At 36.9% G+C, this 53,514-nt stretch carries 41 protein-coding genes; 19 read left to right on the top strand and 22 right to left on the bottom strand.

The window, feature by feature from the left end:
- Positions 1 to 364 precede the first annotated feature (364 nt).
- Positions 365 to 2,464, bottom strand: a complete 2,100-nt coding sequence (locus QM481_RS07885) for a discoidin domain-containing protein (RefSeq protein ID WP_283381336.1) — start codon at positions 2,462 to 2,464, stop codon at positions 365 to 367.
- A gap of 384 nt (positions 2,465 to 2,848) precedes the next feature.
- Here QM481_RS07885 and QM481_RS07880 point away from each other — a divergent pair, with 384 nt between their 5' ends.
- Positions 2,849 to 4,120, top strand: coding sequence for an aminotransferase class V-fold PLP-dependent enzyme (locus QM481_RS07880; protein WP_283381335.1), 1,272 nt, complete (start codon positions 2,849 to 2,851; stop codon positions 4,118 to 4,120).
- 308 nt (positions 4,121 to 4,428) lie between these two features.
- On the opposite strand, the gene QM481_RS07875 is transcribed toward QM481_RS07880, so the two are convergent.
- From QM481_RS07875 to QM481_RS07865, 3 genes are all read right to left on the bottom strand, one after another.
- Positions 4,429 to 4,860, bottom strand: a complete 432-nt coding sequence (locus QM481_RS07875) for an FKBP-type peptidyl-prolyl cis-trans isomerase (protein WP_166549172.1) — start codon at positions 4,858 to 4,860, stop codon at positions 4,429 to 4,431.
- 276 nt (positions 4,861 to 5,136) lie between these two features.
- Complete coding sequence (locus QM481_RS07870; protein ID WP_283381334.1) at positions 5,137 to 5,313, bottom strand: FeoB-associated Cys-rich membrane protein; 177 nt, start codon at positions 5,311 to 5,313, stop codon at positions 5,137 to 5,139.
- A 113-nt stretch (positions 5,314 to 5,426) separates the two neighbouring features.
- Positions 5,427 to 6,218, bottom strand: a complete 792-nt coding sequence (locus tag QM481_RS07865; RefSeq protein ID WP_283381333.1) for an inositol monophosphatase family protein — start codon at positions 6,216 to 6,218, stop codon at positions 5,427 to 5,429.
- 260 nt (positions 6,219 to 6,478) lie between these two features.
- Here QM481_RS07865 and QM481_RS07860 point away from each other — a divergent pair, with 260 nt between their 5' ends.
- Positions 6,479 to 8,245 (top strand): ABC transporter ATP-binding protein, encoded by a 1,767-nt coding sequence (locus QM481_RS07860; protein ID WP_283368973.1) that lies wholly within the window; start codon positions 6,479 to 6,481, stop codon positions 8,243 to 8,245.
- Between the two features lie 290 nt (positions 8,246 to 8,535).
- Here the strand turns inward: QM481_RS07860 and QM481_RS07855 are convergent, their stop codons facing one another.
- Complete coding sequence (locus QM481_RS07855) at positions 8,536 to 9,975, bottom strand: POT family MFS transporter (RefSeq protein ID WP_283381332.1); 1,440 nt, start codon at positions 9,973 to 9,975, stop codon at positions 8,536 to 8,538.
- Between the two features lie 710 nt (positions 9,976 to 10,685).
- On the opposite strand from QM481_RS07855, the gene QM481_RS07850 reads away from it, so the two are divergent.
- The 5 genes from QM481_RS07850 (at position 10,686) to lepB (ending at position 15,367) form a co-directional block, all read left to right on the top strand.
- On the top strand, positions 10,686 to 11,465 hold the full coding sequence (locus tag QM481_RS07850; RefSeq protein ID WP_095162408.1) for a ParA family protein: 780 nt from the start codon (positions 10,686 to 10,688) through the stop codon (positions 11,463 to 11,465).
- Positions 11,466 to 11,604: 139 nt separating this feature from the next.
- The gene (locus tag QM481_RS07845) at positions 11,605 to 12,546 is read left to right on the top strand and encodes a ParB/RepB/Spo0J family partition protein (RefSeq protein WP_166549167.1); all 942 of its coding nucleotides are present in this window, start codon (positions 11,605 to 11,607) and stop codon (positions 12,544 to 12,546) included.
- 102 nt (positions 12,547 to 12,648) lie between these two features.
- Positions 12,649 to 13,269 (top strand): DUF5683 domain-containing protein, encoded by a 621-nt coding sequence (locus QM481_RS07840; protein WP_283381331.1) that lies wholly within the window; start codon positions 12,649 to 12,651, stop codon positions 13,267 to 13,269.
- A 41-nt stretch (positions 13,270 to 13,310) separates the two neighbouring features.
- The gene (dapB, locus tag QM481_RS07835; RefSeq protein ID WP_166549165.1) at positions 13,311 to 14,027 is read left to right on the top strand and encodes a 4-hydroxy-tetrahydrodipicolinate reductase; all 717 of its coding nucleotides are present in this window, start codon (positions 13,311 to 13,313) and stop codon (positions 14,025 to 14,027) included.
- Between the two features lie 167 nt (positions 14,028 to 14,194).
- Positions 14,195 to 15,367 (top strand): signal peptidase I, encoded by a 1,173-nt coding sequence (gene lepB, locus QM481_RS07830; protein ID WP_283381330.1) that lies wholly within the window; start codon positions 14,195 to 14,197, stop codon positions 15,365 to 15,367.
- A 97-nt stretch (positions 15,368 to 15,464) separates the two neighbouring features.
- Here lepB and QM481_RS07825 read toward each other — a convergent pair whose 3' ends face one another.
- Together QM481_RS07825 and QM481_RS07820 are read right to left on the bottom strand one after the other, a co-directional pair.
- On the bottom strand, positions 15,465 to 16,751 hold the full coding sequence (locus tag QM481_RS07825) for a class I SAM-dependent rRNA methyltransferase (protein WP_166549163.1): 1,287 nt from the start codon (positions 16,749 to 16,751) through the stop codon (positions 15,465 to 15,467).
- Between the two features lie 213 nt (positions 16,752 to 16,964).
- Positions 16,965 to 17,960, bottom strand: coding sequence for a zinc dependent phospholipase C family protein (locus QM481_RS07820; protein WP_283381329.1), 996 nt, complete (start codon positions 17,958 to 17,960; stop codon positions 16,965 to 16,967).
- A 230-nt stretch (positions 17,961 to 18,190) separates the two neighbouring features.
- Between QM481_RS07820 and rpsT the strand changes: the two genes are divergently transcribed.
- Both rpsT and radC read left to right on the top strand, forming a co-directional pair.
- Positions 18,191 to 18,448, top strand: a complete 258-nt coding sequence (rpsT, locus tag QM481_RS07815) for a 30S ribosomal protein S20 (protein ID WP_095162422.1) — start codon at positions 18,191 to 18,193, stop codon at positions 18,446 to 18,448.
- Between the two features lie 248 nt (positions 18,449 to 18,696).
- Positions 18,697 to 19,398, top strand: a complete 702-nt coding sequence (gene radC, locus QM481_RS07810) for a RadC family protein (RefSeq protein ID WP_283381328.1) — start codon at positions 18,697 to 18,699, stop codon at positions 19,396 to 19,398.
- Here radC and QM481_RS07805 read toward each other — a convergent pair.
- The 6 genes from QM481_RS07805 to hisB all read right to left on the bottom strand — a co-directional run bounded on the left by QM481_RS07805 (position 19,393) and on the right by hisB (position 26,659).
- The gene (locus QM481_RS07805; protein WP_283381327.1) at positions 19,393 to 19,887 is read right to left on the bottom strand and encodes a hypothetical protein; all 495 of its coding nucleotides are present in this window, start codon (positions 19,885 to 19,887) and stop codon (positions 19,393 to 19,395) included. The two genes, radC and QM481_RS07805, sit on opposite strands and share 6 nt — an antisense overlap.
- Positions 19,888 to 19,904: 17 nt before the next feature.
- Entirely contained in the window at positions 19,905 to 20,438 is a 534-nt protein-coding gene (locus QM481_RS07800; protein ID WP_283381326.1) for a hypothetical protein, read from the bottom strand.
- Positions 20,439 to 20,497: 59 nt separating this feature from the next.
- On the bottom strand, positions 20,498 to 23,167 hold the full coding sequence (locus QM481_RS07795) for a peptidase associated/transthyretin-like domain-containing protein (protein ID WP_283381325.1): 2,670 nt from the start codon (positions 23,165 to 23,167) through the stop codon (positions 20,498 to 20,500).
- A gap of 99 nt (positions 23,168 to 23,266) precedes the next feature.
- On the bottom strand, positions 23,267 to 24,064 hold the full coding sequence (locus QM481_RS07790) for a hypothetical protein (RefSeq protein WP_166549157.1): 798 nt from the start codon (positions 24,062 to 24,064) through the stop codon (positions 23,267 to 23,269).
- 119 nt (positions 24,065 to 24,183) lie between these two features.
- Entirely contained in the window at positions 24,184 to 24,741 is a 558-nt protein-coding gene (locus tag QM481_RS07785; RefSeq protein WP_283381324.1) for a hypothetical protein, read from the bottom strand.
- 796 nt (positions 24,742 to 25,537) lie between these two features.
- On the bottom strand, positions 25,538 to 26,659 hold the full coding sequence (gene hisB / locus QM481_RS07780; protein ID WP_283381323.1) for a bifunctional histidinol-phosphatase/imidazoleglycerol-phosphate dehydratase HisB: 1,122 nt from the start codon (positions 26,657 to 26,659) through the stop codon (positions 25,538 to 25,540).
- Positions 26,660 to 26,983: 324 nt separating this feature from the next.
- On the opposite strand from hisB, the gene QM481_RS07775 reads away from it, so the two are divergent.
- Complete coding sequence (locus QM481_RS07775; protein ID WP_283381322.1) at positions 26,984 to 28,363, top strand: DUF937 domain-containing protein; 1,380 nt, start codon at positions 26,984 to 26,986, stop codon at positions 28,361 to 28,363.
- 243 nt (positions 28,364 to 28,606) lie between these two features.
- On the opposite strand, the gene accC is transcribed toward QM481_RS07775, so the two are convergent.
- Both accC and QM481_RS07765 read right to left on the bottom strand, forming a co-directional pair.
- The gene (accC, locus tag QM481_RS07770) at positions 28,607 to 30,112 is read right to left on the bottom strand and encodes an acetyl-CoA carboxylase biotin carboxylase subunit (protein WP_283381321.1); all 1,506 of its coding nucleotides are present in this window, start codon (positions 30,110 to 30,112) and stop codon (positions 28,607 to 28,609) included.
- 278 nt (positions 30,113 to 30,390) lie between these two features.
- Positions 30,391 to 30,753, bottom strand: a complete 363-nt coding sequence (locus QM481_RS07765; protein ID WP_166549152.1) for a hypothetical protein — start codon at positions 30,751 to 30,753, stop codon at positions 30,391 to 30,393.
- A 327-nt stretch (positions 30,754 to 31,080) separates the two neighbouring features.
- Here QM481_RS07765 and QM481_RS07760 point away from each other — a divergent pair, with 327 nt between their 5' ends.
- Entirely contained in the window at positions 31,081 to 32,349 is a 1,269-nt protein-coding gene (locus QM481_RS07760; protein ID WP_166549151.1) for an aminotransferase class I/II-fold pyridoxal phosphate-dependent enzyme, read from the top strand.
- Positions 32,350 to 32,501: 152 nt separating this feature from the next.
- Positions 32,502 to 32,681, top strand: a complete 180-nt coding sequence (locus tag QM481_RS07755; protein ID WP_095162445.1) for a BF3379 family histone-like protein — start codon at positions 32,502 to 32,504, stop codon at positions 32,679 to 32,681.
- Between the two features lie 99 nt (positions 32,682 to 32,780).
- On the opposite strand, the gene QM481_RS07750 is transcribed toward QM481_RS07755, so the two are convergent.
- On the bottom strand, positions 32,781 to 33,185 hold the full coding sequence (locus QM481_RS07750) for a MaoC family dehydratase (protein ID WP_283381320.1): 405 nt from the start codon (positions 33,183 to 33,185) through the stop codon (positions 32,781 to 32,783).
- Positions 33,186 to 33,356: 171 nt separating this feature from the next.
- The gene (locus QM481_RS07745) at positions 33,357 to 33,791 is read right to left on the bottom strand and encodes a YybH family protein (RefSeq protein ID WP_283381319.1); all 435 of its coding nucleotides are present in this window, start codon (positions 33,789 to 33,791) and stop codon (positions 33,357 to 33,359) included.
- Positions 33,792 to 34,139: 348 nt separating this feature from the next.
- On the opposite strand from QM481_RS07745, the gene QM481_RS07740 reads away from it, so the two are divergent.
- From QM481_RS07740 to QM481_RS07730, 3 genes are all read left to right on the top strand, one after another.
- Positions 34,140 to 35,012: a diacylglycerol/lipid kinase family protein gene (locus QM481_RS07740; protein WP_166549149.1), complete on the top strand. Its 873-nt coding sequence runs from the start codon at positions 34,140 to 34,142 to the stop codon at positions 35,010 to 35,012.
- A 159-nt stretch (positions 35,013 to 35,171) separates the two neighbouring features.
- A complete protein-coding gene (locus QM481_RS07735; protein ID WP_283381318.1) occupies positions 35,172 to 36,185 on the top strand; it encodes a PDDEXK nuclease domain-containing protein in 1,014 nt (337 codons plus the stop codon).
- 20 nt (positions 36,186 to 36,205) lie between these two features.
- Entirely contained in the window at positions 36,206 to 36,544 is a 339-nt protein-coding gene (locus QM481_RS07730) for a translation initiation factor (protein ID WP_283381317.1), read from the top strand.
- Positions 36,545 to 36,650: 106 nt separating this feature from the next.
- Here QM481_RS07730 and scpA read toward each other — a convergent pair whose 3' ends face one another.
- Both scpA and QM481_RS07720 read right to left on the bottom strand, forming a co-directional pair.
- Positions 36,651 to 38,774: a methylmalonyl-CoA mutase gene (gene scpA, locus QM481_RS07725; RefSeq protein ID WP_374760882.1), complete on the bottom strand. Its 2,124-nt coding sequence runs from the start codon at positions 38,772 to 38,774 to the stop codon at positions 36,651 to 36,653.
- Positions 38,775 to 38,834: 60 nt separating this feature from the next.
- Positions 38,835 to 40,223: a methylmalonyl-CoA mutase family protein gene (locus tag QM481_RS07720; protein WP_283381315.1), complete on the bottom strand. Its 1,389-nt coding sequence runs from the start codon at positions 40,221 to 40,223 to the stop codon at positions 38,835 to 38,837.
- Between the two features lie 548 nt (positions 40,224 to 40,771).
- On the opposite strand from QM481_RS07720, the gene dnaA reads away from it, so the two are divergent.
- The 4 genes from dnaA to QM481_RS07700 all read left to right on the top strand — a co-directional run bounded on the left by dnaA (position 40,772) and on the right by QM481_RS07700 (position 47,178).
- Entirely contained in the window at positions 40,772 to 42,202 is a 1,431-nt protein-coding gene (gene dnaA, locus QM481_RS07715; RefSeq protein WP_166549145.1) for a chromosomal replication initiator protein DnaA, read from the top strand.
- 162 nt (positions 42,203 to 42,364) lie between these two features.
- The gene (locus tag QM481_RS07710; RefSeq protein ID WP_283381314.1) at positions 42,365 to 42,688 is read left to right on the top strand and encodes a hypothetical protein; all 324 of its coding nucleotides are present in this window, start codon (positions 42,365 to 42,367) and stop codon (positions 42,686 to 42,688) included.
- A 214-nt stretch (positions 42,689 to 42,902) separates the two neighbouring features.
- Complete coding sequence (pheS, locus tag QM481_RS07705) at positions 42,903 to 43,940, top strand: phenylalanine--tRNA ligase subunit alpha (protein WP_166549143.1); 1,038 nt, start codon at positions 42,903 to 42,905, stop codon at positions 43,938 to 43,940.
- A 268-nt stretch (positions 43,941 to 44,208) separates the two neighbouring features.
- Positions 44,209 to 47,178, top strand: a complete 2,970-nt coding sequence (locus tag QM481_RS07700) for a glycosyltransferase family 117 protein (protein ID WP_283381313.1) — start codon at positions 44,209 to 44,211, stop codon at positions 47,176 to 47,178.
- 229 nt (positions 47,179 to 47,407) lie between these two features.
- Here the strand turns inward: QM481_RS07700 and dnaJ are convergent, their stop codons facing one another.
- The 3 genes from dnaJ to QM481_RS07685 form a co-directional block, all read right to left on the bottom strand.
- Entirely contained in the window at positions 47,408 to 48,565 is a 1,158-nt protein-coding gene (gene dnaJ / locus QM481_RS07695) for a molecular chaperone DnaJ (RefSeq protein WP_176464397.1), read from the bottom strand.
- A gap of 45 nt (positions 48,566 to 48,610) precedes the next feature.
- Complete coding sequence (locus tag QM481_RS07690) at positions 48,611 to 49,159, bottom strand: nucleotide exchange factor GrpE (protein ID WP_166549141.1); 549 nt, start codon at positions 49,157 to 49,159, stop codon at positions 48,611 to 48,613.
- Positions 49,160 to 49,304: 145 nt separating this feature from the next.
- Complete coding sequence (locus QM481_RS07685) at positions 49,305 to 53,279, bottom strand: sialate O-acetylesterase (protein ID WP_283381312.1); 3,975 nt, start codon at positions 53,277 to 53,279, stop codon at positions 49,305 to 49,307.
- Positions 53,280 to 53,514: the final 235 nt, after the last annotated feature.

The raw sequence follows: 53,514 nt of genomic DNA, 5'->3' as shown, positions 1-53,514 counted from the left end.
GTTCGTTTTCAACTTTGCTACAAACCCAATCCTTTTCACCTTGATAAGCAATGTGAATAAAGTCACTACTAACGTCGATTCCAAGATAAGTACTCATAGATAAAAAGGGAAAAGTAAAATTTTTAAATGCCTATAAACAACATTGTGAGACGGGCTAAAACCCAATGAACTGTCCGTTATGAGCATTTGCCATAAAGGAGTAACCAAACATCACTTCAGTATCTATCTACCATTGAGTGATCGGTTTAACTCCCTCATGACCAAATATTATTTTGTAAGCGTAAATCTACAATGAGTGATTATTTAATGTATCTTAAAATAATCACTCATTCGCTCAACCACTCAATCACTAAATTAGAGATGTCTACTTCGTTATCACATCTAATTCGGCATAGCCTGCCCAGTTATCGTTTTTCGTATTTTTTAAAGCCGTAAACTTAATAAACTTGGCATTACTAGGAGCAAAGGTTTTCACCTGTAAAAGAGGATTATTTTTAATATTTGAAAATTCTCCTTCATTTACAACCGTCCAATTATTACCGTCTAAAGAAACAGAAAACTGATATTTTGCAATGACCCCATCTGTACTTTGCCAAGGTAAATATTTAAATCCAGTAAGGGTAACTTCTTTTCCTAAATCAATAATCAAATCGGCTGGTAGTGCTTGTGTTTTAGCTTGATACCAAGCTGTATGAGAATTCCCATCGATTACTTTATACGCTTTTTCATCTGCGATACCCACAATTTTCCAGTCCTTTTTTACAATATCAAACTTTTCCTCAGCTATCTCCGAACTCTTTTTAGTACTGGCTTCCACTGCTATGGCTTTTACTGTTGTTTTGCCAGTTGTTTGAATAGTTCCAGTATATTTTGCTGATTTCGTGGTTGGAATACTTCCGTCGAGTGTATAATACACGAGTGATTCTGGGTCATCGGCTTTGATACTTACTTCTCCTGTTTGGTTTCTTGTAATACTTGGTGCGGTAAGAATTTGTGGAGCATTAAAAATACCAATGTTCGAAATCAGTGGACAGGCTTTGGCATCCAAAATCGTGAAGCGAACTTTACTGGCTTTAACTGTTGGAAAAATGAGAATTCGCTTATATCCAATGGTAGTTTGTTGGGCTAACTCTTTCCAATTGCCATCAACAAGAGCTTCTACTTTAAATGATTTTACCCGTTGCCCCAAGCGAATAAATTCTTGTGCCATAAAGCGATTGAAGAGCGTTGGTTTACCCAAATCTATTGTCATAGAGGCATTTGTGATACCTTCATCAGTTGCCCAATAGGTATTCTTGTTACCATCCAAAGCTTTAGAGGCATTAAACATCAAGGCATTTTCTCGAATGTTCGTCGCGCTTGCTTTTTTGTTTAGTGCCAAATTTACAGAGTAAGCTTCTTTTACAGCTTTTGCCAAGGCTTTTACCGCTTTTTCATCATTTTCATGAATCAAACCTCTTTTGTCAATAGGAAAATTGAGTAGCAAAGTCCCATTTCTACCGATAGAATGATGATAAGTATTCATTAAGTCGGGCAGTGTTTTGACACGACTATCTTCGTATTCATGATAAAACCAACCTGGTCGGGTCGAAGTATTCACTTCTCCTGGTACCCATACTTCACCGTTTTCTACACCATGACGTAGCATATCCTCAGGCACATCACCTTTGGCGTTGAGTAAACTCCAATTTTTCTCACCTACATATCCTTCTTCTGTACCAACCCAACGGAGGTCTGCACGGTCACCACCGTCGTTCCAAATCACGATTTTAGGTTGTAATTCTCGAATGAGTTTGTAAGTATTTGACCAATCGTAATACGTTTTTCGGTCGATTTTGCGAGTTCCTCTGCTACCACCATAATAGCCATCGCCGCCATTAGCACCATCAAACCAAATTTCGAAAATATCGCCGTATTGGGTCATCAACTCACGTAATTGATTTCTGAAATAAGTGATATATTCTGGCTTACCATAGTCAGCAAAGTTTCTATCCCAAGGCGAAAGATAGATACCCATCTTTAAGCCGTATTCTTTACAAGCTTTTGCCAAATCGCCAACAATATCACCTTTTCCATTTTTCCAAGGAGATTTTTTCACTGAATATTCTGTGTATTTAGAAGGCCACAAACAAAATCCAGAGTGGTGTTTTGCCGTGATGATAATGCCTTTCATACCTGCTTCTTTACATACTCTAGCCCACTGACGGCAATCTAATTGTGTGGGATTAAAAATCTTTGGGTCATCGTCACCAAATCCCCATTCTTGATTGGTGTAAGTATTGGTCGAAAAGTGTACGAAAGCATAATATTCCATTTCTTGCCATTTGAGCTGGTTTTCGGTAGGAACGGGTCCTACAGCCTGTGGAATATTTTGGGAAATACTGATGTTCGAATAGGAGAATAGCAGTGCTGTGGTAAGACAAAAACTGGCTATCTGAGAGGTAATAATACTTTTGAAGGTCATACAGTTTTTAATTAAATTGGGAATGTGATAATGAAATAGCAATAATAAATTAGTAGTGCGAGAAGGATTATCAAAACCATTTATTTCGGATATCGGATGTTGGATTTCGGAAGTGCAAGGTTATATATTTTGTTAAAAATAAAGTCATTTTACTTTATTTCCGAAATCAGAAATCCCAAATCTGCAATAGTTTGGAATCCTTCGTACAGTCCTAATTATAAATCACTTTCTATATAGTAATTCTCCTCATTACTTATACTCATTTCGTTTTCTTTACTTATCTTTTTTAGAAAGAAAGTAAAAGATGTTATTAGTTAATCGTATAATCCGCTAACTTATATACCATTAACGTCTTACATAATTCAATTAATTTTCAACAAACGTATGAAATCTTATCTCTCCAAACGTCAGTTTCTTAAAAACCTCACAGGTGTTGCCGTTTTATCGCAAACTAATTTATCAGATTTAATACAACTTCATAAGCATATTCCTGCGGAAAAATTGGCAGAAGATGAACAGTTTTGGATAAAAATTCGAGAAGCCTATGATGTGCCTAAAGACTTTATTCATTTGGAAAATGGCTATTATTCCATGGCTTCCAAACCAGTGATGCAAAAATATTTGGCACATATTCAGGCTGTCAATAAAGTTTCCTCATATTATATGCGAACTCGCCAGTTTGATGATAAAATGATTTCTCGAAAAAAACTAGCTGAGTTGTTGGGTTGTTCGCACGAAGAGTTAATAATTACCAGAAATACCACAGAATCGCTCGATACCATTATTGCAGGTTTTGATTGGAAAACAGGCGATGAAGCACTCATGGCAGAACATGATTACGGCGCTATGTTAGATATGTTTAAGCTCCAAGCCAAACGCCATGGTTTGACAAATAAGGTAATTTCAGTACCCTTACATCCCAAATCAGACGAGGAAATTGTGGAGGTTTACGAAAAAGCAATTACGCCCAAAACTCGCTTATTGATGGTTTGTCATTTGATCAATATTACTGGGCAAATTTTACCCATTAAAAAAATCACTGAAATGGCACATCGACATGGAGTGGAGGTAATGGTGGATGGCGCTCATGCTTTTGCTCATTTGAACTTTAAAATAGACGATTTGGGAGGCGTAGATTACTATGGAAGTAGTTTGCACAAATGGCTGGGAAACCCTCTAGGGGCGGGTATTTTGTATGTTAGAAAAGATAAAATAAAACCCGTTTGGCAAATGATTGGCGATATGGGTTATAACGACGAGGATATTAGAAAACTCAATCATACGGGTACGCATCCTGTGGCTACAGACTTGGCGATTGTAGATGCTATCGAATTTCATAATATGATCGGGATTACTAGAAAAGAGGCGAGACTACGATATCTACAAGAATATTGGACTTCGAAGGTTAGGGATATTCCTAATATTATGGTTAATACGCCGAAGGAGTCACATAGAGCCTGTGGGATTGCCAATGTAGGAATCAAAGGTATGAACCCTGCAGACTTGGCTAAAAAACTAATGGAAGAATATAAAATTTTTACCGTAGCTATCGGTTACGCAGGAGTTTTTGGGGTAAGAGTTACGCCTCATTTATACATTACTACCAAAGATTTGGATGCTTTTGTAGAGGCTTTGAAGCAATTGGCTAAAATGTAAAAAGTATTAATGTAATATAAAATTTCATTAATAGGCTTTAGGGTGTAAGCCGTGGGCATTAGGCAAAAAAGGTTAATTTATTTCGTGAGAAATACTTTTTGACTTTTAGCCTAAAGCGTAGAATTAAAAGCGGGTGAAATTATTTTAATTTTGCCCACTAACCTAAGCTGTAGTGATGAATTATGAAGGTAAGTTAAAGCGTAATTATATAAGCTTATTTTGTCCACTAACTTAGTTTTCAAAGTTTTACATTCACAATTCATCACTCACAATTCATCATTATTTGATAGTCTATCTGAATGAAATGATTAGCCAATAGCCACCAATTCAATGTCAAAAATCAAATCTTTTCCAGCTAATGGGTGGTTTGCATCCAATGTGATGTGGGTATCTGTAACTTCTGTTACTACCACTGGCATTACTTGACCAGTACCATCTTGGTGCATATTCAACTGCATACCTACTTCGTAAGGAATATCAGCAGGAATTTCGTTGCGAGGGAACATCGCCATGTACTCAGGATTTACTGGACCGTACGCCTCATCTACTGGAATATGAACAGTTTTTTTGTCTCCGATAGTCATACCAGTAATACCATTATCGAAACCAGCAATCACCATACCAGTACCTAGTTCAAATACTAAAGGCTCACGACCTGCTGAACTGTCGAAAATAGTACCATCTGTTAATTTGCCTGTGTAATGGACGCTAACTTTATCGCCCGATTTTGCTTGTGCCATTTTGATTGTTTATTAAGTAATTGAAGGTTTGTTTTGATTTTCGACAAAACTCCTTTATTCAAAGATGGTAGTTTATTTTTAAAAATTAAAATATCGGAGAAGGAAGTTGAAATGAAAATTGAGGAGCGAGTATATATCTTATTGATATATAGATGATTACGAAGGTGTTTGTTTGGTTTTTAATAACAAGTTGTAACTATTTTTAGAGAATATAAAATTAATCTAAGAAAGTTGGTGATTAGATAAAGATATTACCTAACCACCAATTGATATACATTAAATACTTTTATGATTTTCCATCTGAGCCATGATTTTATCTGCATCAAATGCAGCGCAAGAACCACATCCTTTACTACAACCTGCTGTGTTTTTGGGGTTAAAATTGTTCCAAACCAATCGCACTAAATAGGCGATAGCAGCAAGAAAAATAAGTGCTATAATGATATTTTCCATTGTGTGACGAGTTAAGATTGATAAGTTTTGAGTTCGAAAAAAGGGTAGTTTGAAAATTATTAGCTTATCTCTATTTTCAAATCTTCAAATCCACATATCTTCAAATCACTTACCTATTTCCAGTGTTTTCGAATCACCTCTTTCAATTCATAAAACGCACCACAAGCGGCAATTAGTTCACGGCCAAAGATAAAATCGTCACCACCTTTAAAATCACTCACAATTCCGCCTGCTTCTTGCACAATGAGTGTTCCTGCTGCCACATCCCAAGGTTTGAGGTTGTATTCAAAAAAGCCTTCAAAGCGTCCACAGGCTGTATAAACCAAATCAACAGCTGCCGAACCCATACGACGCAAGCCATGTGATTTTTGCATCAGTTCTTTCAAAATAGCCAAATATTGGTCTGTTTGTTTGAAATCATAATATGGAAATCCCGTTGCCAAAAGGCTATCTTTCAATTGATTGGCTGAGGATACTTTGATAGGTTTTCCATCTAAATAAGCGCCACCACCCAACCAAGCAGTAAAACATTCTTCCCGATTGATTTCCATTACAACACCGCTTACAATTTTGTCATGGTGCATAAGCGCAATCGAAATCGCAAAAACGGGCAAACCGTGCATATAATTCGTGGTACCATCTACAGGGTCAACTATCCAAGCATATTCTTGGTCTTCAGTGCGTTCGGCGGTGCCTTCTTCGGCAATAAAACCAGCTTCTGGTAAAATTTGTCTTAGCCCTTCCACCAAACGGATTTCAGTTTCTTTATCAACATACGAAACCAAATCGTTGAGTCCTTTGTATTCGATACTATCTCTCGAAAATTCAGAAGCGGCTTCTTTCACAAACAAAGCTGTTTTGCGAGTCAATAAAGCCACCTGTTCGGTAATGTGTTGTAGGTTCATTTTTTGAGTGTACAGGGAACAGGCACAAAGGCACAAAGTGTTTGAGTGGTTTTAAAACGAGAAATAAAAAACACTCTGTGCCTTTGCTCCTTTGTGCCTGTTCCCTTAGTTTTTTCTCCAATCTAAACTAATTGCGCTTTGTCGCTGTTGTTTTTAAAGGATAAGGTTTATTAATAACTTTGTCAAAGATAGTAAAAGTTTGAGAGGACTTTGAGCTTTCTATAATCGACAATAGACTATAATTTTAATTTTTCTGAACATTGAGAAAAGAAGAAAAAAGCGGGCAAATTTTTGATTTTGAGATATTACGACGCATTTACGGATTTTTACAACCCTATAAGGTACGTTTTTGGTCTTTGGTGATTTTGATTATGGTAATGGCCTGTGTGGTACCACTCAATCCCTTATTGATTCGTCATACGATTGATAACGAAATCGCTCGTGGCGATTACAACGGATTATCTTTGATGCTATTGGCTATGCTTGGGGTATTGCTGTTGCAAGGTTTCTTGCAATTTGTGACATCTTACATGGCTGGCTGGTTAGGACAAACTGTGATTCGAGACATTCGTGTGGCATTGTATGAAAAAATTCTTCACTTAAGACTTAAGTTTTTTGACGATACCCCAATCGGTCGCTTGGTGACTCGTACCGTTTCGGATATAGAAACGCTTAACGACGTTTTCTCAGAAGGGTTAGCATCAATCGCTGGCGATATTTTACAATTGGTACTGATTACAGGAGTCATGTTTTATACAGACTGGCGTTTGACACTTATTTGTTTAATGACAGTTCCTTTCATGGTGGTTTCTACCTATATTTTTAAAGAATATATCAAGAAATCATTCAATGAGGTACGTATTGCCGTGTCTAACCTAAACTCCTTTGTGCAGGAACATATCACAGGGATGAATATCGTACAGGCATTCAGTGCTGAAGAGTTGGAGTACAAGAAGTTTGTTGCCATAAATCAGACGCATAGAGATGCCAATATTCGCTCAATTTGGGCATATTCGGTGTATTTCCCTGTAGCCGATGTTATTTTGGCGGCTGGGACTGGATTAATTGTTTGGTTTGGGTCAAAACAAATTCTTAATCATGATATTACCTTGGGTACACTTACGGCGTTTATCATGTTTATGAACCTGTTTTTCCGTCCTATTCGTTTCTTGGCTGACCGCTTTAATACTTTACAAATGGGTATCGTGTCGACTGAGCGTATTTTGAAATTATTGGATTCGGATGAATATGTTGCCAACAATGGCTCGTATAGTGCCAATGATTTGAAAGGTGATGTCAAGTTTGAAAATGTTTGGTTTGCTTATAACGACGAGGAATATGTATTGAAAGATATTTCCTTTGAAGTTAAACAAGGGGAAACCATTGCGCTTGTTGGTGCTACGGGTGCAGGAAAATCATCAACGATTAACCTTTTGAGTCGTTTTTATGAAATCAATAAAGGAAAAATTTTCATTGATGGTCGTGATCTGCATGAATACGAATTGCAAAGTTTGAGAAGTAAAATAGGGGTGGTGTTGCAAGATGTTTTCTTGTTTTCGAATACAATTGAAAATAATATCACGCTCGGAGATAAGTCTATTACCAGAGAAAAAATCATTGAAGCAGCTAAATTAGTTGGCGCCCATGACTTTATTGAAAGATTACCTGATGGCTATGATTATAATGTGATGGAACGTGGTGCAACGTTATCAGTGGGTCAACGCCAATTGATTTCGTTTGTGCGTGCGCTTGTACACGATCCTAAAGTGATTGTGCTCGACGAAGCAACATCTTCAGTAGATACTGAAACAGAAGAAATGATTCAAAATGCGATTGCAAAATTGATGAAAGGTCGCACCGCCATTGTAATTGCACACCGTTTGTCAACCATTCAAAATGCCAATAAAATTTTAGTATTAGACAAAGGTGAAATCAAGGAGGAGGGAACCCACGAAAGTTTACTAGAAAAAGACGGTTGGTATGCCCAATTGCACAAAATGCAGTTTTTAGCAACTCAAACCCATTAGATTTGGGAATGCTAATTGTAGATTTCGGAATTTTGAAAGATATGGTAAATTCCGAATGGGGGGTGGACTAAGTCGCACCCCAGTCGGAGAAGCACTAAAATGTCAAGCAATTATTGACTATTCATCAAGCAAAAAGGCGGTTGAAATTGTTTTTCAACCGCCTTTTTGCTACTATTATTTTAGCTTTAGACGTAAAGTATTACGTCTTTACGAGTGTGGAATGAAGATAAAAAATAATCACTCAATTGAATGTAAATCCGCAATCAAATATCCAAAATCCGCAATCGAACCTATCCCACGTATTTGGTTTCTTTGAGTTTGCCTGCTACCAACATAAAGACTACTGTACTAGCAAACATTAATCCTGTAAAGAACCAGAAGTAAGAAGCACCATCTAATTGAGCTAAGAAACCACCTTTAGCGATATTGCCGTTTACCAAAGCAACGCCCAAGTTACCGATAGATACAGCAGAATACCAAATCGCAGTCATGGTACTCTTCATTGATTTAGGAGAGTTGGTATAAGCATATTCCAAACCTGTGATAGATACCAAAATCTCGCCCCAAGCTAATACCAAGTATGCCAAAATCTGCCACCATACTGACGGCTGACCACCTGCATCAATACTTGTCTGAATTAATGAAATAATGACAAATGAAACTGCTGTTAAGAGGAAACCAGCGCCCAAACGACGTAGTGGAGTTGTTTTGATACCTAATTTTTCGAAGAAAGGATACACTACGTAAGTGAATACAGGAATAAAACTAACCAAGAATAACGGGTTCAATACCTGTACTTGTTCTGGTAGGAAAGTATAACCTAAGCCTGTGTTTAGGTCTAATTTTTTAGCTTGTAGTACCCATTCTGCTAAGTTTTGGTCCCACAATGCCCAGAAGATAGGAATAAAGGCAAATACTGCTAAGACGCGATAAACAGCTTTAACACCTTCTACTTTTTCGTGGTCATATTCAGCTTTGGATACGTCCAACCAACTTTCGCCCTCTTTTCTTGCACCTAAATGTGTTAAAGCATAGTAGGTAATAAATACAAAATTGTTACGATTGATTCCAGATGGAGGAACATGCACATATTTGTTTCTTCCTAAGAAAAACACTACCGTCGCAATCGCCATCAAAATACCTGGAACTCCAAATGCCCAAGCAGCGCCAATAGAAGCATAAATAACAGGAATGAAGATGTTAGATACTACAGAACCTGCGTTGATAGCGAAATAAAACCAGCTATATGCTTTTGTCATTAAATGCTCGTTACTCTTGTCAAATTGGTCACCCACGTTGGCCGACACACAGGACTTAATACCTCCTGCACCACAAGCAATAATAAGTAAACCCAATGAGAACATATCTAAATTGTTTTCGAACAATGCTAAAGTTAAGTGTCCAAAACAATACAAAACAGATACATAAAAAATCACTTTGTATTTTCCGAAAAACCAGTCAGCCACTAAGCCACCAATCATGGGCATAAAATACGCCAAAGCCACAAACATGTGAACCATTTCGTTGGATTTTGCTTCGGCAACTTTTTGAAGTACAGGGTTTCCGCTAGGGTTGAAGAACTGTGCAACTAAGAAAGTGGATAGGATAGAACGCATACCATAAAAGCTAAATCGCTCGGCTGCTTCGTTACCCAAGATATAAGGAATCGCTTTTGGAAACGTACCTTTCTTTTCCTCTGTTAGGGCTTCGTTAGAATGATTTGAAGTCATATATTTTTAAAGCTTTGTGCCTGTCAAAGTAGTTTTAGGATTCGTGGTTGCTACTTTGTAGGCTGTAAATAGTTTGTTTTTGTTAAGTGAATATAATGTTTTTGTTTTAGACTGATATCCTTCCTGTTTTATAATTTAACCCAATGTTAAATCTTAGGGTCAATACCCCTGTTTACCTCCCATTAATCGACTTATTATTTGTAACTTGTAAGTAAAATAACATTCATCGAGATAGAAGAAAAACTTTTGGTGAAATACCTGTAATATAGTCTAAAATCGCTGTTTTTATTGAAAAAAACATTCTAAGTTAAACCTATATCAGCGGAATACCAACTTTTTGATAACTCCGAGACCAAATTTTAAGCAAGATTCTTCGAAAAATCCAGAAATATAGGATCTCATAAAAAGGTATTAATCAAATAATTAATATGGTTTTTATAGGCAGAGTAGTGCTGGTGACTAATTTTTTTGGTAAAAGCGCAAATTTGATTTCAATTATCTGGGTTTAGTAGGAAAGTTTTGGAAAGATTTTTTATATTCGTGAAACATTTGTGGAACACTCTTTGTAAATCTCCTTCGAAAGAGAGATATTTGAAGGTAGATTGAGTTATTCCTTATTGGTTATTCAGGATTCGTAGTTCTGTAAATCAAATTACCATCGGCTGTATAACTAATAATCAGTAACTGAAACAAGTAACTCAAAAAATCAAATGGGGAAAGTAATTGCGATTGCCAACCAAAAAGGAGGAGTTGGTAAAACTACTACCACTATCAACCTAGCAGCAAGTCTTGCCGCACTAGAATTTAGGACGCTTATTGTCGACGCTGATCCTCAAGCAAACTCTACATCGGGTTTGGGCTATAATCCTAAAGAAATCCAAAACTCGATTTATGAGTGCATGGTAGATGGGGTACAGGTACAAGATATTATCATCGAGACGGATTTGCCTTACTTACATTTGATTCCGTCACATATCGACTTGGTAGGTGCCGAAATTGAAATGATTAATCTTCGCGACCGTGAACAGCGTATGAAAGAATGCCTTCAAACGGTATTGCACGAGTACGATTTCGTGATTGTTGACTGTTCGCCTTCACTAGGTTTGATTACGATTAATGCTCTTACAGCAGCAGATTCAGTAATTATCCCTGTGCAATGTGAATATTTTGCCCTCGAAGGTTTAGGTAAATTGTTGAATACTGTTAAGATTATTCAATCTAGACTCAACACGGCATTGACCATCGAAGGTATCTTGTTGACCATGTACGATTTGCGTGTTCGCCTATCAAATCAAGTGGTTGCAGAAGTTACTTCACACTTCCAAAGCATGGTATTCAACACCATTATTCCTCGTAATATCCGTTTGTCAGAATCTCCTAGTTTTGGTGTACCAGCTATTGCTCACGACTCAGAAAGTAAAGGAGCTATTAGTTATCTGAACCTTGCCAGAGAAATTCTTGCGAAAAATGGCTATGTAAATCAGGAGTAGATTGGTTGAGAAAATGTTGGACACAACAACTTCTTTTTCGAGAAAAACAATTTATCTGTTTATTGGAATAATCACATTGTAAGATATTCTTATCACAAATTAGCGCCAATATACATTTGTACTTATTAACTTTTATACCATGAGTAAAATGGAATTACCTGCAAAAAAACGTGTTGGACTTGGCAGAGGCTTAGGAGCTTTGTTACAGGACTCAGATTCAGTTAATGGTGTAAATAATACCAGACCTAGTAATCCTACACCCATCGAGCGTCCTCAACGTTTGGAGCAAATTAGCTCGATGAACGAAATTTCGGTAGATGCTATCGAAACCAATCCTTATCAACCGCGTACTCATTTTGATGAGGAGGCGCTCAACGAATTGGCCGACTCAATCCGTGTACAAGGGATTATTCAGCCTATTACGGTGCGTCAAATTGCCCCGAATAAATATCAACTTATTTCGGGTGAACGCCGTTTGCAAGCATCGAAGCGTGCAGGTTTGCGCATGATTCCTGCCTATGTGCGTACGGCTGACGACCAACAAATGTTGGAAATGGCATTAATTGAAAACATTCAGCGTGAAAACTTGAATGCTATCGAAATTGCCTTGAGTTATCAGCGTTTGATTACCGAATGTAGTCTTAAGCAAGAAGAGCTTGGAGATAGAGTAGGTAAAAACCGTACGACTGTCAATAACTACATTCGTCTGTTGAAACTTCCTGATGTGATTCAGGTGGCATTGCGTGATAACAAAATTTCAATGGGACACGCTCGTGCTATTATCAACATCGACAATCGTGAGCACCAACTTTCGATTTTCAATAAAACAATCGCCGAAGAATGGTCTGTTCGTAAAGTAGAAGAGGCTGTAAGAGAGCTTTCAAACGCCAAATTAATGGCAGAAGGTGTTGATAAAAAAGGCGGAGTAAAACAAGAGATAAGAAGCCTTCAATTTAGACTTCAGGCTTATTTTGGTTCAAAAGTAACCGTAAAAGCAGATGATAAAGGCAAAGGAGAAATCAAGATTCCGTTTACTTCACAAGAAGAACTAGACAAAATTTTGCTCTCAATCAAAGCTTAAATCTGGTCGATTTTCCAACAATAGTTTTGTTAAATCTTGTTAAGGCATTGAAAACGAAGTTATTTTACATGAACTTTGCAAGAAATTTTGACTAGAATACGCATGAAACACATACAAAAAGTATGGCTTTTGAGTATAATTGGTATGTTGTTGAGCTATTGTTCACCAGCACAAATCTTAAAAGCAGATACCATTCAAATTCCAAAAGATGACTTGACAAAAGTAGCTAAGTCATTAGATTCAGGGAAAAAACAATATAAGATTATTCCAAGGATTGCCACTATTCGTTCAGCGATGGTGCCAGGATGGGGACAAATCTATAATCGACAGTATTGGAAGTTACCGATTTTAGCGGCAGGTTTTGGGGTGAATGTCTATTTTATTATTCATAACAATGAATACTATCAACTGTTCTTGAATAAATCAAGATATGTAACAGAGAATAATCTAACGGGGACGTCCATTACTTATAATGGTGTTACTCGTGAGATGACTGCAGCACAACTAAAAACTGGAACCCAATATTATCACCGATATAGAGATACTGCAATCTTGTTTGTACTTGTCATTTGGGCAGCCAATATCATTGATGCCAACGTAACGGCGCATTTAAAAACATTTGATTTGACTGACGATATTTCAATGAAAATACAACCAGCCGTGACGACGCCTTTTATGAATAGTCCTGCGTTTGGAGCAAAAATCACATTAGCGTTGAAATAACAAATAGAATTAAAATTTTCACATAAATAGTCTCAATTAACATGAATATTGTTCTTCTCGGCTATGGCAAAATGGGTAAAGTAATAGAGAAGATTGCTCTGAGCCGAGGTCATAACATAGTAGCACGAATCGACGTAAATAACCGTAGCGAATTTGATGCTCTTACAGCTGCTGATGTAGATGCAGTCATTGAATTTAGCCATCCTCTTTCTGCATACGAAAATGTAAAAACTTGTATCGAAAAAGGCATTCCTGTAGTATCTGGTACAACAGGTTGGTTGGAAAAGAAACCTGAATTAGAGGCTTTAACATTAGAAAAAGGAAGTGCATTTTTCTGGTCATCAAATTATTCTATTGGTGTTAACATCTTTTTCAAATTGAATAAAATGTTAGCAAAATTGATGAACCCTCAAAAACAATATAGCGTAAGCACAACCGAGATTCATCACACCGAAAAGAAAGATTCTCCAAGTGGAACTGCAATTACTATTGCTGAAGGTTTAATTGAAAATCTTGCTGGCAAAGAAAAATGGATTAATAACGAAATTCCTGCTGACAACGAAGTGGCTATTTGGTCGGCTCGTGAAGGTAGAGTTCCAGGAACGCATATTGTTAAATATATTTCTGATATTGACCAAATCGAAATTTTGCACCAAGCACATGGTCGTGAAGGTTTTGCATTAGGCGCAGTTATTGCAGCAGAGTGGATTGCTGACAAAAAAGGCGTATTTGGCATGGACGATTTGTTAGCAGAATAAAAGCATTCAAAAGCACTAAGTAATACACTCTTGCATTACTTAGTGCTTTTATTTTGTCAATGTTTGAAAAATAAATTCGTGGAAATGTAATTCTAGGTAAACAATGACGACTTATTGTATAAAAGCTTAGCTACATAACCATCAAAGAAATTTAAGATTTTTGTAAAATGTCTGAAAAAAAGCCTGTTAAAAAGTCAGCCTTTCGTGAGTGGGTTGATTCAGTTGTGTTTGCAGTTGTGGCTGCTACCTTAATTCGTTTCTTCTTTTTCGAAGCCTATACGATTCCGACTTCATCTATGGAAAGTAGCTTGATGGTTGGAGATTTTTTGTTTGTGAGTAAACTCCACTACGGTGTACGTACGCCTAAAACTCCGTTGCAAGTTCCATTGACTCACCAAAAAATTTGGGGTACAGATTTACCTTCTTATTTAACTTGGTTAGATCTTCCTATTTATCGTTTGCCTGGTTTTTCTGATGTAACCAAAGGTGATGCAGTTGTTTTTAATGTGCCTAACTATGCACCAGATGGCGATGCGCCAGTTGATTTAAAAACCTATTATATCAAACGTTGTGTTGCTACGGCTGGCGATTTAATTGAAATTAAAAATACGCAGTTGTACATCAACGGCAAACCTGCTACCAATCCTGCCAAGATGCAACATGGCTATATTCTGAAAACAACAAAAGAAATTACAGACGTAAAACCTTTTGAAGAATTGGGAATATACAATGGTATCGATGCCATGGGACATGAGAATAATAACCTAGTAGGACCTTACCAAGGAGATTCTTCAGATACGAAAAAAGGTTATTTTGTATATGTGGTGAATACTTTCGAATCAAATATTGCTAAATTAAAGCAGTTGGATGGTGTGAAAGAAATCTCTCCTATTATTTCTCCAAAAGGTGAGCGTATGGAGGTTGGTGCAAATATCATTCACCAAGAAGATGCGCCAATGAGTTCTAGTTTATACAACTGGAATCGCGATAATTTTGGACCGATTCAAGTGCCAAAAGCTGGTTTGACAATCCAATTGGATTCAATGAATATCGATAAGTATAAATATGTTATCAAGTATTATGAAGGAAATAAAAACGTTGTTATCGAAAATTATAAAGTAAGTATCGATGGCAAGCCTGTTACTTCTTATACTTTCAAACAAGATTATTACTTTATGATGGGTGACAACCGTCACAATTCAGAAGATTCAAGATTCTTCGGTTTTGTTCCTGCTGATCATATTGTTGGTAAAGCGGTATTCATCTGGATGTCACTTGATCCAAACAAATCATTCTTGAGTAAAATTCGTTGGAACAGATTATTCAGATTTGTTGAATAGCAATAAGATTTCAAGTATTGATTTACTAGAAAAGGATATACAAAAAGGGCTGACTCAACACTGAGTCAGCCCTTTTTATATATCCTTTTGGTTTTATTTACTCAACATAAAGAACCAAACCTTTTAGATAACTTCCTTCTGGATGGAAAAAATTAACAGGGTGGTCTGATGGTTGCGTCAAATGGTGTAATACTCTCACTTGTCGCCCAGCCTCTAACGCTGCTGATACAACTGTATTGTAAAACAATTCTCTATCTACTACTTGTGAGCATGAGAACGTAAACAAAATGCCACCTTTGCCCAAACGCTTAAAACCTTCCATATTCAAACGCTTATAACCTTGCACTGCACGGTGACGAGCATCCATACTTTTCGCATACGCAGGAGGGTCAAGAACAATCAAGTCATAAAATTGGTCGTTTGCTTTCAGATATTTCATGACATCTTCAGCATACGCCTCATGATTATTGGCGTTTTTGTCTCCAAAGTTTGCTTCTACGTTCTGATTTACCAAGTCAATGGCTTTTTGTGAAACGTCCACCGAGTGAACCAAAGTTGCTCCTTCGTTGAGGGCATAAATTGAAAAGCCACCAGAATAACAGAACGAGTTTAACACTTTGCGATCTTTCGCATAACGAGCCAATAAAGCTCGGTTATCACGCTGATCAAGGAAGAAACCAGTTTTTTGCCCAGTTTCCCAGTTAATCAAAAACGTATGACCATTTTCTTTGGCTGGATGAGGCACTGAACTTGTTCCGATTAAATAGCCATTTTTTTGATTTGCGGCATATTGAGGAGGCAAAGTCTCTACGCTTTTATCATAAATAGCCACTAAGTTATCGCCCAATGCTCTTTTGATGGCATTTGCCAATTTATGACGCTCAAGGTGCATTCCAATGCTATGAGCTTGTAAAACTGCTACGCCATTATAAATATCAACGATCAACCCTGGGCAGCCGTCGCCTTCGCCATGAATCAAACGGAAGCAATTGGTTTGTTCAAAGTCGATTAATTTACGTACTTCAAAAGCCTTCGCCATTTTGTTAAACCAAAATTCTTCGTCAGCTTCTGTTTGTTCAAATGAGAATATTTTTACAGCAATACTACCTTCGTGATAATGACCTGTAGCCAAAAAGCTACCTTCAAAATCTAGTACATCTACCACTTGTCCGTCTGTTGGTTCACCTAAAATCTGAGAAATTGCCCCAGAAAATACCCAAGGGTGAAAACGCTTTACAGGTAATTCTTTACCTGCATTTAATACAACAGCAGGTTTGTCTAAGCTAAGATGACTTAAATCTGACTTTACAGCAGGTTTATTAGTCTTATGATTAGGCTGATTTTTTCTACGAAAATCGCTATTTCTTCTAAATTGATTTTTCATAATACAAAGGTAGAAGATAAATTGTCTGAATTGAAGCAAAATTATAGCGCAAGTTATCGATTTGCATAATTTTCGTTATTAGGCTTTGAACATTAAAGGGTAGGCGTTAGGCATAAAAAGTATTCATCATTTTATGGAAAACACATTTATACCTTTAGCTTACTGTATATAGTTTGCTGCCTATTGCTGGTAAAATCCACTAATTTACATCCGCTATTCATTTTCCTCTCTCGCCGAGAAAAGTCGTTTGAGCCATGAACTTGCTTCTTTTTTGTCTGCCATTTGTAATGAATCGCTTAAATTTTGTTGAGATAAGTTGTTTAAATCTGGTTGCCCTGCATCTACCCAACAAGTGTACCAAAAATCTCCAATCATTTTCACTGTTGCCTGCATTTGTCGCTCCACTTGGTGATTAAGAAGATTGTGGTAAGTTTGACTGTAGAGTTGTGAATAGGTTCTTGTGTTTATCGCATTTCGTTCATCTACACTAAATTGCTTGTTAGATGAAATGTGAGTTTGTAGTGCTTTTTCAAACCTAAAAACTGAGTCTAAGCAGGCATTGGCAGCCCTAATATGTGCCCAAATACGTTTTTGAGGAGATTTTACATATTCGGCTTTTCCTACAAAGAAATCATAATCCTTCGCAAAAAGCTCAGGAAGCCTTGATTCCCATAGCCCATGAATCCCAACTTGTTGTGTTTTTTGCCCATTATAATTGGAGGTAGTATGCAGAGGAACATTAGAATCGCCAATATAATGCCCAATTTCCGCCGAACATTTTAGGATAAGGGGCAAATTTTTGGATTCAAATGCTTTAGTGAGGCGATATTTCATAAACTGAATATGCCAAGGTACAATACCATGCTTTTTGAGGGTATCCTCCGAGTATTTTTCCACCACCTGCTCCCAAGGTTTTTGCAAATGAAAAAACGCACTGTCGCCATAATAATCTAAGTCGATAAAATGCCTTGGTGCTTCATCAGGAATCGCATAGCGTCGTTTGTCGGGGTCTACAGCATGTTCGACAATATACCCAAGATGTTTTTTATAAAAAATAATCATTTCTGGAGGGAGCGTAAAAACTGCAAGTCGATTGATAAATTGATGCCCAAAAAATCCCCAACGAGCAAATTGGTCTGAATTAGCAGGGAAAGAGTAGCTATAAAGCATAAGAAGTAAAAAACTTCGTACGAATAGGGTAGGTTTCATGTGAGAACTATTGAAATAAGATGAATAAACTGATTAAAGTTACACGGCTAATCTTGGAAATACAATTTATTTCAACGACATTTGCACCGCAAAAATCAATTTTTCAATTAATATTGAGTATATTATTGGTAAATCTGAAAAGAAAATACTACAATTAGGTTGTGGAAGTCTAACTTTTTCTGTACCTTTGCACTTCAATTTAGAAAACCAATATTATTCGGGAAATAAAAATGGCAAATCACAAATCAGCGTTAAAAAGAATTAGAGCGAACGAAGCTAAAAGATTGCGTAACCGTTACCAACACAAGACTACTCGTACAATGGTAAAACGTTTACGTGAAACTAACGATAAAGCAGTAGCTTCTGAACTCTATAAGAAAGTTTCTTCAGCTTTAGACAAATTGGCTAAGAAGAACATTATTCACAAAAATAAAGCTTCTAACTTGAAATCAAAGTTAGCTAAGTTGGTGAGTAAAGTAGCAGCTTAATCAGCTTCAAAATACTAAGTCTAGAAAGGGTCTCATTTTCGAATGAGACCCTTTTTGTATGATTAATACGCTTGGGGCTACAAGCAGTAGGCAAAATGTATTCATGATTTCATTAAAAACATTCTTTAACTTTTAGCTTAATTCCTTTTGAAGGAATAGTTTAAATACTAAAATTTTTAGAAAAATACGATTGATTACAATACTTTTTTACATATTTACCTAAAAAACTATAGTAAATATATCCACCTATGTCATCGTATTCTAGTGAACACCTCAATATCAAAGAGTGGGCAGAGGAAGATCGCCCGCGTGAAAAACTACTTCTTAAAGGAAAATCAGCCCTTTCGGATGCTGAATTATTGGGTATCCTAATTGGTTCGGGTATTCAAAAACTAACAGCCGTCGACATTGCGAAACTGATATTACAAGGTGTGAGTGGTGATTTGAATCAATTAGCTCGACTCACAGTCAAAGAACTCGCCAAATTTAAAGGAATCGGCGAAGCAAAGGCAATTACTATTGTAAGTGCTTTGGAATTAGGGCGCAGACGAAAAGAAGCTGAAATTCCCAAACGACCAAGAATTACCTCTTCGAACGATGCCTATCAAGTGCTGAAGCCTTATATGCTAGATTTATCGCACGAGGAGTTTTGGGTGATTTTGCTTAATCGAGCCAATCAAGTGATTCGCTGCCAATGTATAAGTTCGGGTGGAGTGGCAGGGACGGTTGCTGATCCCAAATTGATTTTTAAACTAGCCTTAGAGAATCTGGCTAGTGCTATGATTCTTTCTCACAATCACCCCTCAGGAAATACTGCGCCGAGTCAAGCGGATAAAGATTTGACAAAGAAAATGGTGGAAGCTGGAAAGTTTTTGGATATGCCTGTTTTAGATCATTTGATTTTTACCGATAAAACGTATCTCAGTTTTGCTGATGAAGGTATTTTATAATAACCCCACAAAAGTATAAACAATGGTGGTCGAATAAGTTCGAACAGGTACTACAACTGAAATTCCCCTGATTTCATACTGAAGTGGAACTCCTGTTCTACCCAACAATCCTGAGAAAAGAGTTACGTCGGAGCTTCCGAGTAAATTATAACTGCCAACTCCCGAAGGACTTATCACCGCAAGAAGTACAGGAGTGCCATCTCCTGTTTTTCGTACATACAACTCTAATCTACTATCCCAAAGTGTATCTTGTTTCTTGGCTCGAACTTCATAAGTCAAAAGTGTACTGATATTCATTAAGGATTGGTTGGTTGCGCTGGTCATATTGGTGCTATAGTCAAGCCCAGCAGTGGTAATATTACTGGCAGGTACAGTAACAGACCAAGAGGTTCCTCCTGACTGGATAGTGATGCTTTGAGCACTGCCTTTTTGCTGAAAAACAAAAAGCAAAAGTGCAAAAAGGAGATAATATGACAGAGTTTTGAGCATATACTGAAACATTTTCTTTAATTATCGACCATCGTATAGGTTACTGAAAATGAGCTTGTTCCTGAGCGTAATAGTTGATAACTACTTACACTTAAAGAGTAGGTGAGGTTATATCCTGTGTTTGAGCCACTTCCTGTGTAAGCGCCGCCAATATTGTTAATAATTGTATTGCTAGATGTTGATAAAGTAACTGTGCCTGATGACGAACCAACTGTCCCTGTACTTGTTACGGCAGTTCCTGCCAGTACAGTAAGTTGTAAGCCACTTGGGACAGTACCCCCCGAAATTTGTGCTGTGATTCTTCTAGAGGCACTAGGTGCAACAGCCGAACTGAAGTTGAGCCATTTGGTCGTATTTGTCAAAGTGCTAATAGCTTCACCTGCAGTAGAAGGTGCTGAAAAACTAAAGGTAATAGAGTTGCTATTAGGACTTAATTTTAGCAATGCCACAGAGTTCAACGTAATGCCTACAGATACAGTAGATTGGGCATTAATTTGTACACTTAAGAATAATAAAATCAATATTTTAGCAAATAACAGCAATTTCATCATGTAGGCTTTTTGTTTTGACCAATATTAAGGTTCAATATTTGGATTCCATAAGCTACTATTCAGGGATTTTTGTTTTGTAATCTTACCTGAAAACTTTTACTACCATATACCAATTTGCGTTGGAGTGACTGTAAGCCAATGGCGATATCAACAGTTTTGCTTGGATTTACTTGGACATTCTGATTGGCATCTATTAATTGAAATGTATTTTGATTGTTGACAAGCCATGCCGATAAATTCCAAGAACCAGGGACAACATCACTAAAGCTAAATTCGCCAAGTGCGTTTACTTTGGTGGTAATAGCGCCTTGGTCATTTTGTATTTTGATAAAGATAGTAGGAAATACCAAAGTGCTATCGATTTTTCGGTTTCCATTTTGGTCTACCAATTGAACAATCCCGTTGATGAGTCCTGTTCTGGCAATGGTTATTCGCAAAGTATGAACACTATCGTTTTTGACCTGAACTTCTATTGGTCCGCGAGGTGTAATCGAAACATTATAATAATTGGGATTGGGTTCTACTCTGAAAATATATTTGTCAGGAATAATTTTATTAAAAGTAAACTTGCCACTGGCATCGGTCAATACCTTTTTTTCACCTAAAGAAACCATCACATTACCTACCGAAAGTGTATTATCTGAGCTATTCAATTGACCAATTACTGTACCTTGACGTTTGTCTTTTGCTAAAGGCAAATTCAATTTTAAGGTATATTTCAAAGAAAAGTAAATAGCATCTCTATTGATATTTCCAAGATTGATTGCCTGTGGAATAAAAGACTGTCCGACCATTAGACTCACAGCATGATGTTTAAAATCTAGATTGAGATTTCCAGTTAAATAGCTTTGTGTTTGGACAAGTGCTTCAGGCGTAAAGTTGTTACGATAAGTTGCCATTGCGCTGAGCCATGGACGAATATTAAGCCTGAACGAACCTCCATAAAAATAGTAATTGGTATTGCTATTGGTAGCCGAATATTTACTGGTGTAAAGATGCTCAAAAATTCCTCCAAACCAGAGCGCAGGAATCAGTCTGATTTGAGGATTAATGGCATTGGAAAAAGACATTTTGATGATATTTTCATCATTAGGAATTAATAGATTTTCGGCATTACCCCATCTGCCATTGTAGGAAAGCGCAAATTTTTCTCCGTTATAATCATAACCTAACCCTCCAAATGATTCTCTATAATAAAATGACTTAGGCTCTAATCGGTCTTCTCTTTCAAGAATATTATAGCTAAGTCGCAACATACTTCGGTAGTTGAATCGGTAATTCAACTGCCCAATGAGACTTTTAATATAGGGCGAAGAATTATATACCAATAGGTCAAACGAAGGATTTATTCTCGTAAGGTTATGGCTTATTCCGAAGGAAAGATGGTTGTTGATGGTAAAATTAATGGAATTGAAAGTCTGCCAGCCACTTTTATAAAATCCGTAAAAATTTTTGCCTGCATAAATCAAATTACTCGAAATCGCTATCCATTTATTATACCAATTAAAATTGTTCTGAATGGCATAATCAGTTCCATTTAGAGATATACTTTGTGCCAATTCTGTCTCCCAATGAATTTTTGCGGTGGTAATACTTGAAAATAAGTTTAAGATATTAGCATCAAATGATTGATTTTTGAGCAAAACGCCTTTCCGTTGATAGCCAACGGTAAGAAAATTATTTTTTGAATAAAACCACAAAATATTACCTCCTAATTGATAGTTGAGGTCAGACTCAAAACGAGGTTTGGCATAGTAAAAACTCGTTCCTATTACTTCATTTCGCCAATCTATTTTTGCTCCTCTGCTAAACCGACCAAATTCTAGTAAGTTGGATAGTCTTAAATTATAGTCGCCTAATTGCACAGAAAGTGTTTTTCTGAAATCATATTTCATCGAATATATCTCATACGAACCAATCATCGGGATTTGAAATTGATTAGGTCCATGTGCCGTAAAATCGATATAATGCTTACTAGAAAAATCTAAAAATCCCTTACCCCTCACATCAAATTGGTAAGCGGAAGTTGATAAATCTCCTTGTTTGGTACCAATATAGACGCCTCCAATCTCTAAGGGAAATCTGAGCCATGAATTATCTTCTTTGCGAGTTGTGCCGTATACAGGAATGGATACAACGCTAATCATGGAGGTATCTTTCGTTTTGAGCGTTAGAATCGGATTATAGTTCCAATTGCCTTGATTAGTGCTTGGAATAATATGCCTTGTAAAAATGGTGAAGCTTTCATTCGCTCCAATTGGCATATCAAGTGTATCTTTTTGACTAAATATTTTGCCTTGATTTAGACTAATTGTAGCTTTTTCGAGAATATTGCCTGCATTTTGAATAGAGAAGGAGATATTCAATGTATCTCCTTCTTTGGCAAAATCAGGGAGATTCATGGGAGTAATCGTCAGTTGGTGAACCTTTCTGATAGTAATCGGAAAATTAGCAATGGACTGTGCCTGGTACTGAAATATAAAATAATAAGGCCGAATCGCTACTTTATTGGGACATACCATCGTTTGAACAAACCTACTTGTACTATCATTGATGGGAATTTGCTTGGTCAAAATCGTTGCCCAATTGGGAGGCGAAATTAATTGAACGGGTACAATACCTTGTTTTACAGGATGCTTGACATCACAAAAAACCGTGAAGTGTTCGCCTGGGGAAATATCTGAGGGATATTTTAAATGTTGAATTTTGGGCAATATTTGTCCATGCACTTTGTTTAAAGCACCGAATATCTCTACTACTAGAAATAGAATAAAGATTTTTTGGGATAATATGTACTTGTGGGAACACATTGATCAACCTAGGCTACTTTACTCAATAGATAATTCAAGATTGGAGGCAAATAAATCTGTGCCGTTATCTGCAATTAAAATTCCCTCGTATTTACCTTTGGGCAGTCCTACAATGTCCACTTCGAAGGTATTACACTTGTCTTGATAAATTCTTCTTGACAAACTTTCAAACACTTTTATCTTTTCACCTTTGTCATTATAAATCTCCAATGACACTTTGGTTTTGGCCGAAAAACGTCCCTCATTTTTGAGCGAAACTACTACTTGACTATTTGAAACCTGCTGGTTTTTAGTATTATAGCGAACATCTAAAAACGAAAGCTTTGGACTTTCAAAAGCCCCTTTATTGGCAATTACCTGAATGGCATATCGTACTTTTGAGTTGATACTTACCCCTGAAGGATCGCTACTTGTAATGGGGTCAGCAGCCTCAACCATGATAACCGACCAATAGCTTCCATTAGCAGAGCTTTGCGGCAATGCTATAGAATAAGGCAAATCAAATTCTTCTTTGGGCGCTAATATTTTTTCTGATAAGGGAGTAGTGAGATAACGCCCTAACGAATACGAGTGTGTTGGCGTACTCGCAAAATTAGATTCTTGACCACAGGCAAGTAAATACTCTTGTTTATAAAATAGGACTTTGACGGCAGTCTCAGCATCATTTTTTAGTTTTATGACTCCATTTACTTGAGCAGATTCTCCCAAGATGGCGTGTTCATGGGTGAGTCCGTTCAAAATTAAAATATTTGAAAATCCAGTTAAGGAAGAGAAAATAATCGCCCAGCACAAAGCCCACTTAATGAGTTGATTCATAAGCAAAATAAATTAATATGGGTACGGAAAATCAACCGTATCCTAAAGTATAAGCTATGACCTAACAAGCTTCTTTTCTTTAAGATACGGTAATTGAATGTCAAAGAGTTTAGATACTTTTAGTTGTCAGCTAAAGTATATGTTACTGTAATACTTGACGTTCCAGAACGAAGGTTTTGGTACGCCGAAGCACTCGTAGTAGCAATACTATAAGTTAGATTACTACCATCACTAGAACCTGTTCCTGTTGCACAACTTGTAATACCAGTAATAATGTCGGCAGCAGTAGTACCCAACGAAGAGATTGTACTGCCTGTACCTACAGCTCCCTGTAAGTTGGAGGTACTAGGGGTTGCTGCGGTCACTGCAATCGTTAAACCTGCTACCAAAGCAGAAGCTTGTACTGAAATTTTACGACCCGTAGCAGGAGCAGTCATAATCGAACTATACTGCAAATACAGAGAGGTATTGTTGCTAGGGGCTACAATGGGATCTCCAGCAGTACTTGGCGAAGTAAAATTCATAGTTATGTTTTTGCTGGCAGTCGGTGCAATTCTTAGCATTGTAACTGCTGGAATCGTAATGCCTATGGTATGCGAGTCTATTTGGCCAACGACTTCGATTTTAGAAAGCAAGAAAAGTACTAAAGCGGATAAGAAGAAAACACGTTGTTTCATGGCTACTTGGTTTTAAATTGTGAAAAAATCATTTGCTTGACGGCGCTTTAAACATGGGACATTTACAGCTAGGCGTAGTAAGTGCTATAATGCGGTTTAAATGACTTTATTGAGGAGGGAGGGATAGTATGAAGATGGTTGTCGAAATAAATGTTTGAGTTTAATAATCAGCATAGCTTTAATTAGGAAAATAACCGTATTGTCTTGGATTTAAAGGAGTTAATATGAGAATAGAAGCAGTAATTATGCCAAATTAGTCATTGAAAACCCTGAATTACACGAACGCAGTAGTATTGAAATTTGCTATTCAAATAGGGAAATACTAACGAGAAATAATTATTGATTTTTTAGTAATTAAACTACTGATATTTAAGTAATTACGGATTGGGTATTTTTGAGTGAACAAATGAGCTGGAGATAAGCTCAAAAGTACTATTGGGGGACGAGCGACGTATAGAGTAGAAACTGTGTAATTTAGAAGCGTAACGAAACAAAAAAAGAGAACTGTTTTAGTCCTCTTTTTTTATACTTGACATCTTATTTGCCTCTTTCGTTATAGATTTTTTGTAATCTCGAACCTACAACTGCTGCTAGCACAAAAAGAACGATAAAGAATAAAGCTCCTGAAACACCCATGGTATTTATATTTTAGATTTATGAAAATGAACAGTCAGTTTTGATACCACAAAGATAAAATTCAAAACTGAAAGATTCATATATTAACTGCTAAACTTTGGGTAGTTTTTTGTTAAGTCAATAAAAAGAAAGTTATCTGAACTTATATTTTCGTGCTTAACTATAAAACTCCTTTGGTAGATGGAAGAATGTCCAAATCCTTGATTTCTCTTTTTGTTGCCATTTTGATAGCTTTTGCAAAGGCTTTGAAAGTCGCTTCGATTTTGTGATGCTCGTTGTCAGCTTCTGCTTTGATATTCAAATTACACTTGGCTGTATCAGTAAATGATTTAAAGAAATGGAAGAACATTTCAGTTGGAACGTCACCAATTTTCTCACGAGAATATTTTGCATCCCAAACCATCCAGTTACGTCCAGAGAAATCAATCGCAGCGTGTACGAGGGCTTCGTCCATTGGCAATAAGAAATAGCCATAACGAGCAATACCTTTTTTATCACCTAATGCTTTCAAATAGGCTTCTCCAAGTGCTAGAGCTGTATCTTCGACGGTATGATGCTCATCGATATGTAAATCACCAACAACTTTTACCTTCAAATCTGCGCCAGAGTGTTTTGCCAACTGGTCAAGCATGTGGTCAAAGAAGCCCAAACCTGTTTCGATTTGAGATTTTCCCTTACCGTCTAGGTTTAGCTCAACCCAAATTTGAGTTTCTTTTGTAATTCTCTCTACCGAAGCTTTGCGTTCGGGCAAACGTAAAAACTCATAAATGGTATCCCAATCAGCCGAAACTAGAGCTGTAGCGTCAATATGTTCTGGTTGCTCAATGGCTTTTTCTCCTAAATAAATAGCTTTTGCTCCGAGATTGATAGCCAATTGAATATCAGTCAAGCGGTCTCCCAATACGTAAGAATTTGCCAAATCGTATTGTGTGCTATCAAAATATTTAGTCAACATCCCTGTTGAAGGCTTACGAGTCGGCGCATTTTCATGTTCGAATGTACGGTCGATATGTACGTCTGCAAAAATGATATTTTCACCTGTCAAGGTATCCATCATTTTGTTATGAGCAGGCCAAAACGTGTCCTCAGGGAAAGAGTCTGTGCCTAAACCATCTTGATTGGTTACCATAACCAATTCATAGTCAGTTTCCTCAGCAATTTTGCGAAGATTAGAGATGGCTTTAGGTAAAAAAGCTAATTTTTCTAATGAATCAACTTGAAAATCGACAGGAGGTTCCTGAATGATAGTACCGTCACGGTCGATAAATAAAACTTTTTTCATTGTTTTTGTGATTGCGTCTGAGGATAGAGCCTTTGGAGGTAAAATTTGAGCTATCCTTTTTATATGGAGCCACAAAGTTAAGGTTCATGTTTTGGTAATTAAATTTTTTTCGAAGAATTTCACTTTTTTAACATCTATTTTGCATTAAACAAGTCAACAAGGGCGTTGATAAAATGATTTGATAAGATATTGGAAAATATGCGCCAAATATCAAGGAAGGATTGTATTTTTGAGCAAAAAAATGGAGTTGTTGTGTACCTTATCATACAAACAGTGCCTATTGCTTATCTAAAATCTCGATAGAATAATCTTAAAACATTTGATATGAATTTAATTGTAGAGTTGAAAGAGTTATTAGGGGGAGACATCAGTGTAAAAGCTGCCTCGCTAGTAGGTGAAAAAGAAGACAAAGTAAAGTTGGCGATAGAGGCGCTAGTACCAACCATTATTGGTGGTATTATGAAAAGAGCTACTAATGAGGCTGGCGCTACCACACTCATGAATGTTATCCAAAAAGGAGGTCACGATGGTGCCATTCTTTCTGAAATTTCAAGTGTTGTTCAAGATCGTGAAAGTTTTGCCAAAGTAGTTGAAAAAGGTCATAGCTTGGTAAGCATGTTGCTTCCTGACAAAAAAAGCTCTATTGCTACCTTGATTTCTCAGTTTGCAGGTGTTCGTAATTCTTCGGCTACTTCATTATTGGCTTTTGTGATGCCAGTGGTGATTGGAAGACTGGGTAAAGTAGTTACAAATCAGAATGCCGATAAAAGCACACTAGCCAATACGGTACTCGAATTGAAGAGTTACTTATTAGGTGAAACGCCAGAAAGCCTTCAAGTAAAAATGATTGATGTTCTAGGCTTGGCAACATTCATGAGTCAAGAGTTAAAGCCTGTACAGTTTGCATCTGGCGCTCCTTTACGTTCTCCGGGTGTGCCTGCTCCAACAGCGCCAAAAATCTCTGATGATAAAGATAAGATTGTTACTTACTCTAGCAAAAATTATGAGTCTGAAGATGAAGAACGCCAACCACTTCCAAAATGGGTATTTCCTGCCAGTATTATAGCTTTAGTAGTAGCAGTAGCCGCTTATTTTTTGGTAAATTATGACTGGCAATCAACATTTTCTAGTAATGCTGATGAAGTAGATAGCACGCAAGTTGAGCAAGTAACAGGTGCTGAAATCGATACAACAGCTTTGCCAAAAGATACAGCTGTTTCAAAGTTAGACTCGTCAAACACAGCTGATGAAGTTAAGTTGACTGGTATTGCATTGCCTAATGGACAAACTATTGAAACACTGCCAGGGTCATTTGTGGAGCGTTTTACTAAATATGTGGCAGACACTGCAAGTCGTCCTTCACAAGTGTTTGTACTAGAGAATGTGGCTTTCGAAGGTAATACAGCAACTTTGGTAGCAGGTGGAGAAAAGAATATTCAAGATTTAGCAAAAATCATGACAGCTTTTCCAAAGGTTCAAGTAAAAATTACTAGCCATACAGACAATACTGGCGATACTCTTCAGAATAAGACAATGTCTCGTAAGCGTGCGTTTGCTATTCGTAATATGTTGGTTACCAACGGTATTAGCGCTATTCGTATTGACTTTGATGGTAAAGGTCCATTTGTTCCTGTAGCATCAAATACCACAGAGGAAGGTAAAGCAAAAAATAGAAGAATTGAGGTGAAAGTAGTGAAGAAGTAGTACTTCAATCTAATTGAGTGATTGGATTAAAATTTGTATGCTCAACTTAAGACGAAATGTTTAGTGTCTTAAGCCAAGTGAAACTCAAGATAGTATCATTAAAAAAGCGGTCGAAAAGTAATTTTCGACCGCTTTTTTAATGATACTACAATACTGGATGACTCTTATTTAGACGTAAAATATTGCATCTCCACGGATAAAGAATATCGCTCAATCACTCAATCAAAATCCACTCAATCAACACTATCTCAAAGCGGTACGGTTAGATTTCCATTGACTTTTAACCAGTTGTCCACCAGTACTTTCTTGACTTGGTGTTGCTTTTTTATGAAGAATCAAATGTGCTGCCAATGCTGCTGCGATAGCTTCTTCATCTGCATCTGGCGCAGTATCCAAAACCTCAGGAGTATAATAAAGACTGATAAAACGTGTATCGAATTGACCAGAAAGAAACGCTTCATGACGCAATACAAATTTGCAAAATGGAAGTGTTGTTTGAATTCCTGTAATTTGATATTCATCAATCGCACGAATCATTTTATCGATAGCTTCATTACGGTCTTTACCATAGGTAATCAACTTGGCAATCATTGGGTCATAATAGATAGGAATAGCCATTCCTTGTTCCATACCATCGTCTACACGCACGCCATTGCCTTGTGGGCGTATATAAGTCGTAAGTGTACCCACGTCTGGTAAAAAGTTATTGCGAGGATCTTCTGCACAAACTCTACATTCAACGGCATGACCATTAATTGTTAGCTCTTCTTGTTTGAACGAAATAGGGTGTCCTTCTGCAATCAGAATCATTTCTTTTACTAAATCTACTCCAGTAATTTGTTCTGTCACTGGGTGTTCTACTTGTAGACGAGTATTCATTTCTAAGAAATAAAAATCTAACTTTTCGTCTACAATAAATTCTACTGTACCTGCGCCATAGTAATTACAAGCACGAGCTACATCTACGGCACATTGTCCCATTGCTGCACGAATTTCGGGTGTTAATACTGCCGAAGGTGCTTCTTCTACTACTTTTTGGTGACGACGTTGCACTGAACATTCTCTTTCAAAAAGGTGAACAATATTGCCATGCTTATCGCCTAATACTTGAATCTCGATATGCTTAGGTGAAGTGATATATTTTTCTACGAAAACAGCACCATTTCCAAAAGAAGCAATGGCTTCGGAAACTGCACGGTCCATTTGTTCGTCAAACTCTTCTTCATTTTCTACCACACGCATACCCTTACCGCCACCACCAGCAGATGCCTTGATGAGGACTGGATAACCAATGTCTTTCGATTTTTGCTTAGCAACTTCACGGTCGGTTACGGCATCAGGTGTGCCTGGGACCATGGGAATATTATATTTAGCAACTGCGTGTTTCGAAGAAAGTTTGTCACCCATCACCTCAATACTCTCAGGCGACGGACCAATAAAAATGATGCCTGCATCTGTTACTTTTTTACAAAAGGCTGCATTTTCAGACAAGAATCCATAACCTGGGTGAATAGCGTCAACGTTCAAATCTTTACAAATTTGAATGATTTTATCACCTAATAAATACGATTGATTGGATGGGGGAGGACCTACACAAACAGCTTCATCTGCAAATTTTACATGTGGTGCCAAACGATCGGCCTCCGAATAGATAGCAACAGTTTTGATACCCATTTCACGAGCAGTACGCATCACACGCAAAGCAATTTCGCCACGGTTGGCAACGAGGAGCTTATGAATTTTTTTCATTGATTGGTTTCTTCGATTTTGTTTTGTTGTTACTAATGTATTAATGCAGAATGATAAGTTGAGAATGTAATTTTTTAATTATCAGCATTTTATATTTAAAATAGATTAAATTTTATCTTACTTTATTACTCTTTAGACTGTAAGTATTTGACATATTCCATGAGAAACAGCTTTCAACTTCATTTTACGGGATAAAGTCTATAGCTTAAAGCGGGTAAAATTAATTTTGTCCACTAATTGATACTTTCATCATTTTTATAAATGTCTTATTTCCCAACCTAAATATTCTGTGGAGGTTCAAATAAGGACTTTAATGTTTCAAGCATTGAAATGATATCATGAACAATATTTCTAGCTTTTTTCATGACTTGAGCATGTTGTTTTTCTAATGATTTTTCATCAAAAAAACGCCACAAATACAGCAAATCATCAAACTGATAAGCAAAATCATCAATTCGATAAAGCGTAAATCTATCCTCCTTTTCGTAGGCTTTATAGATGGCCAGATAAAAAGCGCCATCTTTCAAAACACTTTTAACCATATTTTGGCTAAAATCCTGTGGTAACTCCTGATTATCAACCAAAAAGTCAAGGATAGTGCTTTGGTCTTCGCAAATGGTAAGTTTACTATTTAGACTCATGGCTCATTTGGATTTTTCAAAGATGGATTCAACTTGAAATCTTACAATTGAAAAAGTGCTGCCTTTACCCAATTTTGATACAAGATATAAAACGAATCGATAAATATGTATTTAGCGAAAAAAGTTCTTGAAATATTGCAAGTAATAACCAAATCAAGTCTTGTTATTCTTTGTTTAATACAATATTTGGCAGTTAAAAAATAAAGAATTAACTTTGAGATTATTTTAAGATTTTCACTGCACATATTCCGCTAATATATTAGGCAGAAAAACTTGTTGCTTTGAAAATAATTGACACTATTCATAAATCTAAAACGCAGATATAAAGTGGATATTTTTGAGAAAGTCGTAAACAACATGGGGCCGCTAGGTTCTTACCACAAAATTGGCCACCACTATTTTTCATTCCCTAAATTGACTGGCGAATTAGGCCCTTATATGAACTTCAATGGCAAGCGTATGCTTAACTGGTCATTGAACAACTACCTTGGTTTAGCTAACCATCCTGAAGTTCGTGAGGCTGACGCACAAGCTTCTGCTGACTATGGTTTGGCTTATCCAATGGGTGCTCGTATGATGTCAGGTAACTCTGATTTGCATGAGGAGTTTGAGCGTCAATTAGCTGAATTTGTAGGTAAAGAGGATGCTTTCTTGTTGAATTACGGCTATCAAGGTGTAATGTCTATTATTGAATGTATGGTTGACCACCGTGACATTATTGTTTACGATGCAGAATGCCATGCTTGTTTGATTGATGGTATCCGTTTGCACAAAGCTAAAATGGGTGCTTACTACAAGTTCAATCACAACGATATGGGCTCATTGCGTAAAAACCTTGAGCGTGCTACTAAGAAGGTTGCAGAAACTGGCGGTGGTATCTTAGTTATTACAGAAGGTGTGTTTGGTATGTCGGGTAAAGTTGGTTCTTTGGACGAAATCGTTGCATTGAAAAGCGATTTTAACTTCAGAATCTTAGTAGATGATGCTCACGGATTTGGTACAATGGGTGAAAATGGCCGTGGTGTTCACGAACATTTGAACTGTATCGAAGGTATTGATTTGTACTTCTCAACATTTGCAAAATCAATGGCTGCTATCGGCGGTTTCGTTGCTGCTCCGAAAGACATTATCATGTTTTTGAAATATAATATGCGTTCTCAAACTTATGCAAAAGCACTTCCTATGCCTTATGTAATTGGTGGTATGAAGCGTTTGGAGTTGATTAAGAAACATCCAGAATTGCGTGAGAAATTATGGGAAAACGTACGTGCTCTACAAGATGGTTTCCGCAAAAGAGGTTTTGATATTGGTGACACAACTTCGCCAGTAACTCCAGTGTTTTTGCATGGTGAATATGATGTTCTTACAGCAACGTCTTTGATTAGAGATTTACGTGAAAATATGGGTATTTTCTGCTCGATTGTAGTATATCCTGTAGTACCAAAAGGACAGATTATGTTGCGTATTATTCCTACTTCAGCACACACGCTAGAGGACGTAGAATACACTATGAATCAGTTTGAAGTAGTACAGAAAAGATTAGCTGAAGGCTTCTATAAAGCACAAGCTGAGCAGTTTAAATCAGTATTAGCATAATTTTAATACGATTTTGTGCTTTTTTCATGCTTTTTTTGATAAAAGAATTTGCATCATGTTGGAAATTGACTATATTTCGGTCGTAAAAAATGCCTACAGACTTCGTATGAGGCTTTTTTAACAATTTATCCAACCTAAATCCAATTACAAATATGAGCAGATTCTCAGAAGTAAAAGACTTGATTTTGTCATTAGAGGGTGACTTCGAAAAGTTCTATGAAAAAGGCAATCAAGCTGCTGGAACTCGTGTGAGAGGTGGCATGCAAGCATTAAAAACTTTGGCTCAAGAGATTCGTACTGAAATCCAAAACAAGAAAAACCAAAGTGAATAATTCAAGCAAATAAAAAAGGCTAGCAGTTTTGATTGCTAGCCTTTTGCTTTTAATAAAGCCCATTATCGACTAAATCGGTGATGGGCTTTATTAGGTTTACTAAAACTGTTCTGCATTCATAATCGTAGCCATACCATCAGTAGTCTTCTTGTTGGTCGCAACATCGAATATCTCACATTTGACTTCTGCTATGTGCTTTTTCTCATCAATACTTACTACTGTAAATACCGCTTCATAATCTGTATCAACAAACATTGGGCGTTTGAATTCGGAAACTTGTTTTAAATAAACACTTCCAAAACCAGGAAATTCCGTACCCATTACTTTAGAGAAAATACTCGAAGCTAAGGCTCCATGAATAATTGGGCGTTTGAATGGAGTTGTAGCCGCAAATTCAGTATCTAAGTGAAGAGGGTTATGGTCTCCAGATACTTTTGCAAATAAAATTACGTCATCTTGTGTAAAAGAAAACTTATGACGATGTACTGTATTGAGTGCAATCATGAATGAAAAGATTTTTTGAATAAAGTGCTATCAATTTGTTGGTCACTTCATTTCTTAATTTTCTACAAATATACTTCGAGTATTTTGATTTTAGTAATAACACGTGATTGGTTGAGTGTTCTCTAGTACTGTAATCATAACCAATATGTTGTTACTTCTTACAAAAATCCCTTATGAAGAATGATCGGCAATAATAACCCATTCGCCTTTGGTTTTTTGCCATGTCAGGGTAAAATGACCGCCAATATCACCCTTTTCTGGACGAGTCAAAGCCCATTTTCCTACCAACAAGCAATTGTTGGGTCCTAGAAAGTTTACTTTGATGATGGTAAACTTCAGAGTACCCATGCTGGCTTTGTCAGGATAATTCTTCTGATAACTAGCCAATGTTTTTTGATAACCATACGTTACTCCGCTTTTACCAATATACATCAAAGAATCAGACTCCCAATAACCTTTCATAAATGCGACTACATCGCCTCGATTCCAAGCTTGATTTTGTTTGTCTAAGATTTCTAGAATTTTTTGACGGTCTTTATTAGTTTGTGAAAAACTGATAAAACCAATTAAGCAAAATAATACAGAAAAGATGAAGCGCTTTGTCATGTGAAATAGATAAAATTAGGGTGCTAAATATGAGATTTATCCAAATAGATAGAATACATCCCTCCAAAATTTTGTAGTTTTGAATTCTTATCAATTCAGCTCAAATAAAGATAATTATTTTTATGAAATTCAAAGAATTTGTAGATAAATATAAAGATTACTATTTGGTAGATGGCCTTATGTATCTTTCTTTTATTATAATGATTATCTTCATGTTTGTGTTTTTCAGTTAGTATATGCTTTTCGCAACTCAACCATAGAAATACGCTTCCAAGAGATTTTGGGTGATTGATTAAAACACTTATAAATTATAGATCGGGCGTATGTCTCGTAAACTCGCATAATATTATGATTTGGTTTGTTTTAAATCCTAAGTCTGGAACCACAACCCCAGCAAAGAGAAATAAAATAATTCAAGCTATCAACAAACAGGCAAATTGTAGATTAATCTTAACAGAATATGCAGGTCATGCAACCGAAATCGCTCAACAGGCCGTTCAGCAGGGTATTAGCCGTGTTGTAGCAGTCGGTGGCGATGGTACAGTCAACGAGGTAGCTCGAGGGCTGGTGGGTTCAGACACTGCGCTTGGTATCATTCCGATTGGTTCTGGAAACGGTTTAGCTCGTCACCTGAATATACCTTTAAAAATTGATAAAGCGATTCAGTTTGCTATTCAGCAACCTACTGCCCAAATAGATGCTTGTTATTTGAATGAAATTCCCTTTTTCTGTACTGCAGGAGTTGGGTTTGATGCTTTTGTGGCAAATGAGTTTGCTCAACAGGAGTCAAGAGGTTTGAAAACGTATGCTAAAATGTCTTTAAAGTCATTTAGAACTTATAAGCCCGAAGCCTATGTGATCTCGCATCAAGGAAAAGATTATGCTAAAATGGCCTTTTCTATCACCTTTGCTAATGCTACACAATATGGAAATAATGCCTTGATTTCGCCAAAATCTAAAATCGATGATGGCTTAATCGACCTCGTTGTATTGAAGCCATTCCCTTTTGGAGCAGCTCCAATTATCGGTGTACGTTTGTTTAGAGGAACATTGCCTAACTCTCGTTATATTGATATGGAGGTTTCGGAAGACTATGTGCTCAAGTCTGAAAAGCCTTTATTGATTCACTTTGATGGCGAACCTTTACAGTTAGATACCAACGAGATTCGGGTATATATCAAACCAAAATCGCTGAAAGTTGTGGCTGGGGTAGTGGAGTAGGGTAATTTCATTTTAATAGATTCTTTAATAATATGAATTTTCAATCGCTAGTAGCCTCTATCCATAATACTAATAGATATTTGCAGCAGCAGTCTATTAAGGCTGTTAATATTCATATTACGCTCCGAAATTGGCTTGTAGGCTTTTATATTGTAGAATTTGAACAAAAAGGAGAAGAGAGCCTCTTATGGAAGCCAGTTACTTCACAATTTAGCAGCTATTTTACAAATCAAAGGGCTTACTGCTCCTGAACTATCTAGGTGTAGGCAATTTTACCATACATATCCTCAGTTTAGTTTACTTTTACCAACTCGGATTTCTAATGTTTTTTCTTTAAAACCAGAATCACCTATATTTGATTCTGAACTGGATTTCATTAAAAATGAAATTTTTGGGTTATCAACCCAAAAATCTGCAAACATGATGGAAGAAAGAGAAATAGGGTATATAAAAGAAATATTTAGGACAATATCCTACACACATTTCACCGAGCTTATTAAAATTGAAGATGAAATAAAGAGAGAATTTTACGAGCTATTAGTTTTAAAAACACAAGTTTCTGTAAAAGAGTTAAAGCGACAAATCGCAACGTTAACATACGAAAGATTAGGTTTTTCAGAGAATAAAGAAAAAGCATTTGAAGTCGTAAAAAACAAAATAACGCCTCAAAATAGAGAAGATTTTGTCAAATCACATTATTTCTTTGAATTTCTAAATATTTCGCAACCACATCTTATTGAAGAAACTGAACTAGAGCAGGCGTTAATTGAACATTTGCAAATGTTTATGTTAGAATTGGGGATAGGATTTTGCTTTGAAGCTCGACAGAAAAGAATTTTAATAGGAGATGAATATTATTTCATAGATTTAGTATTCTATCATAGGATTTTAAAATGTCATGTTTTAATAGAATTAAAGACTGAAAAAGCAAAACATGAACATATTGGACAGCTCAAAACGTATTTGAATTATTATAAAAAAAATTTTCAAGATAGTAACGATAACCCCCCTGTAGGAATATTATTGGTTACAGATCAAAATAAAGCATTGGTGGAATATGCAATTGCTGATACAGATAAAGATATTTTTGTTAGTAAGTATATATTACAGTTGCCCAATAAAGAAAAGTTGGAAAGCTTTGTTAATAATGAATTAAAAAAACTGGTACTCTAACTCAATAGGAATCATTTACCATGTCAAAAAATAAAAAAATATCATTAGGAGTTGTCTATTCTACAAATCCTGATTTTGAATATGAATTTGAGGAAAAAGAAGTGGCGGAAACACTTCCTCCTAATCAACAAAATTTGAAGGCCTTATTAGATAAAAAGGCTCGTGCTGGCAAACAAGTAACACTTGTTACAGGTTTTGTTGGAAATGATGATGACTTGAATACTTTGGGTAAAAAACTTAAAAATCTTTGTGGTTGTGGTGGTTCTGTGAAAGATGGTGAAATCATCCTACAAGGTGATTTTAGAGAGAAGGTTGTTACTTGGCTAACACAACAAGGTTATAAAGCCAAAAAGGTATAAGAGCTATACTATTGAGTGAATGATGATTTAGTAAATTTCTTTATGAAATAATCACTCAACCACTAAATCACCATTCACTCAATTAGTAATGTCTCATAAAAATGAACTAGTCCATCAATTCTTTCAAAATCTTTTGTGCCGCAATCGATATGATTGTACCAGGACCAAAAACTCCTTTTACACCCGATTCATACAAAAATGCATAATCTTGCGCAGGGATTACTCCTCCAGCAATTACCATAATATCTTCGCGACCGAGTTTCTTAAGCTCATTGATAAGCTCTGGAACAAGCGTTTTGTGTCCAGCAGCCAAGCTTGATGCTCCAACTACATGAACGTCATTTTCGACAGCCTGTTTGGCAACTTCTTCTGGCGTTTGGAACAATGGCGTAATATCCACATCAAAACCTAAGTCAGCAAAGCTTGTGGCAATTACTTTGGCGCCACGGTCGTGACCGTCTTGTCCCATTTTTGCCACCATAATACGTGGTCGGCGACCTTCTAATTTGGCAAAATCGTCTGCCATTTCCTTGGCAATTCTGAAATTCTCGTCGTCTGTCACTTCTGATGAATATACGCCTGAAATTGAACGGATAATAGCTTTGTGGCGACCATACACTTTTTCGAGTGCCATAGATATTTCGCCGAGCGTAGCACGCTCGCGGGCAGCGTCTACAGCCAAAGCTAGTAAGTTTCCCTGTTTGGTATTGGCAGCTTCTGTGATTTTTTCTAAAGCTTTTGCTACTTTATCATTATCACGGACAGCCTTAATTTGCTCTAATCTTTGTATTTGTGATAAGCGTACAGCCTGATTATCTACTTCCAAAATCTCAATTGGAGTCTCCTCTGACAATTTGTACTTATTTACCCCAACGATAATATCTTTTCCTGAATCGATTCTGGCTTGTTTACGTGCCGCAGCTTCCTCGATACGCATTTTGGGCAATCCAGTTTCGATTGCTTTTGCCATTCCACCTAAACTTTCTACTTCTTCAATTAATGACCAAGCTTTTTTTGCCAGTTCTTTTGTCAAATATTCTACATAATACGAGCCTCCCCAAGGGTCAACGACACGCGTGATATTAGTTTCGTTTTGAATATACAATTGCGTATTACGAGCAATACGAGCCGAAAAGTCAGTCGGAAGTGCAATAGCCTCATCAAGTGAATTGGTATGCAAGCTTTGGGTATGTCCCAAAGCAGCAGCCATGGCTTCCACACAAGTACGAGTAACGTTGTTGAATGGGTCTTGCTCCGTCAATGACCACCCCGACGTTTGACAGTGCGTACGCAAAGCCAAGGATTTATCATTTTTGGGGTTAAACTGTTTCACAATTTTTGCCCATAGCAAACGACCCGCTCGCATTTTGGCAATTTCCATAAAATGGTTCATTCCAATAGCCCAGAAAAAGGATAGGCGAGGAGCAAAGTTGTCTACATCAAGACCCGCCGCAATACCCGTGCGAAGATATTCCAAACCATCAGCCAAGGTATATGCCAATTCCAAATCAGCGGTAGCACCTGCTTCTTGCATGTGATAGCCAGAAATAGAAATAGAATTGAATTTTGGCATCAATTGAGCGGTGTATTCAAAAATATCTGCAATGATTCTCATCGAAGGCTCTGGCGGATATATATAGGTATTGCGCACCATGAATTCTTTAAGAATATCATTTTGAATAGTACCAGACAGTTTTTCAGGGCCAACGCCCTGTTCTTCTGCTGCTACAATATAAAAAGCCATTATGGGCAATACTGCGCCATTCATGGTCATCGAAACCGACATTTGGTCTAAAGGAATTTGGTCGAAAAGAATTTTCATATCTTCGACCGAATCGATTGCTACCCCTGCTTTTCCAACATCTCCAGTTACACGTGGGTGGTCTGAATCATAACCTCGGTGAGTAGCAAGGTCAAAGGCTACCGAAAGTCCTTTTTGTCCTGCTGCCAAGTTACGTCTGTAAAAAGCATTGGATTCTTCGGCAGTTGAAAACCCTGCATATTGACGTACAGTCCAAGGTTGTTGGACATACATGGTCGAATATGGACCTCTAAGGTAAGGTGGTAAACCTGCGGCAAATCTCAAATGCTCGGCATCGTCGAGGTCTGCTTGAGTAAAATGCACTTTTACAGGAATTCCTTCGGGAGATTTCCAAAATTTGGAAGACGTAGAAGCAACAGCCTTGGCTTTTCCTTCTTGCAATTGAATATTTGAAAGATTTGGTTTCATAAAGTCATCAAACAAATTTTTGGTTTTACAGCTTTGTTTTGTTATTCCTCACTGAGACGATTACTGAGCTTCTACAACTTCTGATAATCTTTGAGCTCTTAATAATGGTATTGTTGATGTTTGAGCTTCTTTTGCTTCATAAACAAACGGCTTTTCATCAAATCTAAATTTGTTGACACCCACCATAACACGTTTGCCAGAAGTTGTAGCTTCTTGACGACTATTGTGATTTTGAGCAATTGTATTTTGAATGAACCCTTGTTCAAATGCTGCAATACTGCCGCCTAATGAGGCTACCTCTTGCAGAAGTAGTAGCGCTTTTTGAGCTAATTCGAAGGTTAAATGCTCGATATAGTAGCTTCCAGCCGATGGATCATTTACTTTGTCAAGGTACGATTCTTCTTTCAAAATGGTTGAAATATTGCGAGCAATTCTTTTCCCAAAACTCTCTTCATTTTCGAAGGTCGAGTTATAAGCATGTAAAACTAGGGCGTCTGCACCACCAATAATAGCAGACATCGCCTCGGTTGTGGCACGAAGCATATTGGTATTTGGCGTTAGGGCTGCATCAAAATAGGTTGAAGTGTGCGCCGAAATCACAACTGGAAATTCACTCGCTTTTTCAAAACCGTATCCTTCAGATAATACTTTTTGCCATAAGTATCTCATGGCTCTAATTTTGGCAATTTCAGTAAAGTAGTCTGTCCCAACGGCAACACTAAATTCAATTTTGTTCAAAATATCCTCCAAAGATAAACCAGCTTCGGTAAGTTGGTCAATATATTCCAGCGCATTGGCCAAAGTAAAGGCAATTTCTTGTACGCTGTTTGCACCTGCATTATGAAACACTTCTCCCGATACCAAAAGAGCTTTGAACTGAGGGTGATTTTGTACTTTTCTAATAGTTTGTGTTAATTGTATTGTACTATCTTTTGATAAAACACCAGTATTCATCCAACTTGCTAAATAGTCATCTTGTACTCCTCCTTTCATTTGATAAGGAATCAAAGACGCTAGTGTTTCTAGTAGTTGTACACTCTGATTTTGGACTTTAAAAAAGACATAAATCTCAGAAAGTTTGATTTGATGTAATAGTTTTTTGAAGTCGATAGAAGTAATGTCTTTTTCTTCAAAATCAATAATTACACTATCTGCACCCCACTCGATGGCTTCTAAAATAAGCTGATTTGTTGCCTTTTCGGTTGAAAAAATGATTTTTTCACGATTGTGCCAAGTCGCAATAATCGCATTATTTTGCGCACTTTGTACCAACTCTATTGGCAACGAAGATAAGTCTTCATGATTGTAATAAGGCTCAATACGCAAGTCGCCTTCGGCTTGCCAAATCAGCGTTTGGTCAAAGTCTTTTCCTTTAAGATCTTTGATTGCTTGATTTTTCCAAACCTCTTTAGAATGAGGTTGAAAGTCTTCAAAGAGTGATGCTGCCATATTGAAAATAGATTTCAAATAATTTAATTTTTCAAAGTTGGACAAATGTAATGTCTTAGATTTATCAAACCAAAAAATCTCCAAAACTTGATATTCAAAAGGATTTTATTGTATTTTTTATAGAACAAAACTATAGTAGATATCACGAACGAATGACTTTATTTTAGGGAGAACTCAACAGACATAATAGTCAATAACTTATTAAACGGTTGATTAATATACTGAAATATAGTGTGTTGTATTTTGAGTTTTTTTATAATTTAGGCTTTACTTTGTTTGATAAATACGGTAAAATCTTTCAAATAAACAAAACCTCTGCTCAAATAAGATAGTCAAGGAAAGTAGTTAAGAGAATCGTTTTGAGATTGTTCAAAAAATGATTTATCTCATCCCAATAGCGTTTTCTGATGATAAAATTTACTATTTTTGTGGCTTGATTTGGCACAAGACAAGTCATTGCTTTTTACAAAAAAGTTAAATGCTTAACTACCAGAGGTTTGTGTATAGGACATCTGATTTCGCCATTATTTTAAAAATTTACCCCAACCATGCAAACCGAAACAAGGCAAGTGTGGGCTAAGTGCCTCGAAATTATTCGTCAAGAAGTCAATGAACAGAGCTTCAAGACGTGGTTCGAACCCATAGTTCCTCTTCGAATTCAACATAACACATTGACCATACAAGTCCCAAGCCAGTTTTTTTATGAATGGCTTGAGGAAAATTATGTACATGCCCTACGCAAAGCTATTGATTACACTTTGGGTCGTCAGGGGATGCTTGAGTATTCTATTATCGTAGATAAAGGCGATCGAAAGAATCCTCCTATTGCTTTAAATGTACCTAATCAGAAAAGTACTACACCACCACCAGTACAGAGACGTCCTGAGCCAACAATTTACGAAAGTCCATTTCAATTAAAGGACTTGGATTCTTTGGAGTTGGATTCTTACTTAAATCCACATTATGCGTTCGACAATTTTGTAGAAGGAGACTGTAACCGTTTGGGACGCTCGGCAGGTTTGGCTGTGGCACAACGCCCTGGCGTTACGTCATTTAACCCTTTGATGATTTATGGTGGAGTAGGTTTGGGAAAAACACACTTGATTCAAGCGATAGGGAACTATATTAAAAGCACACAATCTAACAAATTTGTGTTGTATGTGTCTTCTGAAAAATTTGTCAATCAATTCATCAATGCGATTCGTAATAATACCTTGCAAGCATTTACGAATTTCTATATGCAGATTGATGTATTGATTTTGGATGACGTTCAGTTTTTAGCAGGAAAAGAAAAAACGCAAGAGTCGTTTTTCCACATATTCAACCACTTGCATCAATCAGGTAAGCAAATTATTATGTCTTCTGACCGCCCTCCTCGTGATTTGGCGGGTATGCAAGACCGTTTGCTTTCTCGTTTTAAGTGGGGGTTGACAGCAGATTTGCAACAGCCTGATTTTGAGACTCGTATTGCCATTATTCAAAAGAAATTGCAGGCAGATGGCATTTATATCAAAGATGAAGTTATTGAATATTTGGCTCATAGTGTAGACACCAACGTACGTGAATTAGAAGGTGTGATTGTTTCGTTGATGGCGCATGCCTCTTTGAATCGTCGTGAAATTGATATGGATTTGGCTCGTACTACCTTGAAAAACATTGTAGTCGATAACGAAAAAGAAATTACGGTAGACAATATTTTTGATGCGATTATTGCTCATTTTGACGTCACAATGACCGATTTGAAAGGTAAAAGCCGTAAAAAGGAAATTGTATTTCCACGTCAGGTAGCCATGTATTTGATGAAGGAGTTTACCAATTTACCTTTGAAATCTATCGGTTATCATTTTGGTGGTCGTGATCATAGTACTGTTATTCATGCTGTGCAAAATATCAGCGTGCTCATTGATTCTGATAAAGATGTAGAAGGTAGAATTCAGAAGTTATATAAGCATTTCAATCGTGTGAGAGTTCGAGCATAAGATTGAAATCTAAGACATAGACAAAAAGCTCATTATCAGACTTGGTGATGAGCTTTTTGTTTTGTTATGATTTGGTTTTATGGACGATTGATGATTAATTTGTTATATAGTTAATAATATGCTCTAGAACGTACTCAATCGACTCAACCTAATTGAACTTATATGATGAACGCTCTCCCTTCAAAAAAGTATTTTACTAAAACGTTCCTATTAGTTTTTAGTATATCAATGCTCGGAAATGGTACAGCAATTTATGCTTCCGAGGAAGCTCCTCCAGTTTTAGCAGTCGAAAAATTTATGGATAATCCTAAAAAGAAACTTAGGATAAAATTGGTATTTAGTGAGGAAGAGAAAGATTCTACTGCTAAGAAGAAAAGCGTATTTGCAAAAGTGAAAGGACTGGTAGATGCAATCCTGAATTTTTCGGATAACCCTCCTGTGCGTTTAAAAGTTGGCTATGATACAGACAAAACGAAGAAGCAATAGAAGATTCACCTAATTTTAATTTATTTCAGAACACGAATGCTTCGCTACTCATAACTTCTATTGACATTTTCGAAAAACCTCCTATTAAAACCTCGTTGCTTCGGCTTAAATTATTAATTTTGCAGACCCATTGTACTGGCTTGAATCAATTAGCGATGCAGATTCAAGATTTTGGGATTCGAACAAAGCCATTTACTTAAGATATTTAGAATAAATGCAAGAGAAAATTCAAGAAATACATCAGCAGGTTGATGCTTTCGTGATTGAAAACAAAGACCAGCTAGAGGCATTCCGCATAGGATACGTAGGGCGTAAGAGTGTTATTGGCGAGCTTTTCGATGGACTAAAAAATGTAGCAGCCGAACAGCGTAGAGAAATTGGTCAGCAATTGAATGGCCTCAAAGACTTTGCTCAGAACAAATTTAACGAGATGCAAGCTTTGCTTGAGGCTTCTTCTGAGAATGCAGTTAGTATTGAGTTTGACTTGACATTGCCTGTTGTTCCTCAAGAGAATGGTACTTTGCATCCATTGAATGTAGTTCGTGCAAGAATTATCGAAATCTTCGAGAAAATGGGCTTCAACGTTTCTGACGGTCCTGAAATCGAAACTGATTTCTATAATTTTACAGCCTTAAATTTTGCAGAAAATCACCCTGCTCGTGAGATGCAAGATACTTTCTTTATTGAGAAAAAAGGTGGAAATGTAGCAGATGATGTATTGTTGCGTACACATACATCAAACGTACAGATTCGGTTGATGCAGCAAAAACAACCTCCATTACGCTCGATTATGCCAGGCCGTGTATATCGTAATGAAGCTATTTCGGCACGTGCACACTGTTTGTTTCATCAAGTAGAAGGTTTATATATTGATAAAAATGTTGGTTTTAAAGACCTGAAAGATACGCTTTATCACTTTGCCAAAGAAATGTTCGGTAAAGATACAAAAGTACGTTATCGTCCTTCATATTTCCCTTTTACAGAGCCTTCAGCTGAAATCGATATTTCTTGCTTGATTTGTAAAGGAGTTGGTTGTAACGTTTGTAAATACACTGGATGGGTAGAAATTGCTGGTTCGGGTATGGTAGATCCTAATGTATTAGAAAACTGTGGTATCGATTCGAAAGAATATACAGGTTTTGCTTTTGGGATGGGTATTGAACGTATCACCATGCTAAAATATGGTATAAAAGACTTAAGATTATTTACCGAGAACGACGTACGATTCCTGCGCCAGTTTGAAGGTGTCTAAATGTCTTCAGAAAGACCTCACAGACAACTCTCTGTGAGGTCTTTTGTTGTTTAGACGGTTGAAATAATTGAATAATGAGCCACTTCAGATAATCATTTCTTTTGGAAAAGCTGACATTAAACAGTCATTTTAACACATTTTAACTAAACTAAAAGTAAATACACCGGCCTATTTTGCTATTTTTGACTTTGAAAGGCGAAATATTCCGTTTGCACAATACTGTCGGATACAGTATTCATAGACTCTAAAACAGATAAAGTATCTCCTAATGAACAACTTTAAAAAGATTAACGACTTAGTTGGTTGGGCCGTTTTTGTTATTTCATTAATTGTATTCGCTGCAACTGTAGAAAGAACAGCTTCTTTCTGGGATTGCGGTGAATTCATTGCTTGTGCTTACAAGCTTCAAGTTCCACACCCTCCTGGGGCACCATTATTCCTCTTGTTGGGTCGATTATTTTCCCTTTTTGCAGCAGGTGATGTATTGCAGGTAGCCTATTGGGTAAACATGTTATCGGTAGTTTCGAGTGCCTTGACTATTTTGTTTATGCACTGGACTATTGTGTTGATTGGTAGAAAAGTTCTTAACAAGCGATTTGAAGAACTGACTTTCAACGAAGCACTTATTTTGTTAAGCTCAGGTGTTGTTGGTTCATTAGCTTATGCTTTTTCAGATACGTTCTGGTTCTCTGCAGTAGAGGCCGAAGTATATGCCATGTCATCATTCTTTACAGCTTTGGTAGTATGGGCAGCATTTAAATTGGAAATCATTGAGGATGAAGTTACGGCTAACCGTTGGTTGATTTTGATTGCTTATATCGTTGGTTTATCAATCGGAGTTCACTTATTGAACTTGGTTACGGTTCCAGCGTTAGCGTTGTTATACTATTTCAAAAAATATCCAAAACCTACTTACCTTGGCGGGTTCGCTTCTATTTTTGCGGGTTTGGTTATCTTAGGAGTTATCAACTCTGGAATTATCCCTGGACTTCCATCAATTGCATTCAGTTTTGAATTAGGAATGGTAAATGGCATGGGAATGCCATACGGTTCTGGCGTTGTGGTATTCTTAATTTTGTTTATCGGAGTTATGGTAGGCGGAATTGCCTATTCTCAGAAGAAAAACAAGGTTAATTTGAATATCGGTATGTTGGCGTTGTCATTCGTATTAATTGGTTATTTGTCTTATACTTTGGCATTGGTTCGTTCAAATTATAATACACCAATCAACGAAAATGACCCAAGCAATATCCTCAACTTCTTGAAATATTTGCGTCGTGAGCAATATGGAGACCGTTCATTGTTGTTTGGCCCTATCTATACAGCAGAGGTTGAAAGTGTAGAGCAAGGAGCTCCTGTTTACAAAATGCAGGATGGCAAATATGTGGTATATGATCACAAGCAAAAAGTAACGTATTCAAAAGATGGTCAGATGCTTTTCCCACGTATCTATTCTAGTTCACCACAACACGTTGAATTATATCGAGAAATGTTGGGTATTCCAGAAGGACAAAAACCGAGCTTTGGGGATAACTTAAAATTCATGTTCTCGCATCAAATGGGACACATGTATATGCGTTATTTGCTGTGGAACTTTGTAGGACGCGAAAGCGACATTCAAGATGCTGGAGTGATTGACTATACCCGAAAAGGAGCTTTACCAGAGCTTTTGGCTACTAACAAAGCAAGAAATAATTACTTCTATCTTCCTTTAATTTTAGGACTATTAGGTTTCTATCTTTTATATCGTAAAAACGAAAAAGATTTCTTGGTAACAATTCTAATGTTCTTACTGACAGGTTTGGCATTGGTTGTATTCCTAAACTCACCGCCAACAGAACCACGTGAACGTGACTATATTTATGTAGGTTCGTTCTATTTCTTTGCTATCTGGATTGGTTTGGGGGTAATGCAATTAGCAGAATGGTTGTCGAAATTCTTTAAAAACGGAGCTTCAAGTGGTATTGCAGCTACAGCGCTTTCTGCGATTGTTCCTGTGATATTGATTCAGCAAAACTGGGATGACCACGATAGAAATCATCGTTATCACCAAGTAGATTTCGCAAGAAACATGTTGAACTCTTGTGCGCCAAATGCTATATTATTTACAGGAGGTGACAACGATACATTCCCATTATGGTATGTTCAAGAGGTGGAAGGTTTCCGTACAGACGTGCGAGTATGTAACTTGTCGTTGTTGGGTACTGATTGGTACATTGACCAAATGAAACGTAAGACTTACGAGTCACAAGCTTTACCGATTTCTTTGACAAAAGATCGTTTCTTAGAAGGTGTAAATGACCAAATCTTGTTCTACGAAAACCCTAATGTAAAAACAGGTATCAATTTGCAAGAATACATGAAGTTGGTGAAGGATGATAACCCAGCGATTAAAGTTCCATTGCAAGATGGTTCTATGATTAATACAATGCCTTCAGAAACTGTATTCCTTCCTGTGAATGTAGATCAAGTGAAAAAATCAGGTATTGTTCCAAAAGAAATGGATCCGTTCTTGACAGATCAAATTAGCTGGAGTGTGGGTAAAGGCGGTATTATGAAACCTGAATTGATTCAATTAGACATTATTGCACAGAATGCTGCTCAGGGTTGGAAACGCCCAATTTACTTTGCAACAACATTGGCAAGCAGTAGCTATTTGAATATGAAAGAGTTTATGCAGTTGGAAGGTTATGCGTATCGTTTGATGCCATTCAAGGTTCCTGGTGCTAAAGACGGTTTCGTGAATACAGATATCATGTATAACAACATGACAACCAAAATGGCTTGGCGTGATTTGGATAATCCTCAAACGTATTATCATTCAGACTTCTATTTGGAAGTACCAGTAGTTACAGCTCGCTTGAGCTTCTTAAGATTGGTAGACCAATTGGTACGTGAAGGTAAATTGCAAAAAGCAAAACAAGCGTTGGATTATGAAATGAAGGTAATGCCTGACAAGACTATTCCTTACGATCAGTTGAGTGCTAATTATGTAGCCTTATACTTGGCGGTTGGAGATAAGAAAACGGCTCTTCAAATTGCAGATACCATGATGAATCGTAATAATAAAGCTCTAGAATATTACTTGACTGAACGTCGTGGTAGCGATACTAGAGAGATTCAGACAGCCTTGTACGAAATGCAAATTATCGTAAATGGCTTGAAAGAAGCTAAAATGCCTGAAGCAGCAAAATATGAACAAATGTTCAATAGTCAGCTGCAGAGAGCTAGCTCATAGTTATGTTTGAATGTTAAGTTTTAGTTTAAAAGCTTGCAAGTCAGAATTTTATCTAAAAATTATATTGTAGAATTGATATAAAAAGCGTGATTTAGTGTTAAAGCTAAATCACGCTTTTTTGATGCTTAAGGTTGTATTATGTCGCTTATTGTTTTACGTGGTTCGTAGCAACGAAAAAGGGTTCAACAACAGACTTGTTATTGAACCCTTTTTCTTAAAAACTTATCAATTAATTAAAAAAGTCTTTCATTTTTTCGAAGAAAGATTTTTCACCTTTACTTGGCTTTGGTGCAAAGTTTGGTGAATTTTTTAATTTTTCAAGAATATCTGTTTCTTCTTTACTCAGTGTTTTTGGAGTCCAAATATTCACATGGATAAGTTGATCACCTGTACCATATCCATTGATTTCTTTGATACCTTTTCCTTTTAGTCGTAAAATTTTACCCCCTTGAGTACCTGCTTCAACTGATATACGAGCTTTACCTCCGATCGTTGGAACTTCTACAGAAGTACCTAATGCTGCATCAGCAAAGTTGAGATACAATTCATAAATGACATTGTTACCATCGCGGTGTAAAATTTCGTGAGGCTCTTCTTCTATTACAATCAATAAATCACCTGCTACACCACCGCGAGGAGGTACGTTACCTTTGCCACCCATCGACAACTGCATACCTTCGGCTACACCAGCAGGAATTTTGATTGGAATGATTTCTTCTTCAAGTACACGACCTTCACCAAAACAAACCTCGCAACGAGTTTTGATCATCTTGCCTTCGCCATTACAAGTAGGACAAGTAGAGGTAGTTACCATTTGTCCTAGCATAGTTTGTTGAACACGGCGAACCTGACCCGAACCTCCACATGTTTGACAGCCTTGTACTTCTGTACCATTTTTGGCACCATTACCAGTACAAGCTTTACAAGTCACGTGGCGTTTTACCTTGATTTTTTTCTCAACACCATTCGCTACTTCTTCAAGGTTTAATTTTAACTTAATACGAAGGTCAGAACCTTTACGTACTCGGCGACCACCGCCGCCTCCACCGCCAAACATATTGCCAAATGGACTGCCATCACCAAAAATATCTCCAAACTGACTGAAGATATCTTCCATGTTCATACCGCCTCCATAAGCGCCACCACCACCTGCAGCACCACCCATACCTGCGTGTCCGAAACGATCGTATTGCTGACGTTTTTGTTGATTTGATAATACTTCATACGCCTCAGCAGCCTCTTTGAAGCTTTCTTCAGCCTGCTTATCGCCTGGGTTTTTATCTGGGTGATACTTAATCGCAAGCTTACGATACGCTTTTTTGATTTCGTCATCGCTGGCAGTTTTGCTTACGCCAAGTACCTCATAATAATCTCTTTTTGCCATGATTTTATAATAGATAATAATGCCACAGTGGCATTATGTCATGATATGTTAGTTAGCCACTACAACTTTTGCAAATCTAATTACCTTGTCGTTGAGGTAATATCCTTTTTCGATTACATCGAATACTTTACCTTTGTCTTCCTCAGTAGGAGAAGGGAATTGAGTAATAGCTTCATGTAAATCTGGATTAAATACGTCGCCTTTTGCGTCCATTGGCTTCAAGCCTTTGCTCGTAAGCGCATGATTTAGCTTATTGAAAATCAAAGTAACACCTTCCGAAATTTCGCCTTCTTGCGCATTAGCAACCGCTCTTTCGATATCGTCAACCACTGGAAGAATGTCTCTGATAACTCCTTCCGAAGCTGATTGGATCATATCCAATTTTTCTTTCGCAGTACGCTTACGGAAGTTATCAAAGTCAGAATATAATCTGATATATTTATCTTTCAACTCTGCCAATTCGATGGACAAATTCTCTAATTGACTTGCTTCTTTATTTTCTACTTCTGAAGTATTTTCTTCTGTTCCGACTGTCTGATTGTCAGTATCTTGTTGTAAAACTTGTTCTTCCGCCTGTAATTCCTCTTTATTTTCCATATTCAGTGAACTTTTCGCTTTATTTTTAATTTTCTGAAAAATGTTCAATTTTTTTGCCATTTCATGATTTCTGCCAACTTGGCAGATTTAGAGAATCACAAAGTTACGGCTTTTCTCCCGAATGTCAGTTTTCAGGTGAAAAGTTTTAAGGATTCTGAATGAGTTGGAATTTAATCGTGTGCCAGACATTCCCTGATTGACAATTGATAAAGTAATTGCCAGAGGGTAAATGTGATAAATCTAGCTCTTTTTCAACACTTTGATTTAGTTTAATGTTATAGTTTTCACGCCCTAAATAATCTATCACACGAAGTTCTCCCGAATATGGTTTTTCAAACTTTATCACAAACTTCCCATTGTTTGGATTAGGGTAAAGTAGCGTTTTGCTAAAACTAGGATCATCAAACCCCAAAATAACTAGGGTTCTGGCAGTGGCAAAAGCATAATTAGACTCTGAAAAACTTGAAAATGCTTTTATCCGATAACTATAAGAGGTATTAGCTTCAAGTTTAGTATCAGTAAAAGTTAAGGTATTTCCATCGGTTTTTGTCAAGAGTTGGAAATTGCTATTGCCTGAGTCTTTTTCAATTTGATAAGTATTGGTGCCTCCGATATTTTCCCAAGATAAATTAATGCTGAATTCACTTGCCGCTGTGGCTTTCAGCGTTGGAGTATTGAGTAACGCAGGTGTTTTGATTTCGAGCGTTGTGTACGGTGACTCAGTGACCGAGTTCTTACTTTTGATTCGATACTGATATGTTGTATTGGCAGTAAGATTAACATCAGCAAACGAATTTGTTCCAATATTAGGCTGAAGCAAGACCGTATAGTTTGAAGCATCAGGTGTTTTACGCTCCAGTACAAATCCAGTAACATCGGTATCTGATGTTCCCCAATTTATCTGGATGGCATTAAAGTAAGTTGCATTCCCAGTTAATGTTGGAGCTTTAAGAGGATTGAAAGTAAGCGCTGTAATGGAACTGTATGGTGATTCGGAAGTTGCCGAAATAACTTTCGCTTTGATGAAATACTGCGTTTTGTCTTCCAAACCTGTAAAAGATACACTGAGCGTGGTGCCTGAAACAATGTTCTGTTTTAGTAAGGTATTGTTGCCAGCCTTATAGATTTCAATTATATAGCTAGTTGCCGTAGCGATGGCAGACCAAGCGATGTCTAAAGATGTAGCTGTTGCTTTGCTAACTGACAAAACGGGGCTATTTAGAGCATCAACTATCGGAAAATCTTTGAAACTAAAGGCTGATAGACCTAGAGAGTTTTTTAGAAATGGACCATTAAAGGTTGCTCTAGTATCAAAAGTATTGCCACTCGAAGGCATAAAATCTGGAAGATAAGTAAGTGTTTTTGCTGAACTACTAGTATTACTGGTTAGTGTTAAACGGTTTTGGTTTACACTTCCATTACCAATATCAGCCGACGATTTATCGAGATAGAAGTAAAAACGCATTTCATATTTATTACCATTTTGGTCTACATCGTTTGGCCATACGAGCGTTTGTCCTTCGTCAAAAATGACCACAACCTCTTTTTTGTTTGTATCATTATAAAATACTTTCTGCACTTGTGGACTTGTTGAAATACTAGTCTTAGTCGTAGCATACAAGTCATTGTTGATGGTATTCCACAAAGTATTAGCAATTTGCGTGTATCCTTCTAATGAATATTGACCTGTTACACCATCAAAACCATCGTAACCTAAACTTGAAAATACCTTTGTATTGGCGTAGTTATTACCAATAGTTCTTTGAAAATCACGCATTTTTCCAGCATCTTGAACGCCATTATAATAGATATTGCTCTGGAATGTATAAAGAGGAATAGTACTTGGAAAATCGCTTCTCAAGCGTTTATAAAGTTTATCAAATTCACTCGGATATGAAGTGCTGGCGCCACTTCGAGACTCAACCTCTCCTCCCCACCAAAAGGTAGCTTTGATTTGGTTGCCGATTCCAGCTTTTTTAACTCGATACAATAATCGTCCATAAACAGAACTAATATCATCCCCTGTCAAATTGGTTATGTTTTGCTGAGATATAGGAGTTGAGCTGGCAGATTCATTGATAATAGTACTAGGAATACCATATTGTTTAGCCAATTTTCTTTGTAGTTCCAAAGCCCAAACTCCCACTTCTGAACGAACATCACCGCTAATTTTCCATGTCGTATCAGTCAAAGCATAATTTGAATTTGCTTTTGTACCAAATGTGCGACAGTAAGGACTGTAAAAGTTATAGGTTACAGTATTATTTTCGGTATGCCATGCTTTGGCATTTGTTTGTCCCATAACCGTAAAGAAATCACCAGATGCCAAATCGGTTCTTGTGGCCAGAAGGATAGAGTCTGTTCCTGTTACAGCATAAATACTGAAAGCATAAGAAGCTAATTCTGCTTTGATATTTGTTTTTAAACTAAAATCAGTTTTGCTATTATTGTAGCTTAATGACACTTTGCTGTAGCTATAATTGACACTATTTTTTTTGGTTAAAATAGAGACATAATCATATTTTATTGGAGCTTCTTGTAAGGTAGCCTTAACTTCTATCTCCGAAGTATTACTACTATTCCGAGGAAACATTTGTAAGTTTTGAGGAATTTTACTGAAAGAAATCACTGGGTCAGTATTTCCTGGAATCGGGTTTTTAGAATCATAATCTCCAATAGGATATTGATAAAAACTAAGCGCTCGCATACCTAGTTGATTGGTGATGTACGGACCAACGTACGGAAACAAGGGATCCCCTTTGTTGACAATAGGGGGCAAATAATCAATTGTTGTAGAAGAGTTAGTGTTAAATAGGTCTAATAATATAGCGTTTTTGTAAACAGCCCACGATTTTATATGTCCATTTGTCCCATTGAGATACAAAAAATCTACCATCTTCAAACCATTAACATTTTCTGGCCATTTGAGTAACTGACCTTTCTGAAAGACGACGGCAATCTGATTTCTTTGAGGTGTGGTATAATAAGCCTTCTGAATATTTGGCGCAGAAAAGTTGCCATCGTCTGTAGCACCTAGAAAATCCCTTTTATAAAGTCTAAACAATTCTGCTCCATTTTGCTGATATCCTTCTGTTGAGTAATGTAGCCCGTCGAAACCTATGGTGCCTATAGAGGGCACAATATCAATAAGAGAAGGGTTTGTAATGCCAAATTCTCTTTGTTCCTCACGGACAAAGGGTGCATATCCTACAGCATTTTCGATAATATCTATTTGAAAAAGATAGAGCTTTTTTATAGAGGGTAAATCTTGAGCAAGATTAGATAAAATGATATTGAAGAATTTTTTAAAATTACTTCCTTCACCGTAGGCTTCACTTTCTCCTTGTCTATAAATAAATGCTTTCACAGCATTTTGTAAGCCAGCTTTTTGAATACGATATAATAACCTTCCATAGGTATTGGTCAAGTCTGTAGGGTTATCTACAGTACGAAGAGCATGCTGCTGTGCACCACTCCAGTGGGTTCCTCCATTAATAAGACAGGTAGGAATACCATAATTGTCTAATATGAGCTTTTGTAATTCAAATCCCATTGTTCCGACTCCAAATGTGTAAGATTCCTTATTTGAAATGGTCCACAATGTATCTGCGGCATTATAATAAGCTGTATTAAATATGTCTGTAATTTTACCAAAAGTTCTGCAAAAAGGGTTTGTCCGGGAATCGTTAAAAAAGCCTGTCGAATTTGATTGTCCGGTAAGAACAATTACATCGCCTGCAACAACATTTTTTGCTTGGGTAATTAGAGTGGAGTCTCCTGATTTTAATACTTGGTAAATGTAGAAATCATAATTGGATTTTTCGGCTTTGATAAAAATATTCGGGAAGGCAAAATTACCTTGCAGGGAAGAAGATATGTTGATATTTGCTTTTTGGTAAAGATATTTTGCATTATCTCGATTTACTACAACAGAGTAATAATTGGTATTTTGATTAGTTGTTGAGCCTTTTATGGTGATTAGCCCTTGGTTATTGTTGTCTCTTGGATATAACTGATAATCTCTTGGCAATGCCGAAAAGTTGGTAGTTCCAATAACCTGTCCTATAGAACTTAATGAATATAGCAGTACTATAGATAGGAGTAATAAACTTCGTTTCATACAATTGATAATTTTATACACTAGATAAATATTATTGATAAAGACATCTTTTGTTCGAGAAAAGATGTTTCTAGAACAAAAAAAAGAAATTCTGACACTAGCTTCTACGCTAGAATGGAGCAGTAAGAGACATGAAATAATTATTCAGATAGTATTAGAGATAACTGTAATTTTGTCAAAATTACAGATTGTAGCCTGATTTTTCAAGTTTCATAATTCCAAACTACCTTTGTGA

It is taken from the genome of Flectobacillus rivi (assembly GCF_030056655.1).
Classification (GTDB): Bacteria; Bacteroidota; Bacteroidia; order Cytophagales; family Spirosomataceae; genus Flectobacillus; species Flectobacillus rivi.
This window is presented reverse-complemented; position numbering and strand designations above follow the sequence as displayed.

What these genes read in the sequence shown, in the direction of transcription:
- rpsT (WP_095162422.1), top strand. Translation starts at nt 18,191, where the DNA reads ATGGCAAATCACAAATCAGCGTTAAAAAGAATTAGAGCGAACGAAGCT.
- QM481_RS07845 (WP_166549167.1), top strand. Translation starts at nt 11,605, where the DNA reads ATGAGTAAAATGGAATTACCTGCAAAAAAACGTGTTGGACTTGGCAGA.
- QM481_RS07740 (WP_166549149.1), top strand. Translation starts at nt 34,140, where the DNA reads ATGATTTGGTTTGTTTTAAATCCTAAGTCTGGAACCACAACCCCAGCA.
- QM481_RS07880 (WP_283381335.1), top strand. Translation starts at nt 2,849, where the DNA reads ATGAAATCTTATCTCTCCAAACGTCAGTTTCTTAAAAACCTCACAGGT.
- hisB (WP_283381323.1), bottom strand. Translation starts at nt 26,659, where the DNA reads ATGAAAAAAGTTTTATTTATCGACCGTGACGGTACTATCATTCAGGAA.
- QM481_RS07745 (WP_283381319.1), bottom strand. Translation starts at nt 33,791, where the DNA reads ATGACAAAGCGCTTCATCTTTTCTGTATTATTTTGCTTAATTGGTTTT.
- QM481_RS07885 (WP_283381336.1), bottom strand. Translation starts at nt 2,464, where the DNA reads ATGACCTTCAAAAGTATTATTACCTCTCAGATAGCCAGTTTTTGTCTT.
- dnaA (WP_166549145.1), top strand. Translation starts at nt 40,772, where the DNA reads ATGCAAACCGAAACAAGGCAAGTGTGGGCTAAGTGCCTCGAAATTATT.
- QM481_RS07800 (WP_283381326.1), bottom strand. Translation starts at nt 20,438, where the DNA reads ATGATGAAATTGCTGTTATTTGCTAAAATATTGATTTTATTATTCTTA.
- QM481_RS07870 (WP_283381334.1), bottom strand. Translation starts at nt 5,313, where the DNA reads ATGGAAAATATCATTATAGCACTTATTTTTCTTGCTGCTATCGCCTAT.
- radC (WP_283381328.1), top strand. Translation starts at nt 18,697, where the DNA reads ATGTCATCGTATTCTAGTGAACACCTCAATATCAAAGAGTGGGCAGAG.
- QM481_RS07840 (WP_283381331.1), top strand. Translation starts at nt 12,649, where the DNA reads ATGAAACACATACAAAAAGTATGGCTTTTGAGTATAATTGGTATGTTG.
- QM481_RS07790 (WP_166549157.1), bottom strand. Translation starts at nt 24,064, where the DNA reads ATGAATCAACTCATTAAGTGGGCTTTGTGCTGGGCGATTATTTTCTCT.
- pheS (WP_166549143.1), top strand. Translation starts at nt 42,903, where the DNA reads ATGCAAGAGAAAATTCAAGAAATACATCAGCAGGTTGATGCTTTCGTG.
- QM481_RS07700 (WP_283381313.1), top strand. Translation starts at nt 44,209, where the DNA reads ATGAACAACTTTAAAAAGATTAACGACTTAGTTGGTTGGGCCGTTTTT.
- QM481_RS07730 (WP_283381317.1), top strand. Translation starts at nt 36,206, where the DNA reads ATGTCAAAAAATAAAAAAATATCATTAGGAGTTGTCTATTCTACAAAT.
- QM481_RS07755 (WP_095162445.1), top strand. Translation starts at nt 32,502, where the DNA reads ATGAGCAGATTCTCAGAAGTAAAAGACTTGATTTTGTCATTAGAGGGT.
- dapB (WP_166549165.1), top strand. Translation starts at nt 13,311, where the DNA reads ATGAATATTGTTCTTCTCGGCTATGGCAAAATGGGTAAAGTAATAGAG.
- QM481_RS07765 (WP_166549152.1), bottom strand. Translation starts at nt 30,753, where the DNA reads ATGAGTCTAAATAGTAAACTTACCATTTGCGAAGACCAAAGCACTATC.
- accC (WP_283381321.1), bottom strand. Translation starts at nt 30,112, where the DNA reads ATGAAAAAAATTCATAAGCTCCTCGTTGCCAACCGTGGCGAAATTGCT.
- QM481_RS07865 (WP_283381333.1), bottom strand. Translation starts at nt 6,218, where the DNA reads ATGAACCTACAACACATTACCGAACAGGTGGCTTTATTGACTCGCAAA.
- QM481_RS07720 (WP_283381315.1), bottom strand. Translation starts at nt 40,223, where the DNA reads ATGGCAGCATCACTCTTTGAAGACTTTCAACCTCATTCTAAAGAGGTT.
- scpA (WP_374760882.1), bottom strand. Translation starts at nt 38,774, where the DNA reads ATGAAACCAAATCTTTCAAATATTCAATTGCAAGAAGGAAAAGCCAAG.
- QM481_RS07805 (WP_283381327.1), bottom strand. Translation starts at nt 19,887, where the DNA reads ATGCTCAAAACTCTGTCATATTATCTCCTTTTTGCACTTTTGCTTTTT.
- QM481_RS07785 (WP_283381324.1), bottom strand. Translation starts at nt 24,741, where the DNA reads ATGAAACAACGTGTTTTCTTCTTATCCGCTTTAGTACTTTTCTTGCTT.
- QM481_RS07710 (WP_283381314.1), top strand. Translation starts at nt 42,365, where the DNA reads ATGATGAACGCTCTCCCTTCAAAAAAGTATTTTACTAAAACGTTCCTA.
- QM481_RS07685 (WP_283381312.1), bottom strand. Translation starts at nt 53,279, where the DNA reads ATGAAACGAAGTTTATTACTCCTATCTATAGTACTGCTATATTCATTA.
- QM481_RS07875 (WP_166549172.1), bottom strand. Translation starts at nt 4,860, where the DNA reads ATGGCACAAGCAAAATCGGGCGATAAAGTTAGCGTCCATTACACAGGC.
- QM481_RS07775 (WP_283381322.1), top strand. Translation starts at nt 26,984, where the DNA reads ATGAATTTAATTGTAGAGTTGAAAGAGTTATTAGGGGGAGACATCAGT.
- QM481_RS07825 (WP_166549163.1), bottom strand. Translation starts at nt 16,751, where the DNA reads ATGAAAAATCAATTTAGAAGAAATAGCGATTTTCGTAGAAAAAATCAG.
- QM481_RS07855 (WP_283381332.1), bottom strand. Translation starts at nt 9,975, where the DNA reads ATGACTTCAAATCATTCTAACGAAGCCCTAACAGAGGAAAAGAAAGGT.
- QM481_RS07690 (WP_166549141.1), bottom strand. Translation starts at nt 49,159, where the DNA reads ATGGAAAATAAAGAGGAATTACAGGCGGAAGAACAAGTTTTACAACAA.
- lepB (WP_283381330.1), top strand. Translation starts at nt 14,195, where the DNA reads ATGTCTGAAAAAAAGCCTGTTAAAAAGTCAGCCTTTCGTGAGTGGGTT.
- QM481_RS07820 (WP_283381329.1), bottom strand. Translation starts at nt 17,960, where the DNA reads ATGAAACCTACCCTATTCGTACGAAGTTTTTTACTTCTTATGCTTTAT.
- QM481_RS07750 (WP_283381320.1), bottom strand. Translation starts at nt 33,185, where the DNA reads ATGATTGCACTCAATACAGTACATCGTCATAAGTTTTCTTTTACACAA.
- QM481_RS07850 (WP_095162408.1), top strand. Translation starts at nt 10,686, where the DNA reads ATGGGGAAAGTAATTGCGATTGCCAACCAAAAAGGAGGAGTTGGTAAA.